Raw genomic sequence first — 56,337 nt, forward strand, 5'->3', positions numbered from 1 at the left:
CACGGACAACCGGCCGGTGGGCCTGCGGGGCGCGCTGTCCGAGACCTACATGCGCCGGATCGTGACGATGCGCCTGAACAAGGAGGACGCGATCGGCCGCGAGGGAGTGGTCCAGCGCGTGCAGGTCCGATCCCGCACCACCAATGTGCAGCCGCCCGTGTGGAGCCGAGAACGGTTCTCCAGCAAGCCCGTCTACCGCGTACTGCCCTGGTGGACCGTGACCGCCGACGAGGCCGCGGGAGGTGTGGCGTGAACAGTCTTTCCCTGACGCTCTCGCGGGGCATCGCCCGCGTCACCGAGTCGGCGCTCGGCCGGTACCAGAGCGCCGTGATCCGCATCGGCTTCTCCGCAACCTGGCTGCTGTTCCTGCTGCGTGAGTTCCCCCATCGCCGGGAGATGTACGGGCCCGACGGCCCCTGGGGCTGGGACCTCGGCCGGCAGCTCACCGACGAGAACCACGCCTTCACGGCCCTGAGGTGGTCCGGCGCGGGCGCCTGGTTCGAGATCTTCTACGTGCTGGCGATCCTCGCCACGGCGGCGCTGCTGCTCGGCTGGCGCACCCGGACCGCCTCCGTGCTGTTCATGGTGGGCGTGCTGTCCCTGCAGAACCGCAGCGTCTTCATGGGCGACGGCGGCGACAACGTCCTGCATCTGATGGCCTTCTACCTGGTGTTCACCCGCTGCGGTCAGGTGTGGTCGCTCGACGCCCGGCGGGCGCACCGCGAGGCCGCGGCACGCGCGCGTGGAGAGCGGGTCCGCCCCGACCGGCTGGGGCCGGTGCTGTGGGCGGTGCTGGGCCTGGTGCTCGCCGGTGTGACGCTGACGGGCCTGCTGTTCGACAACGGCTGGCTGGTGCCGTCGCTGCTGTGGACGGTCTGGGCCGTGCTCGGCCTGTGGGCGGCGGTACGGCGTTGGGCGAGGTCCGAGGAGCCGCGGATCCTGCTGGACGTGATCGCCAACGTGCTGCACAACGCCGCTCTGTTCGTGATCATGGCCGAGGCCTGCCTGATCTACGCGACGGCCGGCTGGTACAAGATCCAGGGCTCCCGCTGGCAGGACGGCACCGCCGTCTACTACCCGCTCCACCTGGACTACTTCTCGCCCTGGCCGGCCCTGGCCGACCTGATGTCCTCCAGCGGCACGATCATGATGGTCGTCACCTACGGCACGGTCATGGTGCAGGTCGCCTTCCCGTTCACGCTGTTCAACCGGCGGGTGAAGAACGTCCTGCTGGTGCTGATGATGCTCGAGCACGCGGTGATCGCGGTCGTCCTCGGGCTGCCGTTCTTCTCGCTGGCCATGATCACGGCGGACGCCGTCTTCCTGCCGACGTCCGTACTGCTGCTGATCGGCGGCTGGGCGGCACGCGCGCGCGAGCGGATGGTGCGGCGCGGCCGGGACGGGGACACCGTGCTGCCGGGGCCGCGCGCCTCCGGGGAGAGCGACCCGGCGCCGGCCGAGGAGCCCGCGCCCGGCCGCGTAGGGTTCAGCGCATGACCGATCCCCTGGCCGGCTGGCGTGCGAGCGCCGGTACCGCCGTGCTGCTGGACGGCTTCCACGCCCTCAAGCACGCGCTGCGCTTCGGCGCCCGGGTACCGGTGGCGGTCACCCCCGACCGACGGGCGGCCCTCGCCCTCGCCGAGGAGCTGGCCGGGGACGTCAGGGACACCCTGGACGAGCTGCTGACCGAGGTGCCCCAGGCGACGTACGCCTCGCTTGTGCCCCGGCCCCATCCCACCGGGGTGGCGGCGCTGGCCGTGCGGCCGTCCCGGGAGGCCAATCTGCGCTCGCTGGCCCGTACGCCCCGCCCGGCGCCCGTCGTGGTCCTCGACAACCCGCGCAACCTCGGCAACGCGGGCGCCGTGATCCGGCTGGCCGCCGGTTTCGGGGCGGCCGGGGTGGTCACCACGGGCACGCTCGACCCCTGGCATCCCACCGTGGTGCGCGGCGGTGCGGGGCTGCACTTCGCGACGGCGGTGGAGCGGCTCGGCGTAGACGAGCTCCCCGCCGGGCCGCTGTTCGCCCTCGACCCGGAGGGCGAGGACATCCGGGGCGTCACGCTGCCCGACGACGCCGTGCTGGCCTTCGGCTCGGAGCGCAGCGGCCTGTCGCCGGAGGTGCGCGAGCGGGCCGACCGTCTGCTGGCGCTGCCGATGCGGCCGCAGGTCTCCAGTTACAACCTGGCCACCAGTGTGGCCATGACGCTGTACCACTGGAGTGCCACCGGGGGCGCGGCGACGGCGCCCCCGGTGGTCACGGAGTCCTAGGCCTCGCGGCGGACCTCCACCACCCGGAAGCGGTTGGCCACGAACGCGCCGTCGGTGAGGGCCGCGTTCGCCGCCGGGTTGCCGCCCGAGCCGTGGAAGTCGGAGAAGGCGGCCGTCTGGTTGACGTACACCCCACCGGTCAGGTTGAGCGACAGCTGGGCGGCCTCCTCCAGGCAGACCTCCTCAATGGCCCGCTCGGCCTCCGGGTCGGTGGTGTACGCGCCGACTGTCATCGCGCCCTTCTCGCGGACCGTGCGGCGCAGCAGCTCCACAGCGTCGGCCACCGAGTCGACCGCGACGGCGAAGGAGACGGGGCCGAAGCACTCGCTCATGTAGGCGGCCTCGTCCTCCGTCCCTTCCCAGAACTTCCGCGCGCCGTCCAGCTTGACGATCACCGGGGTGCGGACCACCGCGCCCGGGAAGTCCGGGTTGGTGATCTCCCGGGAGGCCAGGGCGACCTCGCCGAGGCCGGCGGCCGCCTCCAGTCGGGCCTTCACGTCCGGGTTGACGATCGCGCCCAGCAGGGCGTTCGCCCGGGCGTCGTCGCCGAGCAGGCCGTCGACGGCGCGGGCGAGGTCGGCGGTCACCTCGTCGAAGGTCTTGTGGCCCTGGTCGGTGCGGATGCCGTCCCGCGGGATCAGCAGGTTCTGCGGGGTCGTGCACATCTGGCCGCTGTACAGGGACAGCGAGAAGGCCAGGTTGGAGAGCATGCCCTTGTAGTCGTCGGTGGACTCCACGACGACCGTGTTGACGCCGGCCTTCTCCGTGTAGACCTGCGCCTGGCGGGCGTTGGCCTCCAGCCAGTCGCCGAAGGACGTCGACCCCGTGTAGTCGATGATGCGGATCTCGGGGCGGGTGGCGAGGGTCTTGGCGATGCCCTCGCCGGGGCGCTCGGCGGCCAGTGCCACGAGGTTCGGGTCGAATCCGGCCTCGGTGAGCACCTCCCGCGCGATCCGCACGGTCAGCGCGAGCGGCAGTACCGCGTGCGGGTGCGGCTTGACCAGGACCGCGTTGCCGGTGGCCAGCGAGGCGAACAGACCCGGGTAGCCGTTCCAGGTCGGGAAGGTGTTGCAGCCGATGACCAGGCCGATGCCGCGCGGGACGGGCGTGAACCGCTTGGTCAGCGCGAGCGGGTCGCGCTTGCCCTGCGGCTTGGTCCACTCGGCGGCGTCGGGGGTGCGGACCTGCTCCACGTACGCGTACGCCACCGCTTCCAGGCCGCGGTCCTGGGCGTGCGGGCCGCCTGCCTGGAGCGCCATCATGAAGGCCTGCCCGCTGGTGTGCATGACCGCGTGCGCGAACTCGTGCGTCCGGTCGCTGATCCGCTTGAGGATCTCCAGGCAGACCACCGCGCGCGTCTCCGCGCCCGCGTCGCGCCAGGCGCGCTGTCCGGCCTTCATCGCCGGCAGCAGCACGTCGGGGTCGGCGTGCGGGTAGGTCACGCCGAGCTCGATGCCGTAGGGCGAGACCTCGCCGCCGACCCAGTCGTCCGTGCCGGGCTGGCCGAGATCGATGCGGGTGCCGAGGACGGCGTCGAAGGCGGCCTTGCCGGCCGCCGCGTCCAGGCTGCCCTGCTCCCCGTACGCCTTGGGGTGCTCGGGGTGCGGGGACCAGTACGCGCGCGTGCGGATCGCTTCCAGGGCCTGGTCCAGCGTGGGCCGGTGCCTGGCGATCAGGTCGTGCGCGGTCAGTTCGGCGGCCATGCGGGACCAACTCCTCGTCTCAGGAACTCTTCCTCGAGTTCATGACCTGGGCGGAAACAGAGGCAGGAACGGGCGGACAGGGCTAGAGTAACCGAACGATCGGTCGGGACAAGGGGGCCTGCCGCATCTGTGGACAACCCCGTGCGGGAGGATCGCGCACATGACAGCACTCGACCTCAGCAGCCCCGTGGCCGTCGTCGGCACCGGCACCATGGGCCAGGGCATCGCCCAGGTCGCGCTGGTGGCCGGCCACCCCGTGCGGCTCCACGACGCCCTGCCCGGGCGGGCTCGGGAGGCGGCCGACGCGATCGGCGCCCGCCTCGACCGGCTCGTGGAGAAGGACCGGCTCACCGCCGCCGAGCGGGACGCGGCCCGTGCCCGGCTGACCCCAGCCGAGAGCCTCGCCGAGCTGGCCGACTGCGCGCTGGTCGTGGAGGCGGTCCTGGAGCGGCTGGAGGTCAAGCAGCGGCTCTTCGGCGAGCTGGAGGACATCGTCTCCGAGGACTGCCTGCTCGCCACCAACACCTCCTCGCTGTCGGTGACGGCCATCGGCGGCGCCCTGCGCAACCCGGGCCGTTTCCTGGGCCTGCACTTCTTCAACCCGGCCCCGCTGCTGCCGCTGGTCGAGGTCGTCTCCGGGTTCGCCACCGACGTCACGTCGGCCACGCGCGCGTACGAGACCGCGCGTGCCTGGGGCAAGATCCCGGTGGCGTGCGCGGACACCCCCGGTTTCATCGTCAACCGCATCGCCCGGCCGTTCTACGCCGAGGCGTTCGCGGTGTACGAGGCCCAGGCGGCCGACCCCGCCACCATCGACGCCGTCCTGCGTGAGAGCGGCGGCTTCCGGATGGGCGCGTTCGAGCTGACCGACCTGATCGGGCAGGACGTCAACGAGTCCGTCACCCACTCGGTGTGGCAGTCCTTCTTCCAGGACGTCCGCTTCGCGCCCTCCCTCGCCCAGCGCCGCCTGGTGGAGTCCGGCCGCCTCGGCCGCAAGGCGGGGCACGGCTGGTACGACTACGCCGAGGGCGCCGAGCGCCCCGAGCCGCACACCGCCGAGAAGCGGCAGCCGCCCGCCCACGTCACCGCGGAGGGCGGACTCGGCCCCGCTGCCGAGCTGCTCACCATGATCCGCGAGGCGGGCATCCAGGTCCGCGAGGAGGACGAGGACCACGGCACCCGCCTGGTGCTGCCGAGCGGCGGCCAGCTGGTGCTCGCCGACGGCCAGACCTCCGTGGAGTTCCGCGACGTCGTCTACTTCGATCTCGCCCTCGACTACCGCCGGGCCACCCGCATCGCCCTGTCCGCCTCCCAGGACACCTCGCCGGCGACCCTGGCCGAGGCCACCGGCCTCTTCCAGGCGCTCGGCAAGGACGTCAGCGTCATCGGCGACGTCCCCGGAATGATCGTCGCCCGTACGGTCGCCCGGATCGTGGACCTCGCCCACGACGCCGTCGCCAAGGGCGTGGCCACCGAGGAGGACATCGACACCGCGATGCGCCTGGGCGTCAACTACCCGCTGGGCCCCTTCGAGTGGAGCCGCAGGCTCGGCCGCGGCTGGGCCTACGACCTCCTGGACGACCTGCACCTGCGCGACCCCTCCGGCCGTTACGCGCCGTCCCTCGCGCTCTACCGTCACGCGTACGCCACCGACAAGCGGGAGGGCACCCCATGACCACCGCCAAGCGCGACACGTACACCCCCGAGACGCTGCTCTCGGTCGCCGTGCAGGTCTTCAACGAGCGCGGTTACGACGGCACCTCCATGGAGCACCTGTCCCGGGCCGCGGGCATCTCCAAGTCGTCGATCTACCACCACGTCAGCGGCAAGGAGGAGCTGCTGCGGCGGGCCGTCAGCAGGGCGCTGGACGGACTGTTCGGGATCCTCGAGGAGGAGCCCGCGCGCGTGGGGCGGTCCGCCGACCGGCTGGAGCACGTGGTGCGGCGCATGGTCGAGGTGCTCATATCGGAGCTGCCGTACGTGACGCTGCTGCTGCGGGTGCGCGGCAACACCGAGACCGAGCGCTGGGCGCTGGAGCGGCGCCGCGACTTCGACCACCGGGTCGCCGCCCTGCTGAAGGCCGCGGCCGCCGACGGGGACGTACGCGCCGACGTGGAGGGGCGCCTGGCCACCCGTCTGGTCTTCGGAATGATCAACTCCATCGTGGAGTGGTACCGGCCCGACAGCCGGGGCGTCAGCGGCCGCGAGGTGGCCGACGCCGTGGTCCGGCTCGCCTTCTCGGGCCTGCGGCAGGCCTGATCTCCGGGCCCGAGCCCGCCGGGCCGCTCCCGGCGCCACGCCCCCGCCTGCCTCCGGCTCCGAGCCCCCGGCTCCGAGCCCGGGTCCGCCGCCCGCGCGTCCGGTGATCAGGCCTCCGGCTCGGTGTCCTCCTCCTCGAACACCAGCAGCGTGCGGGTGCTGAGCACCTCCGGGATCGCCTGGAGCCGGGTGAGCACCAGCTCGCGCAGCGTCCTGTTGTCCGGCGTGTGCACCAGCAGCAGGACGTCGAAGTCGCCGCCCACCAGGGCGATGTGCGAGGCGCCGGGCAGCTGCCTGAGCTGTTCGCGGACCGTGCGCCAGGTGTTCTGGACGATCTTCAGCGTGATGTACGCGGAGGTGCCGTGACCCGCCCGTTCGTGGTCCACCCGGGCGCTGAACCCCCTGATCACCCCGTCGTCGATCAACCGGTTGATGCGGGCGTAGGCGTTGGCCCGGGAGACGTGGACGCGTTCGGCGACGGACCGTATGGAGGCGCGGCCGTCCGCCTGCAGGATCTTCAGGATGTCCTGGTCGATCGCGTCCAGCGGGCGGGCCGGCGGGACGGCGCCGTCCTGCGGCCCGTCGGCCATTTGTTCAGCTGCCATGTCCCCCCGCTTCACCGCCGTGGACGTCCTGCATTCATTGCAGGTTGTGGAGAACCGTTTGTCCACAGCCTGCCGGGGCCTGTAGCCAAAATGTGCCGGCGACCGAACAATCGGTAGGTGAGGCGGGTCACAGCCGACACGCCTCCCGTAGCCGCTCCCACGAGGAGGTGCCGTCATGACGGTCATGGAGCAGCGAGGCGCGTACCGGCCATCGCCGCCGCCCGCCTGGCAGCCCCGCATGGACCCCGCGCCGCTGCTGCCCGACGCCGAGCCATACCGCGTCCTCGGCACCGAGGCGGCCGCGAAGGCCGATCCGGACCTGCTGCGCCGGCTGTACGCCCAGCTGGTGCGCGGCCGCCGCTACAACACCCAGGCCACCGCGCTGACCAAGCAGGGGCGCCTCGCCGTCTACCCCTCCACCACCGGCCAGGAGGCCTGCGAGGTCGCCGCCGCCCTGGCCCTGGAGGAGCGCGACTGGCTGTTTCCCAGTTACCGCGACACCCTCGCCGTCGTCGCCCGGGGCGTGGACCCGGTCGAGGTGCTCACGCTGCTGCGCGGCGACTGGCACAACGGCTACGACCCCCGGACCCACCGGGTGGCCCCGCTCAGCACCCCGCTGGCCACCCAGCTCCCGCACGCCGTCGGCCTCGCGCACGCCGCCCGCCTCAAGGGCGACGACGTGGTCGCGCTGGCCATGGTCGGCGACGGCGGCACCAGCGAGGGCGACTTCCACGAGGCCCTGAACTTCGCCGCCGTCTGGCAGGCGCCGGTGGTGTTCCTGGTGCAGAACAACGGCTTCGCCATCTCCGTCCCGCTCGCCAAGCAGACCGCGGCGCCCTCCCTGGCCCACAAGGCCGTCGGCTACGGCATGCCGGGCCGGCTGGTCGACGGCAACGACGCGGCCGCCGTGCACGAGGTCCTCGGCGACGCCGTACGGCGGGCGCGCGCGGGCGGCGGACCCACCCTGGTGGAGGCGGTGACCTACCGCATCGACGCGCACACCAACGCCGACGACGCCACCCGTTACCGCGGTGACTCGGAGGTCGAGGCCTGGCGGGCGCACGACCCGGTCAAGCTGCTGGAGCGGGAACTCACCGCGCGCGGCCTGATCGACGACGCCGGCCTCGAGGCCGCTCGGCAGGAGGCCGAGAAGATGGCCGCCGACCTGCGGGAACGCATGAACCAGGACCCCGAGCTCAACCCCATGGACCTCTTCGACCACGTCTACGCCGAGACCACCACGCAACTGCGCGAACAGCGCGCCCAGCTGCGCGCCGAGCTCGAGGCCGAGCAGGACGACCAGGAAGGCGACCTTCGATGACCACCGTCGCCGTCAAGCCCGCCACCATGGCGCAGGCCCTCACCCGCGCCATGCGCGACGCGATGGCCGCCGACCCCAGCGTGCACGTCCTGGGCGAGGACGTCGGCACCCTCGGCGGGGTCTTCCGGGTCACCGACGGGCTCGCCAAGGAGTTCGGCGAGGACCGCTGCACCGACACCCCGCTCGCCGAGGCGGGCATCCTCGGCACCGCCGTCGGCATGGCCATGTACGGCCTGCGCCCGGTGGTGGAGATGCAGTTCGACGCCTTCGCCTACCCGGCGTTCGAGCAGTTGATCAGCCATGTCTCCCGGATGCGCAACCGCACGCGCGGCAGGATGCCCCTGCCGATCACCGTCCGGGTGCCCTACGGCGGCGGCATCGGCGGCGTCGAGCACCACAGCGACTCCTCCGAGGCCTACTACATGGCCACTCCCGGCCTGCACGTCGTCACCCCGGCGACGGTCTCCGACGCCTACGGGCTACTGCGCCAGGCCATCGCCTCCGACGACCCGGTCGTGTTCCTGGAACCCAAGCGGCTGTACTGGTCGAAGGACTCCTGGAACCCCGAGCAGCCCACGGAGGTGGAGCCCGTCGGGCGTGCGGTGGTCCGGCGGCCCGGCACCAGCGCGACGCTCATCACCTACGGCCCGTCCGTGCCGGTCTGCCTGGAGGCCGCCGAGGCCGCCCGGGCCGAGGGCTGGGACCTCGAGGTCCTCGACCTGCGTTCCCTGGTCCCCTTCGACGACGAGACGGTCTGCGCGGCGGTGCGGCGCACCGGACGCGCCGTCGTCGTGCACGAGTCGACCGGGTTCGGCGGCCCGGGCGGCGAGATCGCGGCCCGGGTCACCGAGCGCTGCTTCCACCACCTGGAGGCCCCGGTGCTGCGGGTGGCCGGCTTCGACCTCCCCTATCCGCCGCCCATGCTGGAGCGGCACCACCTGCCCGGTGTCGACCGCATCCTGGACGCCGTAGGCCGCCTGCAGTGGGAGGCCGAGGGCTGATGGCACAGGTGCTGGAGTTCAAGCTGCCCGACCTCGGCGAGGGTCTCACCGAGGCGGAGATCGTCCGCTGGCTGGTGCGGGTCGGCGACGTCGTCGCCATCGACCAGCCCGTCGTGGAGGTCGAGACGGCCAAGGCGATGGTCGAGGTCCCCTGCCCCTACGGCGGCGTGGTCACCGCGCGTTTCGGCGAGGAGGGGACCGAACTGCCCGTCGGCGCACCGCTGCTGACGGTCGCGGTGGGCCCCGCGACGACCGGCGAGGAGGCCGGCTCGGGCAATGTGCTGGTCGGCTACGGCACCTCCGAGGCCCCGGCCCGGCGGCGCAGGGTGCGCGCGTCCGGCGCGAACGGGCACGCGAAGCAGGCCGTTCGGACACCGCCCGCCCCCGCCCCCGCCCCCGCGCCCGAGGCCGCTTCCGGGAGCGCGTCGGCCTCCGGTCCCGTCGAGGGCCCGGTGCCCGTGATCTCCCCGCTGGTGCGCCGGCTCGCCCGGGAGGGCGGTCTCGACCTGCGGGAGCTGACCGGTTCGGGGCCCGAGGGGCTGATCCTGCGCGCCGACGTCGAGAACGCCCTGCGCGCCAAGGCCGCACCCGTACCCGGGACGGCGGAGCCCGCCACCCGGGTCTCTCCGGGCGCACCGGCCCGCGACGGAATCCGCGTTCCCCTCAAGGGCGTCCGCGGCGCCGTCGCCGACAAGCTCTCCCGCAGCCGCCGGGAGATCCCCGACGCCACCTGCTGGGTCGACGCGGACGCGACGGAACTGATGCGCGCGCGAGCCGCGATGAACGCCGCCGGAGGGCCGAAGATCTCGCTCCTGGCGCTCCTCGCCCGCATCTGCACCGCCGCCCTCGCCCGGCACCCGGAGCTGAACTCCTACGTCGACACCGAGGCCCGCGAGGTCGTCCGGCTCGAGCAGGTGCACCTCGGGTTCGCCGCGCAGACCGAACGGGGACTGGTCGTCCCGGTCGTGCGGGACGCCCACGCGCGCGACGCCGAGTCGCTGACCGCGGAGTTCGCGCGGCTCACCGAGTCCGCCCGGACCGGCACGCTCACCCCGGGTGAACTCACCGGCGGCACCTTCACGTTGAACAACTACGGCGTCTTCGGTGTCGACGGCTCCACCCCGATCATCAACCACCCCGAGGCGGCCATGCTCGGCGTGGGCCGGATCGTCCCCAAGCCGTGGGTGCACGAGGGCGAACTGGCCGTGCGCCAGGTCGTGCAGCTCTCCCTCACCTTCGACCACCGGGTGTGCGACGGCGGCACGGCGGGCGGCTTCCTGCGGTACGTCGCGGACTGCGTGGAGCAGCCGGCGGTGCTGCTGCGCACCATGTGACCCACGCCCGGTCCATGAGGAGGACCTGAGAGGACATACTCGGGGGGTGACCGAGAACACCCCCGCCGCACCCGGGACCGCCGCGCCGTACGACGCCGTCGTGCTGGCCGGCGGTGCCGCCCGGCGGCTCGGCGGAGCCGACAAGCCCGCGGTACGGGTCGGCGGCCGGGCGCTGCTCGACCGGGTGCTCACGGCCTGCGCCGGCGCGGCCACGACCGTCGTCGTCGCCGGCGCCCGCCCCACCGCACGGCCGGTGCGCTGGGCGCGCGAGGAACCGTCCGGCGGCGGCCCCGTGGCCGCGCTGGAGGCAGGGCTGCGGCTGACCACCGCCGAATACGCCGCGGTCCTCTCCGCCGATCTGCCGTTCCTCGAAGCGGCCACGCTGGAGCGGCTGTTGGCGGTCCTGCGGGACACCGGCGCCGACGGAGCGATGCTCACCGACGCCGAGGGCCGGGACCAGCCGCTCGTGGCGGCCTACCGCACCGCCGCACTGCGCCGTGAACTGGCCGCCCTCGCCGCCGGGCACGGCGGTCTCACGGGGCTGCCTCTGCGCCGGCTGACCGGCGCCCTTCAGCTCACCCGCGTCCCGGACCCGCTCGCGTCGTTCGACTGCGACACCTGGGACGACATCGCCGACGCCAGGGCACGCATCAGGGAGCATGGGCACGTGTTGGATGAATGGATCTCCGCAGTCAAGGACGAGCTGGGCATCGACCTGGACGTCGACACCGGTCTCCTGCTCGACCTGGCCCGCGACGCCGCACACGGCGTGGCCCGGCCGGCCGCGCCGCTGACCACCTTCCTCGTCGGCTACGCCGCCGCCCGGGCCGAGGGCGGCCCGGAAGCCGTCGCGGAGGCCGCCCGCAAGGCCGCCGCGCTGGCGCTGCGCTGGGAGGAAGAGAACAGCGGCGGCGGCCAGGAAGGCGCCGGTGGCGCCCCCGCCCCGGACCCGCGATGACCCCCGGCACCCGGGCCGGAGCGCCCGCCGAGGACAGTGACGACCTCGACGTGGAGGAGGCCCTGGCCCTCGTGAGGGAACCCAAGGAGACCGGTGCCCCCGCCGCGCCCGCCGCCGCCCCCGACGAGCGGCGCCACGAGCGGCACCGGGCCACCGCCTGGCCCCGGGCACGCGAGATCGCCGCCCGCGCCGCCCGCTCCGGCAGCCGCCGCACCCCCGTCTCCGTCCCCCTGGCCGAGGCCCTGGGCCTGGTCCTCGCCGCCCCTCTCGACGCGCTCACCGACCTGCCCTCCTTCGACACCTCCGCGATGGACGGCTGGGCGGTCGCCGGACCCGGTCCCTGGGCCGTGCGGGCACAGGGCGTGCTCGCCGGCCACGCGCTGCCCGAGCCGCTCACCGACGGCGAGGCGGTCCGCATCGCCACCGGCGCCCGTGTCCCGGCCGACACCACCGCCGTGCTGCGCACCGAACACGGCCGTACGGACGCCCAGGACCGGCTGCACGCCACCCGTGAGATGAACCACGGCCAGGACATCCGCCCCCGCGGCCAGGAGTGCCGCGGTGGCGACCAGCTGCTCCCGGTCGGCACCCTCGTCACCCCCGCAGTGCTGGGCCTCGCGGCGGCCGCGGGGTACGACACCGTCACCGCGGTCGCCCGCCCCCGCGTCGAAGTGCTCGTCCTGGGAGACGAGTTGCTCACCGAGGGGCGCCCGCACGACGGACTGATCCGGGACGCCCTCGGCCCCATGCTGCCGCCCTGGCTGCGCGCGATGGGCGCCGATGTCATCGGCGTACGCCGGCTGGGAGACGACGCCAAGGTCCTGCACAAGGCGCTCACCGGCTCCCGGGCCGATCTCGTCGTCACCACCGGCGGCACCGCCGCCGGTCCCGTCGACCATGTCCACCCCACCCTGGAGCGCATGGGCGCCGAACTCCTCGTCGACGGCGTGAAGGTGCGTCCCGGCCACCCCATGCTGCTGGCCCGCACCAAGGAGAACCAGCACCTCGTCGGTCTGCCCGGCAACCCTCTCGCGGCCGTCTCCGGCCTGCTCACGCTCGCCGAGCCGCTGCTGCGCACTCTCGCCGCCCGCCCGGCCCCGGAGCCGTACACGCTGGCTCTCGCCGAAGCGGTGCACGGGCATCCGTACGACACCCGGCTGGTCCCCGTGGTGCTGCGCGGCGACCGTGCCCTGCCGCTGCACTACAACGGCCCGGCCATGCTGCGCGGGATCGCCGCCGCCGACGCGATGGCGGTCGTGCCGCCGGGCGGAGCACAGCAGGGGGAGGAGACGGAGCTGCTGGACCTGCCGTGGGCGGCGGCCGGAATCGGGGTGTGTTTCACGTGAAACTTCCGGGTCATGACGCCATCGCCCGCCGTGCGGACGAGCACCTGGTGGCCCAGCGGGTACAGCTCCCGAGGACGGTGGTGGAGCGCCCGATCCGCCAGGTGGCCAAACGGCTGCTCATGGCCCTGTTGGTGCTGGTCGCCACGGCGCTCGTCGTCTACGCGGACCGCGACGGCTACCACGACAACTCCGACGGTCCCGTTGACCTGCTGGACGCGTTCTACTACGCGACCGTCACCCTCTCGACCACCGGATACGGCGACATCACCCCGGTCAGCGACAGCGCCCGGCTCACCAACATCTTCGTCATCACGCCCCTGCGGGTGCTGTTCCTGATCATCCTGGTCGGCACCACGCTGGAGGTCCTCACCGAACGCACCCGGGAGGAATGGCGCCTGAACCGCTGGAGGTCCACCTTGCGCGACCACACCGTCGTCATCGGCTACGGCACCAAGGGGCGGTCGGCCATCCAGACCGTCTGCGCCACCGGCCTGAGGGCAGAGCAGGTGGTCGTGGTCGACCCCAGTTCCAAGGCGGTCGACGCCGCGACGGCCGAGGGCTACGCGGGCGTCATAGGCGACGCCACCCGCAGTGATGTGCTCAGGCGGGCCGAGGTGCACAAGGCGCGGCAGATCATCGTCGCCCCGCAGCGCGACGACACCGCCGTGCTGGTCACCCTGACCGCCAGGCAGCTCAACCGGAGCGCGAAGATCGTGGCCGCGGTCCGGGAGGAGGAGAACGCCCCGCTGCTCAAGCAGTCGGGCGCCGACGCGGTCATCACCAGTTCCGGTGCGGCCGGCCGGCTGCTCGGCCTCTCCGTGCTCAGCCCGGCCGCCGGCATGGTGATGGAGGACCTGATCCAGCAGGGCAGCGGTCTCGACATCATGGAACGGCCCGTGGTGCGGGCCGAGGTGGGCAAGGGCCCGCGTGAGACCGACGACCTCGTGGTCAGCGTGGTGCGCGGGCACCGGGTGCTCGGCTACGACGATCCGTCCATCGGCTCGCTGCAGCTGACGGACCGCCTGATCACCATCGTCCGCGTGAGCCCGGGCGCCCACGTCACCCCGCATCACCGTCCGCTGCCGAGCGACTGAGCGGGCCTGCGCCGGGGTTGGCGCCGGTGAGGAGTAGCGTCACGGTCATGCATGCGATCACGATTCCCGAACCTGGTGGGCCCGAGGCGCTGGTGTGGGACGAGGTCCCCGACCCCGTGCCCGGCGAGGGCGAAGTTCTGGTCGAGGTGGTGGCCAGCGCCGTCAACCGTGCCGACATCATGCAACGGCAGGGCTTCTACGACCCGCCGCCGGGCGCGTCCCCGTATCCCGGCCTGGAGTGCTCCGGAAGGATCGCCGCGCTCGGCCCCGGGGTCTCCGGCTGGGCCGTGGGCGACGAGGTCTGCGCGCTGCTCGCGGGCGGCGGATACGCGCAGAAGGTCGCCGTGCCCGCCGGGCAGCTGCTGCCCGTGCCCGAGGGCGTCGAGCTGAGGCAGGCGGCCGCGCTGCCCGAGGTGGTCTGCACCGTCTGGTCCAACGTCTTCATGGTCGCCCATCTGCGTCCGGCCGAGACCCTGCTGGTCCACGGCGGTTCCAGCGGTATCGGCACCATGGCCGTCCAGCTGGCCAAGGCCGTCGGGGCCAGGGTGGCGGTGACCGCCGGCACGAAGGAGAAGCTGGACTACTGTGCCGGGCTGGGCGCGGACGTCCTGATCAACTACCGCGAGCAGGACTTCGTGGCCGAGATCAAGCAGGCCACGGACGGTGCGGGCGCCGATGTCATCCTCGACAACATGGGCGCCAAGTACCTGAACCGCAACGTCCAGGCCCTCGCCGTCAACGGCCGGCTCGCGATCATCGGCATGCAGGGCGGGGTCAAGGGCGAGCTGAACATCGGTACGTTGCTGAGCAAGCGGGCCGCGATCAGCGCGACCTCGCTGCGGGCCCGCCCGCTGAGTGAGAAGGCCGCGATCGTGGCCGCCGTACGCGAGCACGTGTGGCCGCTGCTGAGCGAGGGGCACATCCGTCCGGTCGTGGACCGCGAGCTGCCGATGCCGGAGGCGGCCGAGGCACACCGGGTGGTGGAGGAGAGCGGCCACATCGGCAAGGTGCTGCTGGTCGCGCCGTAACCGTACGGCCGCCCCCGCCACCGGCTCGCGGTCCGACCGGTCGAGCCGGTCAGCTACGGCGGATCCGCAGACCCAGGAACGCCAGCCCCAGTCCGAGACCGACGAGGACCAGTCCGGTCCCCAGCGGCAGGATCTTCAGCGTCGGCTCGGCGGGGGCGGCGGCCCGGCGGACGTTCTGGTCCGCGGTCTGCCGAGGGGGCCGGGCGGGGTCCAGCCCGGCCTCCTCGGGCGGCGCGGACGCCGTCGGGGTGCCGGCCGGGATGTCGGCGGTCTCCGGCTCCTGCGGATCGAAGGGGTCGGGAGCCCCGGTCACCGTCCCGGAGCCGTCGTCGCCCTCCTCCTCGGCGACCGGCCCGTCCGGGCGGCCGGGGCGCATCCGGTCCTCGCCCGCCCTGCTCCCGGCCCGGGACGGCTCGGCGGCCGGATCGGAGTGGCCGTGGGGGCGGGACGCCGAGTGCGAAGCGGCCGGCGAGGCGGAGGCCAGAGCGGCCGGGGTGACCGGTGAGGTGATCGGCGCCGCGGGCGCGGGTGGGTCCGGTGGCGCCGCCTGCGCGCCGTACGCGGGGGCGGCGCCGTACACCGGCACCGCCGCCACGAGGGCGAGCAGCAGTGGTACGAGGCGGAGCGTGAGACGCAGCCATGAAGTCACTTCGGTGACCTCCCGGAGCCCAGTCGTCGAACTTCGACGCAAGACAGCCTCACATCGTGGGGCACAGCGGGCATTCCGGATTGCGCCGTCGGAGCTAAAGGGTGGATCTGCCCCATGAGGGGGCAGCACGGTGATGAGGTGAGGGCGTGCGAGACAATGGCGGCATGGAGATGCCGAGGAACGAACGGTCGCCGGAAAATCCCCAGATCCTGGTCGTGGGCCAGGACGGCATGGCGATCGGCGGCGGGGACGAGGACTCCCGTGAGACGCCGGTGACGGACCAGGTCGAACAGCCGGCCAAGGTGATGCGGATCGGCAGCATGATCAAGCAGCTGCTCGAAGAGGTCCGGGTCGCTCCCCTCGACGAGGCCAGCCGGGCCCGGCTCAAGGACATCCACCGCAGCTCGGTGAAGGAGCTGGAGGACGGTCTGGCGCCGGAGCTGGTGGAGGAGCTGGAACGGCTGTCGCTGCCGTTCACCGACGACACGACCCCGAGCGACGCGGAACTGCGTATCGCGCAGGCCCAGTTGGTGGGCTGGCTGGAGGGCCTGTTCCACGGCATCCAGACCACGCTGTTCGCCCAGCAGATGGCGGCGCGCGCACAGCTCGAGCAGATGCGCCGGGCGCTGCCGCCGGGTGTGGGCGGTCACGAGGGCGGTGACGACCCGCGCACGGGCGGCCGTTCGGGCGGCCCCTACCTGTAGGGCCGCCGGGCGGTCCGAGCGGCCAGGAGGGACAGCAGGGCCCGGCGGTGTTCCGCCGGGCCCTTACGCATGGCACCGGTCAGGCCTGGGGCGCCTGCGCGTCACCGGGCGGGCGCCCGCGTCACTGCGCGGGATAACCCGTCGAGACGCTCAGCTCGATCTCCGGCATGTTCTTGGGATCGAGGTTGGTCCCCTGGGAGGGGAACTGGTCGAGGACGGTGCCGTCGCCCCAGGTGTTGTTGTCCTCTTTCTTGATCTTGTACTGCCAGCCGGCGGCCTGGAAGCACGACTTCACGGAGTCGATGTTCTTGAACCGGAAGTCCGGGAGCTCGATCTTCTTCTCGTCGTTGTACGACTCCTCCGGCTCCGTGCAGTCGGTCTCCTTGACCGTCCGCGACGTGTCCGGACCCCGGTAGCCCGCCCCGTGGGCCGACGCGGAGGCGGTGGGGTCGTTGCCGCCCTTGTCGTCGGTGCCGCCGCCGTTCACGGTCAGCGCGACGACCAGGCCGACGACCGCGACGAGGGACACCACGATGGAGCCGATGATCACCGGCTTGTTGCTCTTGCCGTCGCCCCCGCCGGAGGACTGCACGGCCGTCTGGGGCGTGATGTTGTACGGCGGCGGGGTCGAGGGGGTCTGCTGCCCGTACGCCGCGGGCGTCTGGTAGCCGCCCTGCTGGGGATAGCCGTACGCCGGGGTGGGCGCCGGGGTGCCGTACGGGTTCGGCTGGTACGGCGTCTGCACCGGGCCGGTGGGCGCCGGGGCCGTCTGGTCGACGGGCGGGAACACCGTGGCGCCCACACCCGCTCCGCTCTGCGTCGGACCGGCGCCCGGCACGATGCTGGGCGGCGCGGCGTGCAGCGAGGCGGCGACACGGAGGCACTCGTCGCGCATGGACTCTGCGGTCGGGAAGCGCTCGTTCGGGTTCTTCTTCAGCGCGCGGGCGATCAGCGCGTCCACCGCGGGCGGCAGCGCGCGGTTGATCGAGGAGGCCGCGACCGGCGTCTCCTGCACGTGCGCGTAGGCGATCGCCAGCGGGGAGTCCGCGTCGAACGGCAGCCGCCCGGTCACGAGCTGGAACAGCATGATGCCGACCGAGTACAGGTCGGAGCGGGCGTCCACGCCCCGGCCGAGGGCCTGCTCGGGCGAGAGGTACTGCGGGGTGCCGACGACCATGCCGGTCTGGGTCATGGAGGTGACGCCGGACTGCATGGCGCGGGCGATGCCGAAGTCCATGACCTTGACCACGCCGCGCTTGGTCATCATCACGTTGCCCGGCTTGATGTCGCGGTGGACCAGGCCCATCTCGTGGCTGATCTCCAGCGCCGCCAGCACGTCCGCGGTGATCTTCAGCGCCTTGTCGGCGGGCATCGCGCCGGCCTGCCGGACGTCCTCCTCGAGGACCGAGCCGAGCGGGCGGCCCTCGACGTACTCCATGACGATGTACGGCATCGTCGCGCCGTCCAGCGCGTCCTCGCCGGTGTCGAAGACGGAGACGATGTTGGTGTGCGTGAGCTTGGCCACGGACTGGGCCTCGCGCCGGAACCGCTCCCGGAAGGCCTGCTCCCGGCCCAGCTCGGAGTGCAGGGTCTTGATCGCCACTTGGCGGTCGAGCACGGTGTCGTAGGCCAGGTGAACCGAGGCCATGCCGCCCTGCCCCAGCAGGTCGCGCAGCTGGTAGCGCCCGCCGGCCAGCGCCCGCCCCGCGTACCGCTCCTGTGCGCCGTCCTGGCTCATCTCTCCGCGTCCCCCACTGGCCGTCCGGCGCCGTCGCTGGGCGAACATGCCTTGATCGAATGTCCCATTCCCGGCCAAGTCTGCCCGAGGGCACTGACACGTCAAGCTCGGTGCCCGTTCCGTGACCGTACGCGAAAGAAGCGTCGCGCAAGCGTTACAGCGGACGTACGAGCAGTGCACAGAATTTGCACGAGAGCGCGTGCTAGGGGTTTCATGACCGGTCCGTCTCGGGCCGGTTCCGGTTCCGGTTCCGGACCGGAGGCGGACGCGGAGGCTGTAGCGTGGCCGACGGAGACCGTAACAACACCGCGCGCACCGCGGGCAGAAACGACGGCGAGGACCGATGGCACAGACGCACAGCGCCCAGGGCCCGTCCGACCCCGAGGCGACTGGCGGCGGCATGTCAGAGACGCCGGAGATGTGGGGCAACGGCGGGCTCGTCGGCGACGGCCGGTACCGGCTGACCCATCGGCTGGGCCGGGGCGGCATGGCCGAGGTCTTCGCGGCCGAGGACGTCCGGCTCGGCCGTACCGTCGCGGTCAAGCTGCTCCGCGCCGACCTGGCCGAGGACCCGGTCTCCAAGGCCCGCTTCACGCGCGAGGCCCAGTCGGTCGCCGGGCTGAACCACCACGCGATCGTCGCCGTGTACGACTCCGGCGAGGACGTCGTGGGCGGCCAGTCGGTGCCGTACATCGTGATGGAGCTGGTCGAGGGCCGCACCATCCGCGACCTGCTGCTCAACGCCGAGGCGCCGGGTCCCGAGCAGGCCCTGATCATCGTGTCCGGGGTGCTGGAGGCGCTCGCCTACTCGCATCAGCACGGCATCGTGCACCGCGACATCAAGCCGGCCAACGTCATCATCACCGACAACGGCGCCGTGAAGGTGATGGACTTCGGCATCGCCCGCGCGCTGCACGGCGCGTCGACGACGATGACGCAGACCGGCATGGTGATGGGTACCCCGCAGTACCTCTCGCCCGAGCAGGCGCTCGGCAAGGCCGTCGACCACCGCTCCGACCTGTACGCGACCGGCTGCCTGCTGTACGAGCTGCTCTCCCTGCGGCCCCCGTTCACCGGTGAGACCCCGCTGTCGGTGGTCTACCAGCACGTCCAGGACATCCCCACCCCGCCCTCGGAGGCCTCGGACGCCTGCCCGCCGGAGCTGGACGGCCTGGTCATGCGTTCGCTCGCCAAGGAGCCCGACGACCGGTTCCAGACCGCCGAGGAGATGCGCGGCCTGATCCAGTACAGCCTGCAGATGCTGTACGAGCAGGGCGGCCACACCGGCACCTGGAACACCGGGCCGGTGGCCGCGCACGACGGCCGGAACGCCGCGGCGGCCGGATTCGCGGGTACGGCCGTGATGCAGCACCCCGGCGACTTCGGCGCCGGCACCGCGCAGATTCCGCAGCCGATCCTGCCCGGCGGGTACGGGAGCGGGGACGAGGGCGGCTTCGAGGGGCACGGCAACCGGGGCAGCGGCCGCGGCAAGCTGTGGATCCTCGCCGTGCTCGCCGTGATCGCCATCGCGGCCGGAGTCGCGCTGGCGCTCAACCACAACAACGACGGCAGCGGCGGCGGGACCACTCCGACGCCGACCCACTCCAAGACCACGAAGGACGAGACGGCCTCCGAGTCGCCGTCCGACGACAACACGGACCAGCCCTCGGACCCGTCCACCGACAACGGGACGGACAACGGCAGCGGCTCCAACTGGGGGACCCCGTCGTACACCCCGTCGTACACGCCCTCGCAGCCGGCCACCGACGACCCGAGCGAGGAGCCGTCGGACCCGGAGCCGTCCCAGTCGCCGCCGACGGATCCGACGGACGGCGGCACGGACGCGGGGACCACGGACGGCACCGACGGCGGCGCCACGGAGGGCTCGGACGGGGGCGTCACCCCGTCGGCCCCGGTGTCGCCCTGAGGCGCTGTCGCTGAACCACTTCCGCGCGCGGGCGGGCCACGGCTCACCCGCGCGCGTGACGTCGTCCCGTCTCCAGGGGCCTCAGCCCGCGAAGGCGTCGCACACCGCCTCGTACTCGCGCGTCCACCACACCGCGAGCGCCGAGGCGGCCGGGAACTGGCAGTCCGCGCGGGTGTCGCCGCGCTCGTAGTGCCAGCGCAGCATCCAGAAGTCGTTCAGCCGCTCCCACCACACCCGGTGCACGGCCGCCGCCAGCTCGGACGGCGTGGCGCGGGCCGCCCGCCGGTACGCGCGCGCGTAGGCCCGCACCTTCGGCAGGTCGAGCGCGCCCGCGGGCCGTACGAAGAAGATCGCGGCGGCGCGCACGGCCTCCTCGGCGCGGGGCTGCACGCCCAGCCGGTCCCAGTCGACGATGGCGGCCGGTCCTTCGTCCGTGTAGAGCAGGTTGAAGGGGTGGAAGTCGCCGTGCACCCAGCCGACCGGGCCGCCGCGCGGCGGGCGCCGGCCGGCGTGCTGCTCCAGCAGGGCGCGGCGTTCCAGGAGCCGGTGGCGGGCGAGCTCGTCGAACGCGTCGGCGGGGCGGTGGCGGCGTACCCGGCCGAGCAGTTCGTCGATCAGGGCGAAGGTGTCGGACGGGTCGGCGCTCTCGACCGGATGCGGGCCGGTCGCCGGACGGATGCGCCCCTTGGGCGGCATCACCCGCTCCAGGCAGGCGTGCACGGCTCCCAGGAGCGCCCCCAGGCGTGCGCTCTCGGAACGGGTGAGCTGGCCGCCGTGGCGGTGCCGTCCGTCGATCCAGGGGTGCAGGGCGTACGCGTGGCCGCCCACGACGGCGACCGTGCGGCCCTCGCGGTGCTCGAGCGGCTGGGCCACTGGGACGCCGAGGTCGGCCAGCCGCTGGGTGGCCCGATGGCGGCGTTCGATGGCGGCCGGGTCGGCGGTGTCCGGATCGAAGTGGTGCTTGAGGAAGTAGCGGCCGCGGGTGGTGCGCACCCGGTAGCCCCGGTTCAGCAGGCCCTCGTCGACGGGTTCGCAGGCGAGGGCCGTACCGGCGGCGTAGAGGCGCAGAAGACGGCCCAGAGGGGGCGCGTGCGGTACAGGGGGTGGTACACATGAGCGCGGCACGCGCCAGATGCTAGGGCAGGAAAAGAACCCGTGAGCTGCGGCTTGTCACGGTCAGTCATCGGTGATCGCATTCGGTCACGGAGTGTGCAGGGGTGGGCCGCGCCACCGGGTGTCCAGGTCCGCGTCTCGGATTCTGAGACCGCTCAACGGTCATGTCCGGAATTCTCGCCTTTCGTCCACGAGGTGCGAGTCACAAGTCGACTCTTCCCGTGTCCGGGGTCGCCGGGATAACGTGCCGTTGCTCCGGCCTCCTGCAAGGCTGTGACCAGCGACCTTCCGCCTCCTGCGGATTTACTTGGAAATCCAAGCAAAAACGCAGGTCAGGAGGGGTTTCACAGATATGTGGAGCACTGGGTAACGTAAAAGTCGCAGGGCGCTCGCCGGGGCACCTGTCACGCCTGTTCCCGGCCGAGTGGCACCCACCCCGTGCCCGGTGGTCGAGAAGCAGGTGAGCCGCACTGGCCTACCGGCAACCCCGGGGGCCGGAACGACGGAGGAGCACACGTGACCGTGGACAGCAGTGCCGCGCGCAAGCCGCGACGCAGCGCCGCAGGCAAAGCCGGCACCACCGGCACCAAGCGCACCACCCGCACCACCCAGAAGAGCGCCGACCCGGAGCTGGTGCAGCTCCTGACGCCCGAGGGCAAGCGGGTCAAGAACGCCGAGTACGACGGCTACGTCGACGGGATCACCCCCGACGAGCTGCGCGGCCTGTACCGCGACATGGTGCTCACCCGGCGTTTCGACGCCGAGGCCACAGCGCTGCAGCGCCAGGGCGAGCTGGGCCTGTGGGCCTCGCTGCTGGGCCAGGAGGCCGCGCAGATCGGCTCCGGCCGGGCCCTGCGCGACGACGACTACGTCTTCCCGACCTACCGTGAGCACGGCGTGGCCTGGTGCCGCGGGGTCGACCCCACGAACCTGCTCGGGATGTTCCGCGGCGTGAACAACGGCGGCTGGGACCCGAACGGCAACAACTTCCACCTGTACACGATCGTCATCGGCTCCCAGACGCTGCACGCCACGGGATACGCGATGGGCGTGGCCAAGGACGGCGCCGACTCGGCCGTCATCGCCTACTTCGGCGACGGCGCCTCCAGCCAGGGCGACGTGGCGGAATCGTTCACCTTCTCCGCGGTCTACAACGCGCCGGTGGTGTTCTTCTGCCAGAACAACCAGTGGGCCATCTCCGAGCCCACCGAGAAGCAGAGCCGGGTGCCGCTCTACCAGCGAGCCCAGGGCTTCGGCTTCCCGGGCGTGCGCGTCGACGGCAACGACGTGCTGGCCTGCCTCGCGGTCACCAAGTGGGCGCTGGAGCGCGCCCGCGACGGCGAGGGCCCCACCCTGGTCGAGGCGTACACCTACCGCATGGGCGCCCACACCACCTCCGACGACCCCAGCCGGTACCGGGGCGACGAGGAGCGGCTGGCCTGGGAGGCGAAGGATCCGATCCTGCGCCTTCGCCGGTTCCTGGAGGCCTCAAACCACGCGGACGAGGGATTCTTCGCGGAACTCGAGGCCGAGTCCGAGGCGTTGGGCAGGCGAGTGCGCGAAGCGGTCCGCGCCATGCCGGACCCGGACCACTTCGCCATCTTCGAGAACGTGTACGCGGACGGGCATGCGCTCGTCGACGAGGAGCGAGCCCAGTTCGCCGCCTACCAGGCGTCGTTCGCGGATGCAGAGGGGGATCACTGAGATGGCCGAGAAAATGGCTCTCGCCAAGGCGATCAACGAGTCGCTGCGGCGCGCTCTGGAGACGGACCCCAAGGTCGTCGTCATGGGTGAGGACGTCGGCAAGCTCGGCGGCGTCTTCCGGGTGACGGACGGCCTGCAGAAGGACTTCGGCGAGAGCCGGGTCATCGACACCCCGCTCGCCGAGTCGGGCATCGTCGGCACCGCGATCGGTCTCGCCCTGCGCGGCTACCGCCCCGTGGTGGAGATCCAGTTCGACGGCTTCGTCTTCCCTGCCTACGACCAGATCGTCACGCAGCTCGCGAAGATGCACGCCCGGTCGCTGGGCAAGGTCAAGATGCCCGTCGTCATCCGCATCCCCTACGGCGGCGGCATCGGCGCGGTCGAGCACCACTCGGAGTCCCCCGAGACCCTGTTCGCGCACGTGGCCGGCCTGAAGGTCGTCTCCCCGTCGAACGCGTCGGACGCCTACTGGATGATGCAGCAGGCCATCCAGAGCGACGACCCGGTGATCTACTTCGAGCCCAAGCGCCGCTACTGGGACAAGGGCGAGGTGGACGCGGAGGCGATCCCCGGCCCGCTGCACAAGGCGCAGGTGGTGCGGGAGGGCACGGATCTGACCCTGGCCGCGTACGGCCCGATGGTGAAGCTGTGCCAGGAGGTGGCCGCCGCGGCCGCCGAGGAGGGCAAGTCCCTGGAGGTGCTGGACCTGCGCTCGGTCAGCCCCCTGGACTTCGACTCCGTCCAGGCCTCGGTGGAGAAGACCCGCCGTCTGGTCGTGGTCCACGAGGCGCCGGTGTTCTTCGGCTCCGGCGCGGAGATCGCCGCCCGGATCACCGAGCGGTGCTTCTACCACCTCGAGGCCCCGGTGCTCCGGGTCGGCGGCTACCACGCCCCGTACCCGCCGGCCCGCCTGGAGGAGGAGTACCTGCCGGGTCTGGACCGGGTGCTCGACGCCGTCGACCGTGCCCTGGCGTACTGAGGAGAGGGTTCGTGACGACGATGACGGAAGCATCCGTACGCGAGTTCAAGATGCCCGACGTGGGCGAGGGACTCACCGAGGCCGAGATCCTCAAGTGGTACGTCCAGCCGGGTGACACGGTCACCGACGGCCAGGTGGTGTGCGAGGTCGAGACCGCCAAGGCGGCCGTCGAACTCCCCATCCCCTACGACGGCGTGGTCCGCGAGCTGCGTTTCCCCGAGGGCACCACGGTCGACGTGGGCACGGCCATCATCGCGGTGGACGTCTCGGGCGGAGCCGCACCGGAGGCCCCCGCCGGGCAGCCGGAGACGACCGCCGCCGCGCCGGAGGCCCCCGAGGCGCCGGAGCCCGAGCCCACGGGCCGCCAGCCGGTCCTGGTCGGCTACGGCGTGGCCACCACCTCCACCAAGCGCCGTCCGCGCAAGGGCCCCGAGGTCACCGTCCCGGCCGCCGCCCAGGCGGTCCAGACCGAGCTGAACGGCCACAGCGCCCCGGTGGTCCCCGAGCGGAACCGCCCGCTGGCCAAGCCGCCGGTGCGCAAGCTGGCCAAGGACCTCGGTGTGGACCTCGCCACGATCACGCCGTCCGGCCCGGACGGCGTCATCACCCGCGAGGACGTGCACGCGGCCGCGGCGCCGCAGGCCGCCGAGATCGCCGCGCCGGTCACGCAGGCCCCCGCCGCCCCGGCCCCGGCCGCCGCGCCCGCAGCCGTCGGCTCCGAGGGCGCACGCGAGACCCGGATCCCGGTCAAGGGCGTCCGCAAGGCGACGGCGGCGGCCATGGTCGGCTCCGCCTTCACCGCGCCCCACGTCACCGAGTTCGTGACGGTGGACGTGACGCGCACGATGAAGCTGGTCGAGGAACTCAAGCAGGACAAGGAGTTCCAGGGACTGCGGGTGAACCCGCTGCTCCTGATCGCCAAGGCGCTGCTGGTCGCCATCAGGCGCAACCCGGACATCAACGCGTCCTGGGACGAGGCGAACCAGGAGATCGTGCTCAAGCACTACGTCAACCTGGGCATCGCGGCCGCCACCCCGCGCGGTCTGATCGTGCCGAACATCAAGGACGCGCACGCCAAGACGCTGCCGCAGCTCGCGGAGTCGCTGGGCGAGCTGGTCTCGACGGCACGTGACGGCAAGACCTCGCCGGGCGCGATGCAGGGCGGCACGGTCACCATCACCAACGTCGGCGTCTTCGGCGTCGACACCGGCACGCCGATCCTCAACCCGGGCGAGTCCGCGATCCTCGCGGTCGGGGCCATCAAGCTCCAGCCGTGGGTGCACAAGGGCAAGGTGAAGCCGCGCCAGGTGACGACGCTCGCGCTGAGCTTCGACCACCGGCTGGTCGACGGCGAGCTGGGCTCCAAGGTGCTGGCGGACGTCGCGGCGATCCTGGAGCAGCCGAAGCGGCTGATGACCTGGGCCTGACGGCTGTCGCCCGGGTGGTCCCCGAGCGCCGAAGGGGGGTGGTCGCGAGTTCGTCTCGCGACCACCCCCCTTCGTTCTGACACGGCTCCGGCTGCCGAGGGCGCGAACCCGGTGCCGTCGGTGCCGCCTAGCGCGGGTGCGAGCCGGGTGCCTGGTCGGGTGCCGGGTCCTCACGGAACCAGTGGCCGCCGGTGCTCCAGCCCAGCAGCCGGCGGCCGGCGCCCTGGTCCGCCTGCTCGCCGGCCAGGACCTGGCGGAGCCCGGTGAGGGCGGGGGCGAGCCGTCCCGCGACGTGCCAGGGCTGCCGCGCGAAGTCCTCGGTGACGCGGGCCACCACGTACCTCTGCTGGTCCGGCGCGCACAGCGACAGGTAGAAGATCATCTGCCGCCAGGCGTAGGCGGTGTCCTTGACGGTGCCGAGCGGCCGCGGGTTGTGGTGCACGCGCCCGGTCAGCCGGCACACCGTGTCGAAGCAGCGCAGGGCGACGTCGTCCCAGCCGGCGCCGGGATCGATGCCCACCCGGTGGACCAGCGTGGCCAGATTGTGGGTGGTGAGGATCTGCGCCTGCTCGATCACCGTGCCGTTCCCCGCGACCCAGGAGCCGCCTCGGCCCGCGCCCGGTGCGAACTCCGCGGCCCGCCGCCGGCACAGCTCGGCGAACCCGGGAGAGGTGCGGGCACGGCCGTACCGGCGGGCGGCATCGGCGGCCTCGATGACGGCGAGGTTGCGCACTGCCGCGTAGTCGATGGCGTAGTACCGCTCGTACAGCGAGCCCGCGCCGAGGAGTTCGGCCGCGATCCGTGCGGCGGTCAGGAACTTCGGGGTGAACGTGCCCATGAAGATGTCGGCCGCGAGTTCCTCCACGAAGGGCGCGCCCAGCTCGGTCTGGCGGGCCAGCACGGACAGCTCGCGGATCAGCGGATTGGGCAGGATCGTGCCCGGGAAGGCGCGCACCGCGAGCCCGCCGAGCTGCCGCAGCGCCCCGGCCGCGGCCTCGTCCGCCCCGGAGCCGGCCCGCTGTGCGGCGACCGCCCGCACCCACGGCAGTTCCTCCACCCGCACCTGCCGCTGGAGATCGAACAGCAGCAGGGAGCGGCGGTTGCGGAACGCGCGGTAGTGGGCGGCGGCGAGCGACCGCAGGGCCGGGTCGCGATGGGCCTCGGCGGTGGTGGCGGCGACGAGCTGGGGGACCAGCTCGGCCAGGACCTCCGCCGACGGTACGACGCCGCGTTCCACGAGCGTGGCGACGGGCGCGCTGAGCGCGGCCTCGACGGGCCGGCGCACGGCGGCCGGGACGACCGCGCCCGCGGGCACACCCGTCTCGTCCGCCTCCCGCTCGCTCACCGGGGCCAGGACGGGCCCCACCTCCTCGACCCCGCCCTCCTGCGGCAGGCCGGACAGGCGGCCCAGCACGACGCCGGCCAGCGCGTGGTGGGAGGGCAGCGCGGCATGGGCGGCCTGCCGCCGGCGCAGGGCGGTGTGCTCGGCGGAGCCGGGACGCCCGCGCCGCCGGACCATGGAGGTGACGGCGTGCCGCAGCAGCCCGAGCCGCCGCGGTGTGAGCTCCCCTGCGGCGACGGCCTCCTCCAGCGCGCCGCGCAGGATGCCCAGGTTCTCCTTGGGCCGCAGGTGCTTGGTGCAGTGCGTGTGGCGCCGCGCGAGGTCGTGGTAGCGGCGGAGCGGGCGTGCCACGGGTCGTCGCGGCCGGGGACGTGTATCCGCCCCCGCTCGTCGGTCACCGCCAGCCAGTGCAGCAGGAGTTCGTCACCGAAGGGGTGCCAGACGGCCAGGGCCTCGCGCTGCGTCTCGACGGCCGTGCTGGGACGGCGGGCGGCGAGCGCCGCGCGGGCCTCGGCGACGGTGGAGCGGTGCACGGCGTCGTGCCGGGGCGCGGGCACGCCGGACGGCCGGGGGGCGAAGCGGAGCCGGTCCGCGAACGGCGCGAGCTCCTCCACCAGGTCGAGCGCGGCCGCCGGCTCCCCGGCCCGGACCAGCCAGGCCACCGTGAGCAGCGCGGCCTCCTCGGGAACGGTCACCTCGTAGCGGCCGCTGTCGAGGAGAGCGTGGAGATGGGCGAGCCCGTCCTCGGACAGGAAGTGCGCGAACAGCGCCCGCCGGGTCCCGGGCACGCCGGCGCGACGCGCGGTGGCGATCTCGTGGTCGAGCAGCGGGCCGCCCGCGCTCGGCTCGCCGGTGGCGAAGCCGCCCCGGACCACCTCGGGCGTGACCCAGGCGGGCAGTCCGGCGACGGGCGTGCGGGAACCGATCGTCAGCAGGCCGTTCGCCATTCCGTCCAGCACGGCGCGCCACCTGCGCCCGCGTTCCGCGCCGCGTCGGCGGGTCTCCGGGTCCGGGTGGGCGGCGGCCGTACGGAAGGCGGCGGCCAGCTGACCGGCCGCGTATCCGGGGTTCGCCTGGGCGAGGTGCTGCTGCTCAGCGTCGTCGTTCATAGCCGACGTGGCGGGTCCCGCCCCCGCGCCCTCCGGGTCCCGAGCCCGGTGCTCTGCTGCTGAGCTACACGTCGATGGCCGACGTGGCGGGTTCCGCCCCCGCGCCCTCCGGGAGTAGAGCCCGGTGCTCTGCTGCTGAGCTACACGTCGATGGGCCGACACTAGGTGGCGGTGTGCCGCGGCCACAAAGGGTTTTCGGCACCGCGGAGGGCCATTTCGGCGCCGTCACCCACACCCTGACGCGTCCTCAGGGACGCCTCCGGGTCGGGCCGGGGGAGTCACCGATGTGGCCGGTGGGGCGCGGGCGGCACGCTGGGGGCATGTCGGAAACCACTGCCGCTCGCCGCGGTACCTCTCTCGTCCGCCGCCTCGCCGCCCCCGTCGCCGCCGCCGCTCTCCTGGCGGGTGTGGCCGGTGTCTGGGCAGCGGGCGCCGCCTACTCCGCGCCCGCCGCCGGCGCCCGGGCCGCCACGGGGTTCGGCGACTGCCCGGCTCTTCCCGAGGGCGTGGACCCCGCGCGCTGGAGGTGCGAGGTGCACACGGCCACACCGAAGCTGACCATGGGCGAGATCACCACGACGCTCGCCCCGATCACCATGACGCACGCCGAGGGGCCCCTGCCGGACGGCGCCGACGGGCAGGTGTGGGGCGCGCTGCACAGCGCGCCGACCGCGGTGCCGGGTGGCCTGACCGGCACACCGGCGGGCGGCCACGCCCCGGCTCTGGGCCTGGCGATACGGCCGGAGTACGGCGGGCGGTCGGACTTCTACACCGGACGACTCAGCCTGCGCTTCCGGCTGCTGAGCCCCCTGCTGCCGCGGGACTGCGCGATCGGCGCGAGCGCGCCGGTCGACTTCCAGGTGAAGCGGTCGGGGCCCTCGCGGCACGTGTCCGAGGACCCGCCCGTGATCGAGTTCTCCGCGTACGACGACACCTTCACGGCCCCCGCACCCGAGCACTGCGGACCGCTGACGGGTCCCCTCGGCAGACGCCTCGGCCTGCCGGCGGCCACCGGGAACCTGCTGTCCTACGACGCCTCGTACACCTACCGCACCTACGACCGGCTCCCGTAGGGACGCCCGTGCCGGCAGGGGCCCGTACGGCGAAGGGCCCGCCGCACGTGGTGCGACGGGCCCCGGTGGCCGGGCTGTCGTCAACCGAGCTTGGCGAAGCCGTAGTTGAGGAGCTTCTTCGCGTCCGACTCGCGCTGGGCGATCGAGGTGGAGGCGAGGACGGTGCCGACGACCGTCTTGCCGTTCCGGGTCGCGGCGAAGACCAGGCAGTACTTGGCCTCAGGGCCGGAGCCGGTCTTCACACCGATGGTGCCGCTGTAGCTGCTGAGCAGACCGTTGGTGTTGTCCCACGTCTTCATCGTGCGGGTGCTGCCGGTCTTGGTGATCGTCTTGGCCGTGTAGTGCTTGGTCTTGACGACCGTGCGGAACGTGGAGCTCTTCAGCGCGCTGCTGGCCAGCTTGGTCAGGTCGCGCGGGGTCGAGTAGTTGGAGCCGTTGCCGATGCCGTCGAACGAGTCGAAGTGCGTGTTCGTCATGCCGAGGCTCCTGGCGGTGGAGTTCATCTTGGAGATGAACGACGCCACGCGCTTGGCACGCGTCGAGCCGGTGCCGAACTTGTCCGCGAGTGCGTAGGCGGCGTCGCAGCCGGACGGCAGCATCAGGCCGTACAGGAGCTGGCGGACGGTGACCTTGTCGCCGACGATCAGGTGCGCCTGCGAGGCGTTGTTCCTGACGACGTAGTCGCTGTACTCCTTCTGGATCGTCACCTTGGCGTCCAGATTGAGGTTCGACTGGGCGAGCACGACCTTGGCGGTCATGATCTTGGTGGTGGAGCCCGTGGATCGCTTGGTGTCGGCTGCCTTGGTGTACAGCGACTTGGCGTTCGCGTTGTTCATCACGTAGCCGCCCTTGGCCACGATCGAGGGCGTGGTGACGGCCTGCGCGGGTGCCGCGGTGAGAGCCCCGGTGGCGAGCAGCGCGCCGGACGTCACAGCGACGGCGGTTGCTCGGCGGATACGGCGGGTGCCCTTGATGCCGGTAATCAAAGTGAAGTACCCCGATTGTCTGGAATGCCCCTGATATGCGGCCGAGTTGAGGTGGCGAGCGAGTGGGGCCGCACGAGTGTGACACGTAAATAGCACAGAAGGTTGTGCGGCCGCTGGGGGCGATTTCCGGCACGTCCGCATGGTGGACGCGATCCGTGTTGCGTACGTGTTGTATCTATCCTGTGGGCATGGCAACGCCCGTGAAGCAACCACCCGCCGCCGACCGTGTCTACACGCACGTCAAGCAAGGCGTGCTCGACCGCCGCTACGAGGGCGGGACGCTGCTCACCGAGGGTGAGCTGGCGGATGCCGTGGGCGTTTCGCGCACACCGGTGCGGGAGGCGCTGCTGCGGCTGGAGATGGAGGGCCTGATCAGGCTCTACCCCAAGAAGGGCGCGCTGGTCCTGCCGGTGTCGGCGCAGGAGATCGCCGACGTCGTCGAGACCCGGCTGCTGGTGGAGGAGCACGCGGCGCGCAAGGCCGTGCCCGCGCCGCCGGGGCTGCTGGAGCGGCTCGCGGAGCTGCTGGAGAAGCAGAAGACGCAGGCCGCCGCCGGCGACTTCGCCGCGGCCGCGGTGACCGACCGGTGCTTCCACGCCGAGATCGTGCGCAGCGGCGGCAACGAGATCCTCTCGCGGCTGTACGACCAGCTGCGCGACCGGCAGCTGCGGATGGGGGTCGCCGTCATGCACTCGCACCCGGACCGGATCGCCAAGACGCTCGCCGAGCACGAGGAGATCCTGCGGGCACTGGGCTCCGGTGACGCGGAAGCGGCCGTCGGGGTCGTGCACCGGCACGTGAGCTGGTTCTCGCACCTCGCGCGGGGTGAGGTGCGATGAACAGCGCCACCCTGCCGGGTGACCCCCCGGGCGGTCGTCGCGCCGTCGCGATGTGGTCGATCGGCGTCTCGGTCTACTTCGTCGCCGTCATCTTCCGCACCTCCCTGGGCGTGGCCGGCCTGGACGCGGTCGAACGCTTCCACGTGGGCGCCTCTGCGCTGTCGACCTTCTCGATCCTCCAGCTGCTGGTCTACGCCGGCATGCAGATACCCGTCGGGCTGCTGGTCGACCGGCTCGGCACCAAGAAGGTGCTGAGTCTCGGCGCGGTGCTGTTCACCCTGGGCCAGCTCGGCTTCGCCTTCTCGCCCTCGTACGGCATGGCGCTGGCCTCGCGCGCGCTGCTCGGCTGCGGTGACGCGCTGACCTTCATCAGCGTGCTGCGCCTCGGCACCCGCTGGTTCCCCGCCCGGCGCGGACCGCTGGTCGCCCAGCTCGCGGGCCTGGTGGGCATGGCCGGCAACCTGGTCTCCACGCTGGTCATCGCGCGGCTGCTGCACGGCATCGGCTGGACCGCCGCGTTCGCGGGCAGCGCGCTGGCCGGTGCGGTCGTCCTCGTCCTGGCGCTGCTGTTCCTGAAGGACCACCCCGAGGGGTACGAGCCCGCGCCCTCTCCGCACCAGGGCGCCGGCTACGTCCGCCGGCAGATCGCCGCGTCCTGGCGGGAGCCCGGCACCCGGCTGGGCATGTGGGTGCACTTCACCACCCAGTTCCCGGCGATGGTCTTCCTGCTGCTGTGGGGCCTGCCGTTCCTGGTCCAGGCGCAGGGCCTCAGCCGGGCCACGGCCGGTGAGCTGCTCACCCTGGTCGTGCTGTCCAACATGGTGATCGGCCTGGTCTACGGCCAGATCGTGGCCCGGCACCACGCGGCCCGGCTGCCGCTGGCGCTGGGCACGGTGGCCGCGACCGCGCTGATGTGGGCGGTGACGCTCGCCTACCCGGCCGAGCATGCGCCGATGTGGCTGCTGGTGGTGCTGTGCGCGGTGCTCGGCGCGTGCGGCCCCGCCTCGATGCTCGGCTTCGACTTCGCGCGCCCGGCCAACCCGCCCGAGCGACAGGGCACCGCCTCCGGCATCACCAACATGGGCGGTTTCATCGCCTCGATGACGACGCTGTTCGCGGTCGGTGTGCTGCTGGACGCGACCGGCGACGACTACACGGTGGCCTTCTCCGCGGTCTTCGTCCTGCAGGCCCTCGGCGTCAGCCAGATCCTCCGCCTGCGCGGCCGGGCCGCCCGCCGGGAGCGGGAGCGCCTGGTGGCGAGCCGGGTGGAAACGGTCCACGTGCCCGCGTGACCCGGCCCACGTGCCCCCGTGAACCGCGGATGCCCGGCGGGCCCCAGCGGGCGCCCGCCGGGCATTCGGTTCGACGAGGCGCGCGGAGGCCTCCCGCGGGCGCGTCAGCGGGCCACCGGGACCAGCGTGAGGTAGGCGAGGCCGAGTACGCCCCGGTAGGCCATCCACTGGGCCCGGTGCCGGTCGAGGCGGTCGCGGACCGCGGCGGCCGAGGGATGGCCGGGGTGCCCGGCGAGCCACACCTCGGCGTCCGCCTGGTACGCGGACTCGAACTCCTCCCACTCCTCCCGGCTCGCGGTCTCCGTCCACTCGGGCCGGAAGCCCGCCTCGACGGCGAGGTCGAGCAGGGCGCCGAGGTCGCAGTGATCGTCCGCGGACGCCTCCGGCCACATCCGGGCCAGCTCGTGCGGGGCCGGAGGGCGCTCCCAGAAACCCTCGCCGAGCAACACCCGCCCGTCCTCGGCCACCAGCCGCCGCAGCTCGCGCAGCGCCTCCGCGACCGGGGACGCGGCCGTGCTCAGCGCCTGGCTCGCGCCCAGGCACAGCACCAGGTCGGCGGGCCCGCGTCGGGTGCCCAGCGCGGACTCCTCGCGGAACTCCACCCGGTCCGTGAGCCCGCGCGCCCCGGCGTTGCGCCGCCCGCGGGCCAGGTCCTCGCCGTTGACGTCCACGCCGACACCCTTGGCCCCGGGCACGGCCTCCAGCAGGCGGAGCAGCAGTTCGCCCCAGCCGCAGCCGATGTCCAGGACGGTGCGGGGCCGCCTGGCGGCCAGCCGTTGCACCATCGCCGTCGCCCGGGCGGCGGAGAGGGGTCCGTGGAAGGTGAGGCGGGTGAGCCGGGGCGGGCCGTCGTCGTCGATCATGCGGGCACGCTAACGATCCGGGCGGCCCCGGTCACCGGAATATCGCGCCCCGTCGCCCAGGCACACACCGGCTCCGCCCGCCGCACGCACTCAGCGCTCCGCGCCCCCGCGCCCAGGCACACACCGGCTCCGCCCGCCGCACGCACTCAGCGCTCCGCGTCCCCGCGTCCAGCGCTCCCGCGTCAGCGAGCGGCCCCGCCCCGCCCGCAGCACGCGCCTCGGGGGGCAGCGCGCCTGCGCGCGTTCCGCGCCCCGCGGTCAACGCCCCGGCGTCCAGGAAGCGGCTCGGGCCCCGCCCACGGCACGCCCCCGCGTCCAGCGCGCCTCCGTGCCTTTCGCGCCCCGCCGCTCAGCGCCCCGCGTCCAGGAAGCGGCCCCGCCCCGCGAGGTCCGCAGCACCGCGTTCCGCTACGGCGTGACCCTGAGGCTTCGCAGGATGGCCGTCGTCAGCTCGGGGTCGCCCTCCGTCTTCACCCGGTCCGCCACCGCGTCCGGGGACACCCGGCCGCAGGACAGGCGGACGTAGGTCTCCCAGTCGAGGGTGAGGGTGGCCGCCGGGCCGAGGGCGGGCGCCGTCTCCAGCGTGCCGCGGCCCTGGATGTCGACCCGGATCGTGCGCAGGAACTCGACGGGTCCGTGCACGTCGAAGACGATCGCGGAGCTGCGCGGCGCGTTCGCGTCCTTCGCGACGACCCTGGGCAGCGCCTCCAGCAGCATGTCGCGGGCGACGTGGGCGCCCGGCGAGTCGAGGTTGCCGGGGCGGGCGAGGGCCGTGCGCAGGTCCTGCTCGTGCACCCACACGTCGAACGCCCTGGTGCGCATCGCGTGTTCGAGGGTGATCTCGGTGCCCATCGGGCCGCGCACCTTGGTGCCGGGGTCGCGGGACTCGTTGCGCAGCTGGCGGTTCCTGCGGATGACGGTGTACTCCAGCTCCGCCGTCATCTCCGGCGCCGTGTGGTGACGGCGGACGTCGACCTGCATCTCCATGTAGCGCTGGTGCGGGTTGGTGACGTGGAAGAGGTCGCGGGGCAGGGTGTGGATGGGCCGCGGGTCGCCGAGCATCTCGCAGTCCAGGCCGATGACGTGCGAGACCACGTCGCGGACGGACCAGCCCGGGCACGGGGTCCGCCGGTTCCACTCGGCCTCCGGGAGCGGCTGCACCAGCTCGGATATCGCTTCGATGGAGTGGGTCCAGGCGTCGGCGTAGGGCTGGAGGGTGGGATGCAGACTCACGGAACGGGACCCCTCGGCGGTCGGTACACGGGCAGGTTGTGGCGGCGTTGCCGGCGGACGGTGGCTGCACTCGGCGGGTGTCGTGGCACCCCCCCGGCTCTCGGCTTCGCTCGAGCGGGGGACCCCCAAGTTACGCTGCTCCGAGGCACCCCGGCAGTGCTTTCGTGTGACGATCGTAGGCCTGTATGGACGACTCGAATGCCAGGACGGTGGTAGTGTGCGCGCCTCGCTGATCCAGATCGCCGTGGACGAGGGCGAATCGGTGGCCTCCCGACGGCGGCGGGCGGCCGCCCTGGTCCGGGAGCAGGCCGGGTCCGACCTCGTGGTCCTGCCCGAGCTGTGGACCACCGGCGCCTTCGCCTACGAGGAGTTCGGCGCGGAGGCCGAACCGCTCGAGGGACCGACGTACGAGGTGATGGCCAAGGCCGCGAGCGACGCGGGCGTATGGCTGCACGCCGGCTCGATCCCGGAACGCGCCCCGGCCGACGGCTCAGCGGGCGGTGGCGACCTCTACAACACCTCTCTCGTCTTCTCCCCCTCCGGCGAACTGGCCGCGGCCTACCGCAAGATCCACCGCTTCGGCTTCGACAAGGGCGAGGCCGTGCTGATGAGCGCCGGACGGGACGTGGTGACGGTCCGGCTGCCCGGCACCACCCTCGGCGTCGCCACCTGCTACGACCTGCGTTTCCCCGAGCTGTTCCGCTCGCTGGTGGCCGCGGGCGCCGAGACGCTGGTGATCCCGGCCGGCTGGCCCGAGCGGCGGCGGGCGCACTGGACGCTGCTGGCGCAGGCGCGGGCGGTGGAGAACCAGGCGTTCGTGCTCGCCTGTGGAACGGCCGGGACGCACGCCGGAGTTCCGCAGGCCGGTCACTCGATCGTGGTCGACCCGTGGGGCGAGGTGCTCGCCGAGGCGGGGGCCGGCGAGGAGGTCCTCACGGTGGAGTTCGACCCCGGGAAGGTGGCGGTGACCCGTGAGCAGTTCCCGGCCCTGAAGGACCGGGTGATGGGGCTCGAACCGCCCGCGCCGCCGACGCAGGTGGGCGGCCGGGGCCGCTGAGCGGTGGTGTGGGGCCACGGCCGGGGTCCCCACCCGGCCGTGGCCCCGGCTCAGTCCTCGCGCTCCTTCTCCGCCAGGTGGATCACGCACACCGCCACGGCGATCAGCAGCGCCGGGTCCGCGTCCTCCCGTACGACGTCGACGCCGTACGTCTCCCGGACGTGCAGCCAGCGCCGGGAGATCACGGCGAGGAGTTCGCCGTCGTACTCGACGGCGAACTCGCGGTCGAGGATCTTGCCGCTGACGTCCAGGTCGGTCCCGTCGGCCAGGGACACCCGGTAGTGGTTGCGCAGCAGGGACAGCCGTTTGCGGCGGATCGTGGCCAGGCCTTCGCCGTCCCGTTCGATCACCATGGTGTCGCGCAGGGCGAACATCTTCTGGTGGATGTCGATGAGGACGCGCCCCTGGGTGTCCTTCAGTTCGAAGGTGTCGCGCAGCCGCATGGCCTTGCCGTCGACGAGGAAGACCTTCTGGCCGTGCTCGTCCTCGATCCAGTAGTCGTCACCGATGCCGAGGAGCCGGTCGCGTACGAGGAATCTCATGCGGTGACCGTTCCCCGGCTTCGGGCCGTCGTCACAAAGCCGTCTTCAAGCCGTCCCCGGTCGGGGGCCCGGCTCACACGCCGTAGCCGTCGGTGTAGCCGTCGCGGGCGTGATGGTGGTGGTGGGGCTCCTCCTCGACCACCGGCGTCGGGGGCACCACGACCCGACGGCGCCGGGCGATGCCGCTGAACGTGGCGATGCCGATGAGCCCGACGGCCATGAAGATGATCCCGACGAGGTCGAGGTTGACTCCCTGCATGTGCCAGTCCGTCGCGAACGTCAGGATGGCACCCAGGGCGATGAGGATGATGCAACCGCCGAGGCCCATTGTCGTCGCCTCCCCTTCCGGTTCCGGAATCTCCGGTGCCGTCCGGGTACCCGGAGCCGCCCCGAACATGTGTGGGACGGCTCGTGACGGGGCCTCAGGGGCCGCCGGGACGTCCCGGCTCAGTCCTCCAGGAACGCCACCAGCGCGTTCGCCAGCAGGAACGGGTCGTCGGCGCCGCACAGTTCACGCGCGCTGTGCATCGACAGGATCGCCACGCCGATGTCGACGGTCCGGATGCCGTGCCGGGCCGCGGTGATCGGGCCGATGGTGGTGCCGCACGGCATGGAGTTGTTGGACACGAAGCTCTGGAACGGGACGTCGGCCCGCTCGCAGGCGGCGGTGAACACCGCGCGGCCCGAACCGTCCGTGGCGTAGCGGTTGTTGACGTTGACCTTCAGGATCGGACCGCCGTTGACCCGGGGGTGGTGCGTCGGGTCGTGCCGCTCGGCGTAGTTGGGGTGGACGGCGTGGCCGGTGTCGGAGGACAGGCAGACGGTGCCGGCGAAGGCCCGGGCCCGGTCCTCGTACGAGCCGCCGCGGGCGAACACCGAGCGCTCCAGGACGGAGCCGAGCAGCGGGCCGTCCGCGCCGGTGTCCGACTGGGAGCCGTTCTCCTCGTGGTCGAAGGCGGCCAGCACGGGGATGTGGCCGAGCGCGGCGCCGGAGGACGCGGCGGCGGCCAGGGCGGCCGTACCGGCGTGCACGGACAGCAGGTTGTCCATCCGGGGACCGGCGACCAGTTCACGGTCGCGGCCGAGGTAGGCCGGCGCCTCGACCGGGTGCACCATGAGGTCCCAGCCGGCCACCGAGCCCGCCGCCAGGCCGGCCTCCTGCTCCAGGAAGGCGATCAGTTCGCCGTCGCGCGGGGCGTCGTCCAGCCCCCACACGGGCTGCAGGTGGCGCTGCTTGTCCAGCTTGAGGCCCTCGCTGTTGACCGCGCGGTCCAGGTGGATGGCGAGCTGCGGCACGCGCAGCAGCGGGCGGTTCACGTCGACCAGGACCGTGCTGCCGTCGCGCAGGGTCAGCCGGCCGGCCAGGCCCAGGTCGCGGTCGAGCCAGGAGTTCAGCAGCGGACCGCCGTAGATCTCCACCGCGACCTGCCGCCAGCCGTGGGCGCCGGTGTCGGGCAGCGGCTTGACCCGCAGGTTCGGCGAGTCGGTGTGCGCGCCGATGATGCGGAAGGGGGTGTGCGGGGCGGCGCCCTCGGGGACGTACCAGGCGACGATCGCCCCGCCGCGCAGCACGTACTTGCCGCCGCTCGTCCCGTCCCAGGCGTCCGTCTCGGCGACCTGCCGGAAGCCCGCCTTCTCCAGCCGCTCGGCGGTGTTCGCCACGGCGTGGTACGGCGACGGGCTCGCCGCCAGGAAGGTCATCAGGTCGTCGGTGTGGCCGCGATCGAAGCGGGCTGGTGCGCTCATGGGCTTACCTTAACGACGTGCGTGGGCCCGCCCCCCGGTACGGGAGCGGGCCCACGGCTGCGATCGGTGGATGCGGAACGGGCCTTCCGGCACGCGGCCGGCCCGGGACCGGCCCGAGGTCGTCCTAGAAGGCGGCCTCGTCCAGCTCCATCAGGTCCAGCTCGACGTTCTCCGAGATCTTGCGGGCCAGGGTGAGGCCGGGCAGGACGTTGGCCGCGAAGAACTTCGCCGCCGCGATCTTGCCGGTGTAGAACGCCTTGTCCTTGGCGGAGGCGGTCTGCAGCTTCTCGGCGGCGACGGCGGCGCCCTTCAGCAGCAGGTAGCCGACCACGACGTCGCCGGAGGCGAGCAGCAGGCGGCTGGTGTTCAGGCCGACCTTGTAGATGTTCTTGACGTCCTGCTCGGTGGCCGCGAGGTCGGTCAGCATCAGGCCGACGATGGCCTCCAGCTCGACGGCCGCCTTCGCGAGGTGCTCGCGGGCGCCCGCCAGCTCCTCGCCGCCGGTGCCGAGCGCCAGGAACTTCTTGATGTCCTCGGCGAGCGAGTTCAGCGCGGCGCCCTGGTTGCGGACGATCTTCCGGAAGAAGAAGTCCTGGCCCTGGATCGCGGTCGTGCCCTCGTACAGGGTGTCGATCTTGGCGTCGCGGATGTACTGCTCGATCGGGTACTCCTGCAGGAAGCCGGAGCCGCCGAAGGTCTGCAGCGACTGGGCGAGCTGCTCGTAGCCCTTCTCGGAGCCGTAGCCCTTGACGATGGGCAGGAGCAGGTCGTTGAGCGCGTGCTCGGCCTTGGCGTCCTCGCCGTTCGCCTCCTTGACGGCGATGGCGTCCTGGATCGAGGCCGTGTAGAGGACGAGGGCGCGCATGCCCTCGGCGTACGCCTTCTGCGTCATCAGCGAGCGGCGGACGTCGGGGTGGTGCGTGATGGTGACCTTGGGCGCGGTCTTGTCCATGAAGTTCGCCAGGTCCGGGCCCTGGACGCGCTCCTTGGCGTACTCCAGGGCGTTGAGGTAGCCCGTGGAGAGGGTGGAGATCGCCTTCGTGCCGACCATCATGCGGGCGAACTCGATGATGCGGAACATCTGGCGGATGCCGTCGTGCTTGTCACCGATCAGCCAGCCCTTGGCCGGGTGCCGGTCGCCGAAGGTCATCTCGCAGGTGTTGGACGCCTTCAGGCCCATCTTGTGCTCGACGTTGGTGGCGTAGACGCCGTTGCGCTCGCCCAGCTCGCCGGTCTCGAAGTCGAAGAGGTACTTCGGGACGAGGAAGAGGGACAGGCCCTTGGTGCCGGGACCGGCGCCCTCGGGACGAGCGAGCACGTAGTGGAGGATGTTCTCCTCCATGTCGTGCTCACCGGACGTGATGAAGCGCTTCACGCCCTCGATGTGCCAGGAGCCGTCCTCCTGCTGGACCGCCTTGGTGCGGCCGGCGCCGACGTCGGAGCCCGCGTCGGGCTCGGTGAGCACCATGGTGGAGCCCCAGGTGCGCTCCACCGCGATCTGCGCGATCTTCTTCTGGACGTCGTTGCCCTCGTCGAAGAGGATGCCGGCGAACGCCGGGCCGGAGGAGTACATCCACACGGCCGGGTTCGAGCCGAGGACGAGTTCGGCGTAGGCCCAGATCAGGGACGGCGGGGCCGTCGTGCCGCCGATCTCCTCGGGCAGGCCCAGACGCCAGTACTCGGAGTCCATGAACGCCTTGTAGCTCTTCTTGAAGGACGCCGGGACGGGCGCGGTGTTCGTCTCCGGGTCGAAGACCGGCGGGTTGCGGTCCGCGTCCGCGAACGACTCGGCGAGCTCGTTCTCCGCGAGGCGGGTCAGCTCCTCCAGGACGCTCTTGGCGGTGTCCGTGTCCATCTCGCCGAACGGGCCGGTTCCGTACAGCTTGTCGCGCCCGAGCACCTCGAACAGGTTGAACTCGATGTCGCGGAGGTTCGGCTTGTAGTGCCCCATGGTGACGGCTCCGTATCGGACTCGGCGAGGCACTGTCTCCTCGCATCTGGTTCACGTACCAACAAGTAGCTACGATGATGCTACCCGTCGGTAATAAGACGCAAGCCCGATTCCGTCATCTGTGACTGAGTACTCTTCTGCGCATGTACGGATACGGCCAGCCCATGGACGGTGGCGCCGCTCAGCAGAGTTACGTCCCCCCGCAGCAGGGCGGTGCAGGCGGGTACGGCCAGCAGCCGCCGCTCTATCCGGAGCCGTCCCCACCCTCGCTGGCGGACGCGGTGCGCGCCTTCACCACCGGGCAGATGCCCGCCGAGGACTTCCAGCAGATCTTCGCCACGTCGAAGGTGTACTGCCCGCGCGGCGACACCCCCGGCTTCCTCGCCCTGCACAACACCCAGCAGCCGGTGATCCCGATGTTCACCTCGCTCAAGGAGCTGCGCCGGTACGCGGGCAAGGAGTCCAAGTACTTCGTGATCACCGGCTCCGAGGTGATCGACCTGCTGCCGAGCGGCTACGGCTTCGTCCTGGACATGGAGGGCGAGCACCGGATGGTGTTCGACGCCAAGGCGGTCGAGCAGATGGTCGACTTCGCCATGCGCCGGATGTACGGCTAGCCGCCGTTGCCGCGTGGACGGCGGCCGGCCCGCACCCCGCTGCGAGCCCGGAGGGAATGCCCTCCGGGCTCGCTCTGTTGTGGGGTAGCAGAAAGTTCAACGCTCAACTAAACTGGGCGCACAAGGAGGTACCGACCATGCCTGCAGTGACCGTCGAGAACCCGCTGACCCTGCCCCGCGTGACCGCTCCCGCCGACGCGGTGGCTCGGCCCGTGCTCTCCGTCACGACCGCCCCGGGCGGTTTCGAGGGCGAGGGCTTCCCGGTGCGCCGGGCGTTCGCCGGGATCAACTACCGGCACCTCGACCCGTTCATCATGATGGACCAGATGGGCGAGGTGGAGTACGCGCCGGGCGAGCCCAAGGGCACCCCCTGGCACCCGCACCGCGGCTTCGAGACCGTCACCTACATCATCGACGGGATCTTCGACCACCAGGACTCCAACGGCGGTGGCGGCACCATCACCAACGGCGACACCCAGTGGATGACCGCGGGCTCGGGCCTGCTGCACATCGAGGCCCCGCCGGAGCAGCTCGTCATGTCCGGCGGCCTCTTCCACGGCCTGCAGCTGTGGGTGAACCTCCCGGCCAGGGACAAGATGATGGCCCCGCGCTACCAGGACATCCGCGGCGGCAGCGTCCAGCTGCTGACCAGCCCGGACGGCGGCGCGCTGCTGCGGGTCATCGCGGGCGAGCTGGACGGCCACGCGGGCCCCGGCATCACGCACACGCCGATCACGATGATCCACGCGACCCTGGCCCCCGGCGCCGAGATCACCCTGCCCTGGCGCGAGGACTTCAACGGCCTCGCCTACGTCATGGCGGGCCGCGGCAGCGTCGGCGCCGAGCGCCGGCCGATCCACCTGGGCCAGACCGCCGTCTTCGGCGCGGGCGGTGCCCTGACGGTCCGCGCGGACGAGCGGCAGGACTCGCACACCCCCGACCTGGAGGTCGTCCTCCTCGGCGGACAGCCCATCCGTGAGCCCATGGCGCACTACGGCCCGTTCGTCATGAACACCAAGGAAGAGCTGATGCAGGCCTTCGAGGACTTCCAGAAGGGCCGCCTCGGCACGGTCCCGGCCGTGCACGGCATGACCCCGAAGGGCCCCCAGGCCTGACCCGCCCCCTCCACCCCGTCGCCTGGTCCGCTCGCCGAGCGGACCGGGCGACGGGCATGTGCGGGGCCCCGGGCGCCGGCCCCCTCACCCGGCCGGTCCCGTGCGGCAGGACAGGCGGCCCGGTGGCGTGATCCGCTGGGGATGTGTCGCTGCTGCCCGAGTCCGTGCGCCGTCTCGCCGCCTGGTGTGCCGTCGTGCTGCTGGTCGCCGGGGTCGGCTGGGTGGTGATCCGGCTGTGCGCGGTGCTGCGCACCGCCGTCGTGCCGGTGCTGCTCGCGCTGCTCGGGACGGCGCTGCTCGGCCCGCTGTACCGGCGGCTGGTGAAGGCCAAGGTGCAGCGCTCTCTCGCCGCCGCGCTGACCTGCGTCGCCGTGGTGGCCGTGGTCGGCGGCGCCGTGTACATCGTGGTCGCCGCGCTCGTCGACACCGGTGACCAGATCATCGCGTCGGTACGGCAGGGCGTCAGGGCCCTGACGAAGCACTTCGGGGCCGCCGGGACCGGGCTGGACGACCTGATCGGCAACGCCAAGAAGCTGCTGGGCAAGTACGGCGGGACCGCGGCCTCCAACGTCATCAGCGGGGTCGGCGTGGTGGGTGAGTACCTGGCCATGGCCCTGCTCGCGCTGCTGCTCGTCTTCTTCTTCCTGCGCGACTCCCACCGGGCGGCCGGGGCGCTCCGGATCGTCGCGCCCGGCCCGCTGGGCGACACCCTGGAGGCGCTGGCGCGACGTGCCTTCGGCGCGGTGCAGGGGTTCATGCGGGGCACCACGGTCATCGCGCTCATCGACGCCGTCTGCATCACCGTCGGCCTGCTGATCCTGCGGGTGCCCGGCGCGATCGGGCTCGGCGCGCTCGTCTTCGTCGGCGCCTACATCCCCTACCTCGGCGCCTTCATCTCCGGCGCGGTGGCCGTGCTGGTCGCCCTCGCCGACCGCGGCCTCGTCATCGCGCTGTGGGCGCTGGGGGTGGTGCTCGCGGTGCAGGTGCTGGAGGGGCACGTGCTCCAGCCGGCCATCCAGAGCCGGACCGTGCACATGCACCCCGCGGTGGTGCTGCTGGCGATCACCGCAGGGGCGTCCGTCGCGGGCATCCTCGGCATGCTGCTCTCGGTGCCGCTGACCGCGGCCGCCGTCGGCGTCGTGAACGAGCTGCGTGAGCGTCACACGGCGGCCGGGCCGCCGGACTCGTAGAGCTCGAACCAGATGCTCTTGCCTTTGCCGCGCGGGTCCACCCCCCACAGGTCCGCGAGCAGCTCGATCAGCATCAGGCCGCGGCCGGAGGAGGCCAGCTCCCCGGGCCGGCGCCGGTGCGGGAGGTCGTCGCCGGAGTCCGTGACCTCCACCCGCAGCCGGCGCCCGCCCGGCTCCCCGGCCACCTCGGCGAGCAGCAGCGCGTCCGCGTCGGTGTGCACGAGGACGTTGGTGACCATCTCGGAGACCAGCAGCACCGCGGAGTCCACCTGCTCGGCCGACACCCAGTCGTGCAGCAGCTCGCGCAGGTGCCGGCGGGCCTCGGCGATCCGCTCGGGCTCGTCCTGGGCCACGGGCAGCAGGGTGCGCCGCAGCCGGGGCTGCACGGTCAGCGTGTCGTCGCGGCCGCAGCCCGCGCCCTGCCGGCACAGCAGCAGCAGCGCGATGTCGTCCTCGCGGCGGTCGGCGAGCGGGCCGGTGGTGTGGTGCGACGACGGTCCGTGCACGCCCTGCACCAGCGCGTCGGCCAGCGACTCCAGATCCCCGGTGTGCGCCTCGAGGATCGCGCGTATGCGCCGCCAGCCGCTCTCCATGTCGTGGCCGCCGGTCTCGATCAGGCCGTCGGTGCACAGCATCAGGGTCTCGCCGGGCTCCAGCGTGAACCGGGTGGTCGGGTAGTCGGCGTCCGGGTCGACGCCCAGCGGCACCCCGCCGGCCGTGGGGCGCATCATCACCGTGCCGTCGGCCATCCGGATCGCCGGGTCCGGATGCCCGGCGCGGGCGATCTCCAGCATGCCGGTCGCCGGATCGGCCTCGACGTAGAGGCAGGTCGCGAAGCGCACGTCGGTCATGTGCTCGTCGTGGGTGATGCCGTGCAGGAAGCGGGCGGCGCGGGAGAGCACCGCGTCCGGGCGGTGCCCCTCGGAGGCGTAGGCGCGCAGCGCGATCCGGAGCTGGCCCATCAGGCCCGCCGCCCGGACGTCATGCCCCTGGACGTCGCCGATGGCCAGTGCGAACCTCCCGGCGGGCAGCGGGATCATGTCGTACCAGTCGCCGCCGACCTGCAGCCCGCCCCCGGTCGGGATGTAGCGGGCGGCCACCGTCATCCCTGGGATCTCCGGGCCCAGCGACGGCAGCATGGAGCGCTGCAGGCCCTCGGTCAGCTCCCGCTGGGTGTCGGCGGCGCCGGCCCGGTTCAGGGCCTGGGCGAGCATCCGGGCGACCGTCGTCAGGACCGCGCGCTCGTCCGGGGTGAAGGCGACCGGGTAGGTGAAGGCCGCCATCCAGGCGCCCATGGTGCGCCCGGCCGCCGTGAGCGGCAGGAACGCCCAGGAACGGCGCTCGAAGTGCCGGGCGAGGGGCCAGGTGACGGGGTAGCGCGCCCGGTACTGCTCGGGGGAGGAGAGGTAGACGGCCCGGCCGGTGCGGACCACCTCGGCCGCCGGGTAGTCCGCGCTGAGCGGCATGTGCAGGAAGGGGCCGTCCTCACCGGGCTGCTGCCCGTGGTGGCCGATCACCGTCAGCCGCTCGCCCTCCACGCCGAACACCGCGAGACCGTCCGGGGAGAACCCGGGCATCGACAGTCCGGCCGCGACCCGCAGCACCTCCGCCGTGGAGCGCGCCTCCGCCAGGGCCCGGCCGGCGTCCAGCAGGAACGCCTCCCGTGAGCGGCGCCAGTCGCCGGTGACCGCGTTGCGGGCCGCCGCGGTGCCCGGGGTGGGCTCGGTGACCTCCTGGAGCGTCCCGATCAGTTCGTACGCCCGCCGGTCCGGGTCGAAGGACGGCTTCGAGCGGCTGCGGACGACCCGTACGACCTGGCCCTCCTCGTCCATGATCCGGATCCGCACCTCGGCCAGCGTGCCCTCGTCGACCGCCAGCGGCACCACTCCGGTGATCTCGTTCCAGTCCTCCGGGTGGAGCCGTGCCCGGGTCTGGTTCTCGGTGAGGGTGACCGGCTCCGGGGGCAGCCCGAGCAGCCGCGCCGCCTCCCCGTCCACGGTGACCAGTCCGGCGGCGGTGTCCCAGTGCCACAACCCGGTCGCGAGGGCGGCGAGGACGTCACCCACGGACGGCAGAGACTCGCCTGTACGCATTGCCCCCATTTAAGGAGATGTGCTCGATAACTGCCACCCTTGGCGGACGCCGTAAATGGTGGGGAGCCGATCTTGGCGTGCCCGGTACCCTTGATGGGTCCGGGCCCCGTGCCCGGCCCCCGCCGGGGCGGCAGTCCCGGCACTCATCACCCCACCACGAAGGACGATGAACGACGATGCATCGGTACAGGTCCCACACCTGCGGCCAGCTCCGCGCCTCTGACGTCGGCACCGACGTCCGGCTGAGTGGCTGGCTGCACAATCGGCGCGACCTGGGCGGCATCCTCTTCATCGATCTGCGCGACCACTACGGCATCACGCAGCTCGTGGCCCGTCCCGGCACGCCCTCGTACGAGGCCCTGGACAAGCTCTCCAAGGAGTCCACGGTCCGCGTCGACGGCCGCGTGGTTTCACGTGGAACCGAGAACGTGAACGCCGACCTGCCCACCGGTGAGATCGAGGTCGAGGTCTCCGAGGTCGAGCTGCTCGGCGCGGCGGCCCCGCTGCCCTTCACCATCAACGCCGAGGACGGGGTCAACGAGGAGCGGCGCCTGGAGTACCGCTTCCTGGACCTGCGCCGCGAGCGCATGCACCGCAACATCATGCTGCGCACGGCGGTCATCTCCGCCATGCGCCAGAAGATGGCGGTGATGGGCTTCAACGAGATGGCGACGCCCATCCTGTCCGCCACCTCCCCCGAGGGCGCCCGCGACTACGTCGTGCCCTCCCGGGTCCACCCTGGCAAGTTCTACGCGCTGCCGCAGGCCCCGCAGCAGTTCAAGCAGCTGCTGATGATCTCCGGCTTCGACCGGTACTTCCAGATCGCCCCCTGCTTCCGTGACGAGGACGCCCGCGCCGACCGCTCGCCGGGCGAGTTCTACCAGCTCGACGTCGAGATGAGCTTCGTGGAGCAGGAGGACGTCTTCCAGCCCATCGAGAAGCTCATGACGGAGCTGTTCGAGGAGTTCGGCGGCGGCCGCCACGTCACCTCCCCGTTCCCGCGCATCCCGTTCCGTGAGGCGATGCTGAAGTACGGCTCCGACAAGCCGGACCTGCGCGCCAAGCTGGAGCTCGTCGACATCACCGACGTGTTCGAGGGTTCGGAGTTCAAGGCGTTCGCCGGCAAGCACGTGCGGGCGCTGCCCGTGCCGGCGGTCCAGGACCAGCCGCGCAAGTTCTTCGACCAGCTCGGCGACTTCGCCGTCTCGCTGGGCGCGAAGGGCCTGGCGTGGGTGCGCGTCGGCGAGGACGGGACGCTGACCGGCCCGATCGCCAAGTTCCTGACCGAGGAGAACGTCGCCGAGCTGACCAAGCGCCTGTCGCTGGCGCCCGGCCACGCCATCTTCTTCGGCGCCGGCGAGTTCGACGAGGTCTCGAAGATCATGGGCGCGGTGCGGGTCGAGGCCGCCAGGCGCTCCGGTCAGTTCGAGGAGAACGTCTTCCGTTTCTGCTGGATCGTCGACTTCCCGATGTACGAGAAGGACGAGGACACCGGCGCGATCGACTTCTCGCACAACCCGTTCTCGATGCCGCAGGGCGGTCTTGAGGCCCTGCAGACCCAGGACCCGCTGGACATCCTCGGCTGGCAGTACGACATCGTCTGCAACGGTGTCGAGCTGTCCTCCGGCGCCATCCGGAACCACGAGCCGGAGATCATGCTCAAGGCCTTCGAGATCGCGGGTTACGACCGCGAGACGGTCGAGGAGAAGTTCGCGGGCATGCTCCGCGCCTTCCGCTTCGGCGCCCCGCCGCACGGCGGAATCGCGCCCGGCGTGGACCGGATCGTCATGCTCCTCGCGGACGAGCCCAACATTCGCGAGACGATCTCCTTCCCGCTCAACGGCAACGCCCAGGACCTGATGATGGGCGCGCCGACCGAGCTGGACGAGTCGCGCCTGCGCGAGCTGCACCTCTCCGTCCGGAAGCCGCAGCCCAAGTAATCCGCGCTCCGTTCTCGGGACGGATCAGAGGGGCGGCCCCCGCAGGGGGGCCGCCCTTTTTTTCTGCCGTTCCCGGATTCCGGTGCGGAATCCGTTCAGCGGTATCAGAATCCGCAGTACACCGAGCTGCCGTAGTCGCTCAGCAGGTCGTCGCGGATCCAGCCGTACACCCCTGTGCTGTCGTTGCGGGCGTACGTCCAGGTGTAGTCGCCGGCGACCGTGTAGCAGTGGTAGTCCAGCCGCTGGGTGGAGTAGGCGATCCCGTTGATCGCACAGCTGGTGCTGGAGCCGCTGCGCTCGTTGGCCCCGTCCGCCGTCTTGTTCCAGGCGCTCGAGTCCTTGTCCGCCACGGTCTTGCCGCAGGACGCGGCCGCCGAGGCCGGCGTGGTCGCCAGGGCGATCGGCAGGCTCGCGGCCACCGCCACGAGCGTGGGCAGAACGACTGCGAATCGACGCTTCATTGAACCCCCATCGTCGTTGTTCTTGTCGTTGTCGCTTTTCCTTTCGCGTCACCCGGGGTCGTCCGGGTCCCGAGTGGCACTAGTACGATTCGGTGCCGGACGGACTGAAGAAATGCTTCCGATAAGGGATGTCCGTTTCTGTTCGATGTGCGACCGAAAAGAAATGATGGGGGAATAGGTCATTCCTGTGCCGTTGTGTGACATGCGTACAACCCTGAGCGGGGTGGCCGTTCGGCTGGAATTGGTCGTGCCGCCTGCCCGTGGATCCGCCGGTTCCGCAATTCCCGTTACCGGCCGGCGGCGGAAGAGAATGCCCCGTATCCGCCCCTGAACAGCACGGGTGCAATCCGGTACGGTGTGGAATCCCAGGCGAAGGAGTCGCATTGCCCGCTCGCATACTGGTGGCCGAGGACGACGTGAAACAGGCGCAACTCATCCGTATCTACCTGGAACGGGAGGGCCACGACGTCCAGCTCGTGGCCGACGGACGCTCCGCGATCGACCGGGCCCGCGCCTCCCGGCCGGACCTGATCGTCCTCGACGTGATGATGCCGAACGTCGACGGACTCGACGTCTGCCGCATCCTGCGCATGGACTCCCGGGTGCCGATCCTGCTGCTGACCGCCCGCAGCACCGAGGAGGACCTGCTGCTCGGCCTCGACCTCGGCGCCGACGACTACATGACCAAGCCGTACAGCCCCCGCGAACTGACCGCCCGGGTGCGGGCGCTGCTGCGCCGGGCCCGGGCCGCCGAGGGCGAACGGCCCGCCCTGCTCACGGTCGGGGACCTGGTGATCGACACCGCCCGCTTCGAGGTACGGGCGGCCGGTGAGCCGGTGCCGCTCACCGGCAAGGAGTTCGCGATCCTCGCCGTGCTCGCGGGCGAGCCGGGGCGTGCCTTCACCCGGGCCCAGATCATCGACCGGGTCTTCGGGTTCGACCAGAACGTGCTGGAGCGCACCGTGGACGCGCACGTGATGAACCTGCGGCGGAAGCTGGAGCGGGGCCGCGACGGGACCCGGTACGTGGAGACCGTGTACGGGCGGGGCTACCGCCTGGCGACGCGGCCGCCCGGGACGCCGGCGCCGGACGGCGGGACGCGGTGAGCTTCCGGCTGCGGGTGCTGGGCCTGCTGGCCCTGATCGCCCTGACCGCCACGGGCGCCACCGCCTGGCTGACGTTACGGCAGGCCGCCAGCCAGGCACGGGACTCGGTGACCGCCGGACGCCAGGACGTGGCGCGGATCACCGACGCCCTCCAGTCGTACGGCCTGCGGCACGGCACCTGGGACGGGGTGGCCCCGACCGTGCGGAGACTGGCGGCGGACACCGGCCAGCGGATCCGGGTCACCACCGAGACGGACGTCCTGCTCGCCGACTCCGACACCCTGGCCGGCCGCACCCCGCGCCCGGTCGGCGGACAGCCGCCCCTCCTCGTCGATCCCCGGCCGAGACTGCGGCTGCCGGAGACCTCCGTACCCCTCGCCTCGGTCAAGCGGACGGTGGCCGCGATCGCCGACTACCGGTCCGCCGTCACCTACGCCACCTGCCTGACCAGGGCCGGCGCGCAGGTCACCGCCCGGACCGGACGGACCGGCATCCCCCGGATCAGCACCGACCGGGACCAGGCCCGGTGCGTCCGGCCCGACCCCGGAGCCGACCCCCGGGCGGGCGAGGACCACGCGGCCGTCTCGCGCTGCTCCGGCGAACAGCGCCTCACCGCCTGCCTGCAGCGGGTCTTCAACGAACGGACCGCCACCCTCGCCCCGCCGCGCCTCCAGGTGGGGCTCGGCTTCCGGGGCGAGGCCCCGGCCGGCCTCGCCGCCGCACCGACCGTGGCGGTCGCCTCCGGTGTCGCCCTGGTCGCCGTGCTCGGCGCGCTGCTGCTCAGCCGGGCCGTGCTGCGGCCGGTGCGGGCCCTGACCTCGGCCGCCCGGGACCTCGGCGAGGGCGAACTGGAACGGCGGGTGCCGGTCTCCGGACGGGACGAGATGGCCGAACTGGGCCGGGCGTTCAACCGCATGGCCCACTCGCTGCAGGCCGCCGAGGAACGCCAGCGCCGGCTCACCGCCGACATCGCCCACGAACTGCGCACCCCGCTCGCCAACGTGCGCGGTTACCTGGAGGCGCTGCGGGACGGCGTGGTCGAACCGACGCCCGAACTGCTCGACTCCCTGCACGAGGAGGCGATGCTGCAGCAGCGGATCGTCGACGACCTCCAGGATTTGGCGCTGGCCGAGGCGGGGGCGCTCACCTACCACCGGGCCGTGGTGGACCTCGGCGACCTGCTGGAGACCAGCCGCACCGCCCATCTGGCGCAGGCGGAGGCCGCCGGTGTGGCGCTGCGGACCGAGGCGCCCCGTCCGGTACGGGTCCACGCCGACGCCCACCGGCTGCGGCAGGTGGTCGGCAACCTGGTCGGCAACGCGCTGAGGGCCACCGCGCCCGGCGGGACGGTGACCCTCCGCGCCGAGCGCCGGGACGGCACGGCGGTGCTCCTCGTGCGGGACACCGGCAAGGGGATCCCCGCGGAGCAGCTGCCCCGCCTCTTCGACCGCTTCTGGCGCGCGGACCCCGCGCGCGGCCGCACCACGGGAGGCAGCGGCCTCGGCCTCGCCATCGCCCGCCAGATCGTCACCGACCACGAAGGCACGATCGAGGTCACGAGCCGTCCGGGCACCGGGACCACGTTCACGGTGACGCTGCGGGCGCTGGAGTGAGGGACGCGGCGCGGCCCGCGGCGGTCGTGCGCCGCTCCGGTGAGACGGGGGCCGGACCTGGAGCGAACCGGCGGTCGCCCTGCGGCGAGGGACCGGCGGCCGGGTCTGCGCCGGGCCGTGGAAGGACGGCCGCAGGCACCCGCGTTCATGGCCCGGCCAGCGCCTCCGTCGGGGTCAGGCGGCCCGCCCGGACCGCCGGGTACAGGCCCGCCAGCGCCCCGATGAGGAGGGTGACGGCGACACCCGCCGCCGTCGCCCAGACCGGGACCTGCGTCGGCCAGCCGCGTACGGACGCGAAGACGGCGGTGATCGCCGTGCCCAGCACCGTGCCACCGAGACCGCCCAGAGCCGACAGCAGCAGCGACTCCGAGACGAACTGGCCCCGGATCTGCCCGCTCGTGGCGCCCAGCGCGCGGCGCAGGCCGATCTCCGGGCGGCGTTCCAGGACCGAGATCACCATGGTGTTGCCCACCCCGACCCCGCCCACCAGCAGGGCCACCGAACCCAGGCCGAGCAGCAGCCCGGTCAGCGTCGACTCGGTGGCCTCCCGGGCGGCCAGCGCGTCGGACGGCCGGGAGACCAGCACCGCGTTCGGCTTCTCCGGGTTGGCCGTCGCCGCGAGCACCGCCCGTACCTGGGACACCCGGTCGTCACGGGCCCGTACGTACACCGTCGAGGGATGGCCGTCGAAGCCCAGGTACGTCCGCGCCGCCTGCCAGCCGACCAGCGCCGAGCCGTCGATCTCCGGCGCGAGCGGCACCGGTTCCAGGACGCCGACCAGGGAGAACCACGTGCCGCCGAGCCAGAGCCGGGTGCCCGGCGTGTAGACGTCGAGCCGGCGGGCGGCCTGTGCGCCGAGCACCACCGCCGGGTACTCCTCGGTCGCCTCGGTCAGCCACCGCCCGACCCGCACCTCGCCGCCGACCGCGGGCAGCAGTCCCGCCCCGGCCGCGGCCACCTCCACACTGCCGGTGCGCCCCACGGGGATGTGCTCGTTGCGGTAGACCGCCGCTTCCTTGACCTCACCGGTCGCCGCGACCTGGTCCACCGGCCCGATCCGCCGGATCATCGGCACCGCCTCCTGGGGCAGCCGGGTCGCCGTGCCGTCCGGCGTCCGACCGGGAGCGACCCGCAGCATGTTGGTGCCCAGCGCGTCCAGCCGGCGGTCCACCTCCGCCCGGCTGGAGGACGAGATGCCGACCACGGCGACCATCGCCGCCACCCCGATCGCGATCCCCAGCGCGGAGAGGAAGACGCGCAGCGGCCGGGTGCGCAGGCCGGTGCCGCCGAGCCGCAGGAAGTCGGCGGGCCGCAGCCGGGCCGGCCGGAGCGTTCCCCCGCCCGCCGTGCCCGGCCTCATCGCCGGTCCTTTGTGCCCGCCGGGGCGGTGCGCGGGCCGCTGCCGCTGTCGGCCACGACGCGTCCGTCCCTCATCTCCACCCTGCGGTCGAACACCTCCGCCATCTCCCGGTCGTGGGTGATGACGACGACCGTGGTGCCGGCCGTGTGCAACTCCCGCAGCAGGGCCAGCACCGCTGCCCCGGAGGCCGAGTCGAGGTTGCCGGTGGGCTCGTCGGCGAGCAGCAGCGCCGGTTCCCCGATCACCGCGCGGGCCACCGCCGCCCGCTGCCGTTCGCCGCCGGAGAGCTGGTGCGGCAGGTGGCCGAGCCGGTGGTCCAGCCCGACGCGGGCCAGCGCCCGCGCGGCCCGGCGCCGGCGTTCCCGCAGCGGCACCCCGGTGTAGAGCAGTCCGTCGGCGACCGTGTCGAGCACGGGCACCCCGACCGCCAGGTGGAACTGCTGGAACACGAACCCGACGCGCTGCGCGCGCAGCGCGGACAGCTCCCGGTCGGAGAGGCCGGCGACCTCGTACCCGTCGATGACGATGCGACCGGCGGACGGCCTGTCGAGGGTGCCCATCAGATGCAGCATGGTCGACTTGCCCGAGCCGGACGGCCCGACGACGCACGCGAGTTCGCCGTGCCGGATGGTCAGCTCGACGTCCGCGACAGCCGTGACGCCCCCGGCGTACGTCTTGGAGACGCCCGCGAACTCGACCACGGGCGTGGCGGGAGCGGCGTACTCGGTGTCCGGTGGGGTCACTTGGGGATCCTCACCTTCATGCCCTCGCGCACACCGGGACCGCTGACCTCCACCTTGCCCCCGGCGAACAGCCCCGTCCGCACCGGGACGAAGCGTCCCGGAGCACCGGCGTCCCCGTTCTTGCCGTCCCGGGCGCCGTCGTCGGCGAGCTCCAGGCCGTAGCCGCCCTCGGCGAGCGCGGTCAGCGCGGCGACCGGCACGGTGAGGACGTCCTTGCGCTGTTTCTGCGTGTACCGGACGGTGACCGGGCCGCTCTGCAGCCGGCCCAGGGAGCGCTGGTCGTCGAAGGTGACCACGACGGAGACCGTCGCGGACTTGCCGTCCGCACCACCGCCGGAACCCCCGTCCGCGCCTCCGCCGTCGCCACCGCCGTCCCCCGCGCCGTCACCGCCCCCGCCGGACGCCGCCGAGGCGTCCGAGCCCAGGCTGGCGACGGTCCCCTCGACCGAGCGGCCGTCGGGCAGGTCCACGGTGACCCGGCTGCCGCGCCGCGCCCAGTCGGTGTCGGCGGCCGGAGCGCTGACCGTCACCATGCGGGAGGTGCTGGTGTAGCTGACCTGACCGCCGGCGGCCTCGTCGCCGACGCGGGCGCTGGTGCCCGCGACCCGGACCGGGCCGGGCGCGTACACGACGTCGCCGGCCCCGACCCTGCCGGTCTGCGGCAGTCCCAGGTCCTTCTGCCAGCGTTTGACGGCGTTCGCGGTCAGCTCGGTGTACGACTCGTCGACGGTGAACCCCGAATAGCCGAGCGCGCTGAGGTTGCTCTCGAACTGCTTGACGTCCATGCCGTTCAGGGGCGCGGCCGCGGCGGCGCCCGGGCGGGTGACCGAGGCGGACGGGGTGGTGCCGGCCGCGGACTTGCCGCCCGTCGTGCCGCCGTCGCCCGCGTCCGCTCCCTCGACATCCGGCCGCTCCGGCTCCACGAGCCCCAGGTCCCGGTACATCGGCAGACTGCCGTACAGCAGGACCACCGGCCGGTCGTCGGCCCGCATCACCGCCTGGCCGCGCCGCAGGACGGTACCGGTGGCCGGCAGCCAGGTCACCGTGCCCTTCGCCTTGACCGGGAACGGGACCTGGGGGCCGTGGCCGAGCTGTCCGTCGACCTGGGTCTGGTCGGTGAGGGTCGCCCGGGTGACGTGGACGACCTGGCTGCTGCGGCCGGGCGCCGCGCCGCCGTCGTCGGGGCCGCCGCTCCCGCCGAGGCCCAGGGCGCCGACGACGCTGACGCCGGTCACGACGAGGAAGCCGGCCACCACGAGGGCGAGCCTGTTCCGCCGGCGTGCGGCGGCCCGGCCCGGCCCGGCGGCCCGGACCGTGTCCCCCGGATCGTCCGGGCCCGCCGCTCCCGCCGCCGGCTCGTGGTGTCCGTCCTTCATGACGTCCACGGCACCCGCCCGTCAGCCCTGGGCCGAGGGCGCGTCGGTGGGCACGTCGATGATGGAGGCGCACTCGCGCGTGGCTCGCTTGGCGCCCGCGGACGTGGAGTCCCAGGTGACGTCGCGGAAGTGGCCGTCGGAGTCGGTGTCCGGGAAGTCGGCCGCGCCGTGCTCCTGCATGCACTTGGCGTACTTCTGGTTCTTGCGGATCTCCGCCTTGGACAGCTCGGGCTGCTGGGCCTTCTCGACGCTCTCCGGGACGGGCACGCTGAGGTCCGCGCACTTCTCCTGGGCCTTGAGGGCCTTGGGATCGCGCTTCCACTTGGACTGGTCGCCGAGGTCCACCTTGCCCTGGGCGTCGGGGTCGGGCGCGTCGAGACCGGCGCCGCGCAGGCAGTCGACCCACTTGCGCTGGGCGTCGACGTACTCGGTCAGCTCGCTCGACGCGTTCTTGGAGGCGCCCGCGCCCGCCTTGCCGCCGCCGGCCGAGGCGATCTCGCCGCCGTCGTCGCCGTCACCGCCGCAGCCGGCGACGCCCACCACGGCCGCCACCGCCACTCCGACCAGCCAGGTCCGCGCCCCTAACCGCCGCCGCGCACTCATCACCGAGCCCCCTTCACGCCGTCGCCGCCCGGCCTGTTCCGGCCGGGCGGCGACGAATGTAGATCCGGGGTGATGAAGAACCCATGAAGAAGCCGTCAAGAACCGTTCCGGAGGAAAGGGCGCCCTCGCCGTCGCCGCTGTCGCCCGGTCAGGCGCCGGAGTCGGGGCCGGCTTCCGGGTCCGGGTCCGGGTCCGGCTCGGTGTCCGGGGAGGCGCCGTCCTCCATCAGCCGCTCGGCGATGTCGTCGGACCAGTGCTGCGCCCAGGCGCGCAGGGCGAGGACCTGGGGCTCGTCCAGGCCGTACCGGCGGAAGTCGGCGTCGGCGTAGAAGTCGGTGCCGGTGAGCCGGGACTGCAGAGTGGGCAGGTCGAAGGGGTCGTGGGCGTGGCGGCGGCCCAGTTCCTCCAGGCGGGGCAGGGGGAACCGGGCGGCGGCGCCCCGCGCGTCGACGAGGTCGACGGCCGCGCCCCGGTCGTACAGCGCGCGGATCTTCGTGCCGACGGCGTCCTCGAGTGACAGGGCGGGCCCGTACTCGGTCAGCTCGGGCGGCTGCCAGAAGGCTTCCTTGTGCAGGGCGAGCGCGATGGGCTCCCCGCTCGGCGGGTCGGTGACGGTGAGCTGCGCGGTGAGCGGGGTGACGGCTCCGACCCGCACCCGGCGTCCGCGCGCCTCCAGCGCCGAGTCGACGGCGGCCACGATGTGCTCCATGACCTTGGGGCTCTCGGTGGCGAAGTCGACGTTGGCGTGCGGCCGGGACACCAGGCCGTGCGCCTGCAGGGCGTAACCGCCCGCGAGCACCAGCGCATACGGGCTGCCTGCGCCGAGAACGTCCGCGAGAAGTCGCAACTGGGGATCGGAAGGGCTCACGGCATCCGTACTCTGCCAGAAGGGGGGCGGGGTGAGGGGGTGCCCCGCCCGGGAGACCTCGTAGGTCAGGACTCGGTCTGTTCCGCGACATCCCCGGCGAAGAGGTCCTCCGCCCGCGAGACCGTGGCCGCCCTGTCCAGCCAGTCGGCCACCCGGTCGGGGTCGGTGCAGGAGGTGATGCGCTTACGGGCGTCGTCCGAGACGGGGATGCCGCGCACCTCGAGGACGCGCAGGACTCCCTTGGCCTCGCCCTCGGCTTTCCCTTCGGCCTTGCCCTCCAGGTACGTCTCTTCGAAGAGGGTTCCCCGGCCGGGGAAGTAGGTGGCGACCATCTTCTGCAGACCTTTCCACGTCTCCCTGGCCGGAGTGTTCTCCAGGCCGACTTCCACGAACTCACACCAGTACTTCGCTGTGGCCTTGTCGAAGGACCGCATGCCGCGGGCCAACATGTGCAGTATGGCGTCGATGTTCCTGCTCTCGCTGTGCACGATGGCAGAGATGGTCGCCATCGCCGGTTCGTCGGCGACCTTCGACACGTCGGTGATCTCCGGAACGTTGTGCGGACCCAGGACGAACGGGCGCGTCACCTGGGTGGCCCAGGGGCCGACACGGCTCTCGAACGGCCCGGCCGCCCACATCGAGGTCGGCTTGTTCTTGCAGACCACGACCAGCAGTACCGGGAGCTCGAACTTCGCATGCAGGTACGCCACGTAGTAGGCCCAGCTGATGCCCTTGTCCGGGGCTCGACCGGTCTGTGCCTCGATGGCGACCATGAACCGGTCCCCCTCAGAAGGCTCGACTTTCAGCACGGTGTCCACACGGCGTTCCAGGGGACGGATCTCCGTGGCGTCGGGGGACAGCGCCTCGACGATCGACTTGGCCGGAGGCGGCAGGCCCAGCGCCTCGAAGACGGGGGCGAGAACCTCGGGGTGCTCCTGGAAGATCCGGTGTGAGGCCTCGTGTGTCGATGTGACCATGTGGTCAACGTAGAGGGGGCGGGAGCCGGGGTGCCTCGTGGACAGGTTGGTTCACCCGTTCGGGTAAGGCGGAAACGTTCACGCCTTCCCGGTCGGCATCCGCGCACGCGCAGGGGCCCGGGAACGTCGTGTTCCCGGGCCCCTGTCGTCGCGTGGTCGGTTACGCGGGCTTCTCCTCCAGGCGGGGGAAGAGGACCGCGCCCTTGGTGACCGTGGAGCCGGACGGGAGTCGGCCCCAGGTACCGGACTCCTGGACCTTCTGGTCGGCCAGGGCGCCGAGGGAGGCCTCCGCGCCGAGGGAGTCCCAGAGCTTCTGGGAGGTGTCCGGCATCACCGGGTTGAGGAGGACGGCGACCGCGCGGAGGGACTCGGCGGCCGTGTAGAGGATGGTGGCCAGCCGGGCCTTGCCCTCGGGCGAGTCGTCCTTGGCGACCTTCCACGGCTCCTGCTCGGTGAGGTAGCCGTTGACCTGCTTGACGAAGTCGAAGACGGCCAGGATGCCGCCCTGGAAGTCCAGCTCGTCGCCGATGCGCCGGTCGGCCTCCGCGGCGGCCTTGGCCAGGCCCTCCTGGACGGCCTTCTCCGCCTCGCCGGCGGCCGTCGCCTCGGGCAGCTCGCCGCCGAAGTACTTGCCGACCATGGCCGCCACGCGGGAGGCGAGGTTGCCGTAGTCGTTGGCCAGCTCGGAGGTGTAGCGGGCGGAGAAGTCCTCCCAGGAGAAGGATCCGTCCTGCCCGAAGGCGATGGCCCGCAGGAAGTACCAGCGGTAGGCGTCCACGCCGAAGTGCGTGGTCAGGTCCTGCGGCTTGATGCCGGTCAGGTTGGACTTCGACATCTTCTCGCCGCCGACCATCAGCCAGCCGTTGGCGGCGATCCTCCCGGGCAGCGGCAGGCCCTGGGCCATCAGCATGGCCGGCCAGATCACCGCGTGGAAGCGGAGGATGTCCTTGCCGACGAGGTGCACGTCGGCCGGGAAGGTTGCCTCGAACTTCTCCTGGTTCTCGTTGTAACCGACCGCCGTGGCGTAGTTCAGCAGCGCGTCGACCCACACGTAGATCACGTGCTTCTCGTCCCAGGGGATCGGG

49 protein-coding genes and 1 tRNA gene (2 of these 50 only partly in view) are annotated in these 56,337 nt (G+C 72.5%); 27 read left to right on the top strand and 23 right to left on the bottom strand.

All coding sequences use genetic code 11. From position 1 onward, the window contains the following. The 3 genes in view from ACZ7JA_RS10170 to ACZ7JA_RS10180 are tightly spaced (each overlapping or abutting the next) and all read left to right on the top strand, a layout consistent with a single transcriptional unit that may run on beyond the window. A protein-coding gene (locus ACZ7JA_RS10170; protein ID WP_470807869.1) for a DUF5819 family protein crosses the window boundary here: on the top strand, positions 1–253 show its end. 785 nt of this gene lie to the left of the window's left edge; only the last 253 of its 1,038 coding nucleotides appear in the window; its start codon lies beyond the left edge, outside the window; the stop codon is at positions 251–253. Continuing rightward, positions 250–1,497, top strand: coding sequence for an HTTM domain-containing protein (locus tag ACZ7JA_RS10175; RefSeq protein WP_450750100.1), 1,248 nt, complete (start codon positions 250–252; stop codon positions 1,495–1,497). Before ACZ7JA_RS10170 ends, ACZ7JA_RS10175 begins: the two co-directional genes overlap by 4 nt. Then, the gene (locus ACZ7JA_RS10180) at positions 1,494–2,267 is read left to right on the top strand and encodes a TrmH family RNA methyltransferase (protein ID WP_470807870.1); all 774 of its coding nucleotides are present in this window, start codon (positions 1,494–1,496) and stop codon (positions 2,265–2,267) included. The genes ACZ7JA_RS10175 and ACZ7JA_RS10180 overlap by 4 nt, the downstream gene beginning before the upstream one ends. Here ACZ7JA_RS10180 and paaN read toward each other — a convergent pair. Then, positions 2,264–3,970 carry a phenylacetic acid degradation protein PaaN gene (gene paaN / locus ACZ7JA_RS10185; protein ID WP_351661977.1) on the bottom strand — a complete coding sequence of 569 codons (1,707 nt, stop codon included), beginning with the start codon at positions 3,968–3,970 and terminating at the stop codon, positions 2,264–2,266. The genes ACZ7JA_RS10180 and paaN overlap by 4 nt on opposite strands. 160 nt (positions 3,971–4,130) lie before the next feature. Here paaN and ACZ7JA_RS10190 point away from each other — a divergent pair, with 160 nt between their 5' ends. Then, on the top strand, positions 4,131–5,645 hold the full coding sequence (locus ACZ7JA_RS10190) for a 3-hydroxyacyl-CoA dehydrogenase (protein WP_389300357.1): 1,515 nt from the start codon (positions 4,131–4,133) through the stop codon (positions 5,643–5,645). Next, on the top strand, positions 5,642–6,229 hold the full coding sequence (locus ACZ7JA_RS10195) for a TetR/AcrR family transcriptional regulator (RefSeq protein WP_351661983.1): 588 nt from the start codon (positions 5,642–5,644) through the stop codon (positions 6,227–6,229). Before ACZ7JA_RS10190 ends, ACZ7JA_RS10195 begins: the two co-directional genes overlap by 4 nt. Positions 6,230–6,336: 107 nt before the next feature. Here ACZ7JA_RS10195 and ACZ7JA_RS10200 read toward each other — a convergent pair whose 3' ends face one another. After that, positions 6,337–6,834 carry an Lrp/AsnC family transcriptional regulator gene (locus tag ACZ7JA_RS10200; protein ID WP_389300360.1) on the bottom strand — a complete coding sequence of 166 codons (498 nt, stop codon included), beginning with the start codon at positions 6,832–6,834 and terminating at the stop codon, positions 6,337–6,339. Between the two features lie 175 nt (positions 6,835–7,009). Between ACZ7JA_RS10200 and pdhA (ACZ7JA_RS10205) the strand changes: the two genes are divergently transcribed. The 7 genes from pdhA (ACZ7JA_RS10205) to ACZ7JA_RS10235 are packed head-to-tail and all read left to right on the top strand — an operon-like array spanning position 7,010 to position 14,916. Next, the gene (pdhA, locus tag ACZ7JA_RS10205; protein ID WP_470807871.1) at positions 7,010–8,155 is read left to right on the top strand and encodes a pyruvate dehydrogenase (acetyl-transferring) E1 component subunit alpha; all 1,146 of its coding nucleotides are present in this window, start codon (positions 7,010–7,012) and stop codon (positions 8,153–8,155) included. Next, positions 8,152–9,156: an alpha-ketoacid dehydrogenase subunit beta gene (locus ACZ7JA_RS10210; protein ID WP_470807872.1), complete on the top strand. Its 1,005-nt coding sequence runs from the start codon at positions 8,152–8,154 to the stop codon at positions 9,154–9,156. Before pdhA (ACZ7JA_RS10205) ends, ACZ7JA_RS10210 begins: the two co-directional genes overlap by 4 nt. Next, the gene (locus tag ACZ7JA_RS10215; protein ID WP_389448779.1) at positions 9,156–10,490 is read left to right on the top strand and encodes a dihydrolipoamide acetyltransferase family protein; all 1,335 of its coding nucleotides are present in this window, start codon (positions 9,156–9,158) and stop codon (positions 10,488–10,490) included. Before ACZ7JA_RS10210 ends, ACZ7JA_RS10215 begins: the two co-directional genes overlap by 1 nt. 46 nt (positions 10,491–10,536) lie before the next feature. Next, positions 10,537–11,448 (top strand): NTP transferase domain-containing protein, encoded by a 912-nt coding sequence (locus ACZ7JA_RS10220; RefSeq protein WP_351661995.1) that lies wholly within the window; start codon positions 10,537–10,539, stop codon positions 11,446–11,448. After that, on the top strand, positions 11,445–12,794 hold the full coding sequence (locus tag ACZ7JA_RS10225) for a molybdopterin molybdotransferase MoeA (RefSeq protein WP_393432294.1): 1,350 nt from the start codon (positions 11,445–11,447) through the stop codon (positions 12,792–12,794). The genes ACZ7JA_RS10220 and ACZ7JA_RS10225 overlap by 4 nt, the downstream gene beginning before the upstream one ends. Beyond that, positions 12,791–13,888: a potassium channel family protein gene (locus tag ACZ7JA_RS10230; protein WP_351662000.1), complete on the top strand. Its 1,098-nt coding sequence runs from the start codon at positions 12,791–12,793 to the stop codon at positions 13,886–13,888. The genes ACZ7JA_RS10225 and ACZ7JA_RS10230 overlap by 4 nt, the downstream gene beginning before the upstream one ends. 47 nt (positions 13,889–13,935) lie before the next feature. Continuing rightward, positions 13,936–14,916 carry an NAD(P)H-quinone oxidoreductase gene (locus ACZ7JA_RS10235; protein WP_351662003.1) on the top strand — a complete coding sequence of 327 codons (981 nt, stop codon included), beginning with the start codon at positions 13,936–13,938 and terminating at the stop codon, positions 14,914–14,916. A 49-nt stretch (positions 14,917–14,965) separates the two neighbouring features. On the opposite strand, the gene ACZ7JA_RS10240 is transcribed toward ACZ7JA_RS10235, so the two are convergent. After that, complete coding sequence (locus ACZ7JA_RS10240) at positions 14,966–15,565, bottom strand: hypothetical protein (protein ID WP_470807873.1); 600 nt, start codon at positions 15,563–15,565, stop codon at positions 14,966–14,968. Positions 15,566–15,729: 164 nt separating this feature from the next. Here ACZ7JA_RS10240 and ACZ7JA_RS10245 point away from each other — a divergent pair, with 164 nt between their 5' ends. Continuing rightward, positions 15,730–16,269: a bacterial proteasome activator family protein gene (locus ACZ7JA_RS10245; protein WP_389300894.1), complete on the top strand. Its 540-nt coding sequence runs from the start codon at positions 15,730–15,732 to the stop codon at positions 16,267–16,269. A gap of 121 nt (positions 16,270–16,390) precedes the next feature. Here ACZ7JA_RS10245 and ACZ7JA_RS10250 read toward each other — a convergent pair whose 3' ends face one another. Beyond that, positions 16,391–18,007, bottom strand: a complete 1,617-nt coding sequence (locus ACZ7JA_RS10250) for a Stk1 family PASTA domain-containing Ser/Thr kinase (protein ID WP_351662009.1) — start codon at positions 18,005–18,007, stop codon at positions 16,391–16,393. Between the two features lie 343 nt (positions 18,008–18,350). Here ACZ7JA_RS10250 and ACZ7JA_RS10255 point away from each other — a divergent pair, with 343 nt between their 5' ends. Further along, positions 18,351–19,934, top strand: a complete 1,584-nt coding sequence (locus tag ACZ7JA_RS10255; RefSeq protein WP_351662012.1) for a protein kinase domain-containing protein — start codon at positions 18,351–18,353, stop codon at positions 19,932–19,934. Positions 19,935–20,015: 81 nt separating this feature from the next. Here ACZ7JA_RS10255 and ACZ7JA_RS10260 read toward each other — a convergent pair whose 3' ends face one another. Further along, the gene (locus ACZ7JA_RS10260; protein ID WP_470807874.1) at positions 20,016–21,059 is read right to left on the bottom strand and encodes a phosphotransferase; all 1,044 of its coding nucleotides are present in this window, start codon (positions 21,057–21,059) and stop codon (positions 20,016–20,018) included. A 504-nt stretch (positions 21,060–21,563) separates the two neighbouring features. On the opposite strand from ACZ7JA_RS10260, the gene pdhA (ACZ7JA_RS10265) reads away from it, so the two are divergent. The 3 genes from pdhA (ACZ7JA_RS10265) to ACZ7JA_RS10275 are packed head-to-tail and all read left to right on the top strand — an operon-like array spanning position 21,564 to position 25,157. Next, positions 21,564–22,751 carry a pyruvate dehydrogenase (acetyl-transferring) E1 component subunit alpha gene (pdhA, locus tag ACZ7JA_RS10265; protein WP_470807875.1) on the top strand — a complete coding sequence of 396 codons (1,188 nt, stop codon included), beginning with the start codon at positions 21,564–21,566 and terminating at the stop codon, positions 22,749–22,751. A gap of 1 nt (position 22,752) precedes the next feature. Then, on the top strand, positions 22,753–23,730 hold the full coding sequence (locus tag ACZ7JA_RS10270) for an alpha-ketoacid dehydrogenase subunit beta (RefSeq protein ID WP_351662021.1): 978 nt from the start codon (positions 22,753–22,755) through the stop codon (positions 23,728–23,730). 11 nt (positions 23,731–23,741) lie between these two features. Then, positions 23,742–25,157: a dihydrolipoamide acetyltransferase family protein gene (locus ACZ7JA_RS10275; RefSeq protein WP_470807876.1), complete on the top strand. Its 1,416-nt coding sequence runs from the start codon at positions 23,742–23,744 to the stop codon at positions 25,155–25,157. A gap of 127 nt (positions 25,158–25,284) precedes the next feature. Here ACZ7JA_RS10275 and ACZ7JA_RS10280 read toward each other — a convergent pair whose 3' ends face one another. Then, positions 25,285–26,676 carry a hypothetical protein gene (locus ACZ7JA_RS10280; protein ID WP_470807877.1) on the bottom strand — a complete coding sequence of 464 codons (1,392 nt, stop codon included), beginning with the start codon at positions 26,674–26,676 and terminating at the stop codon, positions 25,285–25,287. A gap of 934 nt (positions 26,677–27,610) precedes the next feature. Further along, positions 27,611–27,682 (bottom strand) — tRNA-Pro (locus ACZ7JA_RS10285). Between the two features lie 246 nt (positions 27,683–27,928). Here ACZ7JA_RS10285 and ACZ7JA_RS10290 point away from each other — a divergent pair. After that, positions 27,929–28,681 (top strand): hypothetical protein, encoded by a 753-nt coding sequence (locus ACZ7JA_RS10290; protein ID WP_450750086.1) that lies wholly within the window; start codon positions 27,929–27,931, stop codon positions 28,679–28,681. Positions 28,682–28,761: 80 nt separating this feature from the next. Here the strand turns inward: ACZ7JA_RS10290 and ACZ7JA_RS10295 are convergent, their stop codons facing one another. Next, positions 28,762–29,667: a D-alanyl-D-alanine carboxypeptidase family protein gene (locus ACZ7JA_RS10295; RefSeq protein ID WP_389300393.1), complete on the bottom strand. Its 906-nt coding sequence runs from the start codon at positions 29,665–29,667 to the stop codon at positions 28,762–28,764. A gap of 188 nt (positions 29,668–29,855) precedes the next feature. Between ACZ7JA_RS10295 and ACZ7JA_RS10300 the strand changes: the two genes are divergently transcribed. Together ACZ7JA_RS10300 and ACZ7JA_RS10305 are read left to right on the top strand one after the other, a co-directional pair. Then, positions 29,856–30,506, top strand: a complete 651-nt coding sequence (locus tag ACZ7JA_RS10300) for a GntR family transcriptional regulator (RefSeq protein WP_351662035.1) — start codon at positions 29,856–29,858, stop codon at positions 30,504–30,506. After that, positions 30,503–31,798: an MFS transporter gene (locus tag ACZ7JA_RS10305; protein WP_351662038.1), complete on the top strand. Its 1,296-nt coding sequence runs from the start codon at positions 30,503–30,505 to the stop codon at positions 31,796–31,798. Before ACZ7JA_RS10300 ends, ACZ7JA_RS10305 begins: the two co-directional genes overlap by 4 nt. A 104-nt stretch (positions 31,799–31,902) precedes the next feature. On the opposite strand, the gene ACZ7JA_RS10310 is transcribed toward ACZ7JA_RS10305, so the two are convergent. Beyond that, positions 31,903–32,661 carry an SAM-dependent methyltransferase gene (locus ACZ7JA_RS10310; protein ID WP_470807878.1) on the bottom strand — a complete coding sequence of 253 codons (759 nt, stop codon included), beginning with the start codon at positions 32,659–32,661 and terminating at the stop codon, positions 31,903–31,905. 408 nt (positions 32,662–33,069) lie between these two features. Beyond that, positions 33,070–33,894 carry a maleylpyruvate isomerase family mycothiol-dependent enzyme gene (locus ACZ7JA_RS10315; RefSeq protein ID WP_351662044.1) on the bottom strand — a complete coding sequence of 275 codons (825 nt, stop codon included), beginning with the start codon at positions 33,892–33,894 and terminating at the stop codon, positions 33,070–33,072. A 217-nt stretch (positions 33,895–34,111) separates the two neighbouring features. Between ACZ7JA_RS10315 and ACZ7JA_RS10320 the strand changes: the two genes are divergently transcribed. Continuing rightward, a complete protein-coding gene (locus ACZ7JA_RS10320; RefSeq protein ID WP_389300398.1) occupies positions 34,112–34,951 on the top strand; it encodes a carbon-nitrogen family hydrolase in 840 nt (279 codons plus the stop codon). 50 nt (positions 34,952–35,001) lie between these two features. Here the strand turns inward: ACZ7JA_RS10320 and ACZ7JA_RS10325 are convergent, their stop codons facing one another. The 4 genes from ACZ7JA_RS10325 to ACZ7JA_RS10340 all read right to left on the bottom strand — a co-directional run bounded on the left by ACZ7JA_RS10325 (position 35,002) and on the right by ACZ7JA_RS10340 (position 39,190). Then, complete coding sequence (locus tag ACZ7JA_RS10325; RefSeq protein WP_351662050.1) at positions 35,002–35,493, bottom strand: LURP-one-related/scramblase family protein; 492 nt, start codon at positions 35,491–35,493, stop codon at positions 35,002–35,004. A 73-nt stretch (positions 35,494–35,566) separates the two neighbouring features. After that, positions 35,567–35,821 (bottom strand): DUF6458 family protein, encoded by a 255-nt coding sequence (locus ACZ7JA_RS10330; protein ID WP_351662053.1) that lies wholly within the window; start codon positions 35,819–35,821, stop codon positions 35,567–35,569. Positions 35,822–35,940: 119 nt separating this feature from the next. Then, the gene (locus tag ACZ7JA_RS10335) at positions 35,941–37,239 is read right to left on the bottom strand and encodes a M18 family aminopeptidase (RefSeq protein ID WP_389448800.1); all 1,299 of its coding nucleotides are present in this window, start codon (positions 37,237–37,239) and stop codon (positions 35,941–35,943) included. A gap of 124 nt (positions 37,240–37,363) precedes the next feature. Next, on the bottom strand, positions 37,364–39,190 hold the full coding sequence (locus ACZ7JA_RS10340; protein WP_351662059.1) for an acyl-CoA dehydrogenase: 1,827 nt from the start codon (positions 39,188–39,190) through the stop codon (positions 37,364–37,366). Positions 39,191–39,333: 143 nt separating this feature from the next. Here ACZ7JA_RS10340 and ACZ7JA_RS10345 point away from each other — a divergent pair, with 143 nt between their 5' ends. The 3 genes from ACZ7JA_RS10345 (at position 39,334) to ACZ7JA_RS10355 (ending at position 42,112) form a co-directional block, all read left to right on the top strand. After that, positions 39,334–39,807, top strand: coding sequence for an SseB family protein (locus ACZ7JA_RS10345; protein WP_351662062.1), 474 nt, complete (start codon positions 39,334–39,336; stop codon positions 39,805–39,807). Between the two features lie 137 nt (positions 39,808–39,944). Further along, positions 39,945–40,922, top strand: coding sequence for a pirin family protein (locus tag ACZ7JA_RS10350; RefSeq protein WP_351662065.1), 978 nt, complete (start codon positions 39,945–39,947; stop codon positions 40,920–40,922). Positions 40,923–41,065: 143 nt separating this feature from the next. Continuing rightward, positions 41,066–42,112 (top strand): AI-2E family transporter, encoded by a 1,047-nt coding sequence (locus ACZ7JA_RS10355; RefSeq protein WP_351662068.1) that lies wholly within the window; start codon positions 41,066–41,068, stop codon positions 42,110–42,112. On the opposite strand, the gene ACZ7JA_RS10360 is transcribed toward ACZ7JA_RS10355, so the two are convergent. After that, positions 42,082–44,205: a SpoIIE family protein phosphatase gene (locus ACZ7JA_RS10360; RefSeq protein ID WP_389300411.1), complete on the bottom strand. Its 2,124-nt coding sequence runs from the start codon at positions 44,203–44,205 to the stop codon at positions 42,082–42,084. The genes ACZ7JA_RS10355 and ACZ7JA_RS10360 overlap by 31 nt on opposite strands. 176 nt (positions 44,206–44,381) lie before the next feature. On the opposite strand from ACZ7JA_RS10360, the gene aspS reads away from it, so the two are divergent. Continuing rightward, positions 44,382–46,145: an aspartate--tRNA ligase gene (gene aspS / locus ACZ7JA_RS10365; protein WP_351662071.1), complete on the top strand. Its 1,764-nt coding sequence runs from the start codon at positions 44,382–44,384 to the stop codon at positions 46,143–46,145. Between the two features lie 104 nt (positions 46,146–46,249). Here aspS and ACZ7JA_RS10370 read toward each other — a convergent pair whose 3' ends face one another. Then, complete coding sequence (locus ACZ7JA_RS10370) at positions 46,250–46,606, bottom strand: SH3 domain-containing protein (RefSeq protein WP_351662074.1); 357 nt, start codon at positions 46,604–46,606, stop codon at positions 46,250–46,252. A gap of 383 nt (positions 46,607–46,989) precedes the next feature. Between ACZ7JA_RS10370 and ACZ7JA_RS10375 the strand changes: the two genes are divergently transcribed. After that, the gene (locus ACZ7JA_RS10375) at positions 46,990–47,712 is read left to right on the top strand and encodes a response regulator transcription factor (protein WP_470807879.1); all 723 of its coding nucleotides are present in this window, start codon (positions 46,990–46,992) and stop codon (positions 47,710–47,712) included. After that, on the top strand, positions 47,709–49,325 hold the full coding sequence (locus ACZ7JA_RS10380) for a sensor histidine kinase (RefSeq protein WP_470807880.1): 1,617 nt from the start codon (positions 47,709–47,711) through the stop codon (positions 49,323–49,325). The genes ACZ7JA_RS10375 and ACZ7JA_RS10380 overlap by 4 nt, the downstream gene beginning before the upstream one ends. A 145-nt stretch (positions 49,326–49,470) precedes the next feature. On the opposite strand, the gene ACZ7JA_RS10385 is transcribed toward ACZ7JA_RS10380, so the two are convergent. The 7 genes from ACZ7JA_RS10385 to metG all read right to left on the bottom strand — a co-directional run. Continuing rightward, the gene (locus ACZ7JA_RS10385; protein ID WP_351662082.1) at positions 49,471–50,685 is read right to left on the bottom strand and encodes an ABC transporter permease; all 1,215 of its coding nucleotides are present in this window, start codon (positions 50,683–50,685) and stop codon (positions 49,471–49,473) included. Next, positions 50,682–51,428 carry an ABC transporter ATP-binding protein gene (locus ACZ7JA_RS10390; protein WP_389300422.1) on the bottom strand — a complete coding sequence of 249 codons (747 nt, stop codon included), beginning with the start codon at positions 51,426–51,428 and terminating at the stop codon, positions 50,682–50,684. Before ACZ7JA_RS10390 ends, ACZ7JA_RS10385 begins: the two co-directional genes overlap by 4 nt. Beyond that, positions 51,425–52,804 (bottom strand): peptidoglycan-binding protein, encoded by a 1,380-nt coding sequence (locus ACZ7JA_RS10395; protein WP_470807881.1) that lies wholly within the window; start codon positions 52,802–52,804, stop codon positions 51,425–51,427. Before ACZ7JA_RS10395 ends, ACZ7JA_RS10390 begins: the two co-directional genes overlap by 4 nt. Positions 52,805–52,825: 21 nt before the next feature. Then, positions 52,826–53,407, bottom strand: coding sequence for a hypothetical protein (locus tag ACZ7JA_RS10400; RefSeq protein ID WP_470807882.1), 582 nt, complete (start codon positions 53,405–53,407; stop codon positions 52,826–52,828). Between the two features lie 148 nt (positions 53,408–53,555). Beyond that, entirely contained in the window at positions 53,556–54,275 is a 720-nt protein-coding gene (locus ACZ7JA_RS10405) for a nucleotidyl transferase AbiEii/AbiGii toxin family protein (RefSeq protein ID WP_351662094.1), read from the bottom strand. Positions 54,276–54,340: 65 nt separating this feature from the next. Next, positions 54,341–55,252: an RpnC/YadD family protein gene (locus tag ACZ7JA_RS10410; RefSeq protein WP_351662097.1), complete on the bottom strand. Its 912-nt coding sequence runs from the start codon at positions 55,250–55,252 to the stop codon at positions 54,341–54,343. A gap of 160 nt (positions 55,253–55,412) precedes the next feature. Continuing rightward, positions 55,413–56,337, bottom strand: the 3' portion of a protein-coding gene (gene metG / locus ACZ7JA_RS10415) for a methionine--tRNA ligase (RefSeq protein WP_351662100.1). Its footprint extends 689 nt past the window's final position; only the last 925 of its 1,614 coding nucleotides appear in the window; the start codon falls outside the window, past its right edge; it ends in the stop codon at positions 55,413–55,415.

It is taken from the genome of Streptomyces sp. NPDC038135 (genome assembly GCF_055601245.1).

Coding starts and splice junctions, on each gene's coding strand:
- ACZ7JA_RS10180 (WP_470807870.1), top strand. CDS start 1,494: ATGACCGATCCCCTGGCCGGCTGGCGTGCGAGCGCCGGTACCGCCGTG.
- paaN (WP_351661977.1), bottom strand. CDS start 3,970: ATGGCCGCCGAACTGACCGCGCACGACCTGATCGCCAGGCACCGGCCC.
- ACZ7JA_RS10190 (WP_389300357.1), top strand. CDS start 4,131: ATGACAGCACTCGACCTCAGCAGCCCCGTGGCCGTCGTCGGCACCGGC.
- ACZ7JA_RS10195 (WP_351661983.1), top strand. CDS start 5,642: ATGACCACCGCCAAGCGCGACACGTACACCCCCGAGACGCTGCTCTCG.
- ACZ7JA_RS10200 (WP_389300360.1), bottom strand. CDS start 6,834: ATGGCAGCTGAACAAATGGCCGACGGGCCGCAGGACGGCGCCGTCCCG.
- pdhA (WP_470807871.1), top strand. CDS start 7,010: ATGACGGTCATGGAGCAGCGAGGCGCGTACCGGCCATCGCCGCCGCCC.
- ACZ7JA_RS10210 (WP_470807872.1), top strand. CDS start 8,152: ATGACCACCGTCGCCGTCAAGCCCGCCACCATGGCGCAGGCCCTCACC.
- ACZ7JA_RS10215 (WP_389448779.1), top strand. CDS start 9,156: ATGGCACAGGTGCTGGAGTTCAAGCTGCCCGACCTCGGCGAGGGTCTC.
- ACZ7JA_RS10225 (WP_393432294.1), top strand. CDS start 11,445: ATGACCCCCGGCACCCGGGCCGGAGCGCCCGCCGAGGACAGTGACGAC.
- ACZ7JA_RS10235 (WP_351662003.1), top strand. CDS start 13,936: ATGCATGCGATCACGATTCCCGAACCTGGTGGGCCCGAGGCGCTGGTG.
- ACZ7JA_RS10245 (WP_389300894.1), top strand. CDS start 15,730: ATGGAGATGCCGAGGAACGAACGGTCGCCGGAAAATCCCCAGATCCTG.
- ACZ7JA_RS10250 (WP_351662009.1), bottom strand. CDS start 18,007: ATGAGCCAGGACGGCGCACAGGAGCGGTACGCGGGGCGGGCGCTGGCC.
- ACZ7JA_RS10255 (WP_351662012.1), top strand. CDS start 18,351: ATGGCACAGACGCACAGCGCCCAGGGCCCGTCCGACCCCGAGGCGACT.
- ACZ7JA_RS10270 (WP_351662021.1), top strand. CDS start 22,753: ATGGCCGAGAAAATGGCTCTCGCCAAGGCGATCAACGAGTCGCTGCGG.
- ACZ7JA_RS10280 (WP_470807877.1), bottom strand. CDS start 26,676: ATGGTCCGGCGGCGCGGGCGTCCCGGCTCCGCCGAGCACACCGCCCTG.
- ACZ7JA_RS10290 (WP_450750086.1), top strand. CDS start 27,929: ATGTCGGAAACCACTGCCGCTCGCCGCGGTACCTCTCTCGTCCGCCGC.
- ACZ7JA_RS10300 (WP_351662035.1), top strand. CDS start 29,856: ATGGCAACGCCCGTGAAGCAACCACCCGCCGCCGACCGTGTCTACACG.
- ACZ7JA_RS10305 (WP_351662038.1), top strand. CDS start 30,503: ATGAACAGCGCCACCCTGCCGGGTGACCCCCCGGGCGGTCGTCGCGCC.
- ACZ7JA_RS10310 (WP_470807878.1), bottom strand. CDS start 32,661: ATGATCGACGACGACGGCCCGCCCCGGCTCACCCGCCTCACCTTCCAC.
- ACZ7JA_RS10325 (WP_351662050.1), bottom strand. CDS start 35,493: ATGAGATTCCTCGTACGCGACCGGCTCCTCGGCATCGGTGACGACTAC.
- ACZ7JA_RS10330 (WP_351662053.1), bottom strand. CDS start 35,821: ATGGGCCTCGGCGGTTGCATCATCCTCATCGCCCTGGGTGCCATCCTG.
- ACZ7JA_RS10335 (WP_389448800.1), bottom strand. CDS start 37,239: ATGAGCGCACCAGCCCGCTTCGATCGCGGCCACACCGACGACCTGATG.
- ACZ7JA_RS10340 (WP_351662059.1), bottom strand. CDS start 39,190: ATGGGGCACTACAAGCCGAACCTCCGCGACATCGAGTTCAACCTGTTC.
- ACZ7JA_RS10345 (WP_351662062.1), top strand. CDS start 39,334: ATGTACGGATACGGCCAGCCCATGGACGGTGGCGCCGCTCAGCAGAGT.
- ACZ7JA_RS10350 (WP_351662065.1), top strand. CDS start 39,945: ATGCCTGCAGTGACCGTCGAGAACCCGCTGACCCTGCCCCGCGTGACC.
- ACZ7JA_RS10360 (WP_389300411.1), bottom strand. CDS start 44,205: ATGCGTACAGGCGAGTCTCTGCCGTCCGTGGGTGACGTCCTCGCCGCC.
- aspS (WP_351662071.1), top strand. CDS start 44,382: ATGCATCGGTACAGGTCCCACACCTGCGGCCAGCTCCGCGCCTCTGAC.
- ACZ7JA_RS10370 (WP_351662074.1), bottom strand. CDS start 46,606: ATGAAGCGTCGATTCGCAGTCGTTCTGCCCACGCTCGTGGCGGTGGCC.
- ACZ7JA_RS10385 (WP_351662082.1), bottom strand. CDS start 50,685: ATGAGGCCGGGCACGGCGGGCGGGGGAACGCTCCGGCCGGCCCGGCTG.
- ACZ7JA_RS10395 (WP_470807881.1), bottom strand. CDS start 52,804: ATGAAGGACGGACACCACGAGCCGGCGGCGGGAGCGGCGGGCCCGGAC.
- ACZ7JA_RS10400 (WP_470807882.1), bottom strand. CDS start 53,407: ATGAGTGCGCGGCGGCGGTTAGGGGCGCGGACCTGGCTGGTCGGAGTG.
- ACZ7JA_RS10410 (WP_351662097.1), bottom strand. CDS start 55,252: ATGGTCACATCGACACACGAGGCCTCACACCGGATCTTCCAGGAGCAC.